Raw genomic sequence first — 57671 nt, 5'->3', positions numbered from 1 at the left:
AATTCAATTGTTGGACAAGGCTCTGAATTTCGATTGTGGCTACCAATCGTAAGTACATCTGCTAACACGATTGCAGCGAAAAACGTAACAAAAAACTATAACATCGCAAATAAAACCATCGTCTTAATTGATGATGAACTTGAACTATTAGACATCTTTAGCGAGTCACTGCAATTGCTTGGTGCTAACGTCATTAAGTTTGACAATCCCCTGCTAGCTAAACAATATATTTCTACACACTCATGCAAGATTGACATTTTACTGACCGATCAATCTTTAGGTGACAAAATAACTGGCAATGAAATCGTTGAATGGGTTAACCAACATTTTATAACCATATCTTGCTACATTTTGACGGGATACTCAGCGGATGAAAAGCTTAGCAACGTCAACGCAAAAATATTAGAAAAGCCTATTTCTATTGATAACCTTATTAAAGAACTCATTAACTAAAAATGCTAGATAAAAGAGCTCATTAGTTCAACCCGACAACAACTTATTTACAAGCAAAGCAATGCTCTTTTAAATAGCAACAGGTGCTTTAATATTAGGATGGGCATCGTAACCAATAACCTCAAAATCTTCGAACTTATAGTCATAAATTGACGCTGGTTTTCGATTAATCGCCAATTTTGGTAACCCTCTAGGCGCACGACTTAATTGCTCGTTAATTTGTTCCATGTGGTTTGAGTAGGCATGCAAGTCTCCAAAACTCACAATCACTTCGCCAGGCGCTAAATCACACTGCTGACATAACATATGAACAAGTAAAGATAAGCTTGCGATGTTGTACGGTAAACCAAGAAAAATATCTGAACTGCGGATATACAATTGGCCAGACAATTTACCATCAGCCACATAGAACTGATATAACAAATGACACGGTGGAAGTGCCATACGCCCTTGTTTGACGTTTTCTTGAGGGCTAATACTCTCGTCTGGCAAATACTCAACATTCCATCCATGAAACAAAATACGGCGGCTATTCGGGTTGTTTTTTAGCGTATCAACAACATAATCGATTTGGTTAATCTCACCACCATCTTTGGTTGGCCATGCTGTCCACTGCTTACCGTATATTGGTCCTAAATCGCCATTGTCTAATGCCCATTCGTCCCAAATACGAACACCGTTATCATTTAACCAATGGTTATTAGTATCGCCATTTAAAAACCAAATTAACTCATTGGCTATACTTTTAAAGTGCAGTTTTTTAGTGGTTAATAGTGGAAAGCCATCTTGTAAATTATGTCGTATTTGTCGACCAAATACTGAAACCGTACCTGTACCAGTTCGATCGCCTTTAGCCGTGCCATTAGACAACACGTCTTGGAGTAATTCTAAGTATGCTTTCATAGTTAACCTTTAAAGCCTTGGAGTATGGGTGATAATGATTTTATTTTGCCCTAAATTATGCCGAAATCAGTCAGTAATTGCTAACTGAAAATCATCTTTATTGCCACCAAAATGAGAAAGACAGCAAAGATTTTTTTTAGGGTATTTACGGGTAGCTTTGCCGCCCATTTTACCCCCAGAGGTGCAAACATTGAGGAAGTACTAATAAAACCAATTAATGCTGGCAAATAGATGTAACCCAAACTCCATTTAGGTAAATGCTCTTGATCGATCCCGGTAATAACAAAGCCAATTGCACCAAAGGTCGCGACAATAAAACCACAAGCGGTTGCCGTGCCGATAGCCTGTCGAATGGGCATTGAATAATACGTTAATACCGGCACTAATATCGCGCCGCCAGCAATTCCCATTAGGCTAGCTAATGTACCAGTCACTAAGCCAATCAACTCAATGATACTATCTTTAGGCAATGGTTTTACTTTTGACATTTTAATCGACATCAACATGTACGACGCTAATGCAATCACGGCAATGGCAAAAATTATCGTCAACGCTTCATTTGATAGGGTATCGGCAATATAAGCACCTATTAAACCACCAAGTGCTATGGTCGCCATTAGTTTTCTCGCGATACCCCATGGAATGTTATGATTTTTATGATGCGCCCAAGCCGCTGACGTCGAGGTGAACATAATAGAGGCTAAGGATGTGGCTAAGGCCATCGGCATCACAAGTTCAGATTGCACTCCGATGCTGGGCAGCAAATAAGCGAGAGCAGGGACAATGACTAAACCTCCACCTATCCCCAACAAACCAGCAAGAAAGCCAGCCACACAGCCAAGTAACATACAAAAGCCGATGGCACTAACAATCATAATTAACCTTAATTTCCGGCACGGACAAAACCACCTAACCCTAATTGTTCTAATTGCTCATTAACATAATTAACGACTTGCTTGGTATCGCTAAAACTCAACACGTGAGACAAAATAATTTTAGCTCGCTTTAATTCTACATGGCGGATCACCCACTTAATCCGCAAAATATTGTGTGGGTTCATACTTAACTTGTCATATCCCATTGCTAATAGTAGCAGAGCGCCAGCTGGTTCGCTTGCCAGTTCTCCACATAGGCTCAATGGAACTAAATGTTGATGAGCTTGCTGAGCAATAGCATTTAACGCCCTTAATACAGCGGGGTGATAGGAGCTATAAATACTTGCCACTCGCGCATTATTTCTATCAACCGCTAACAAGTATTGAGTTAAGTCATTACTACCGACAGAAAAGAAATCAACTTTATCGGCGAGATCACTGAGCATAAAAATAACGCTTGGCACTTCAATCATAATGCCTACTCGCGGACGCTTTAGTCCAGGTAAGCCTTGACTGGTAATTTCACTATTTAGTTCAAAGTAAGCTTGATTAATCAGTCGCTTAGCCTCATCAACCTCACTAACACTGGCTATCATGGGTAGCATAATTTCCAGATTATTATGACCAATATTCGCTCGCAACATTGCTCGAATTTGAACTAAGAATATTTCTGGATGATCTAAGGTAATTCGTATACCTCGCCAACCAAGAAAGGGATTATCTTCTAAAATAGGGAAATAAGGCAATGATTTATCACCACCGACATCCAACGTTCGCATGGTAACCGACTGCTTAGGAAAAGCCGACAAAACACTTTGATAAAGTTGAGTTTGTTCCGATTCAGATGGAAAACAGTTTCTATCCATAAATGGAATTTCTGTACGATATAAGCCGACACCAACAACGCCAGAATCTCGAGAGTGCTCGAACCCTTGAGTTAACCCTGCATTAAGTTGTATTTCTATCGCTTTACCATCTAGTGTAATTGATGGAAGCTCTTTAACTGTTTGCACTTGTTCAAATAACGCTTGCTCTTCGGCAATTAAGTGCTGATATTCTTTAACGATTGCATCACTGGGTGAAACAAATATTTCCCCACTATAGCCATCGACTATCGCTAACTGCTTATCCAGTCGTTTTATTGCAAGTTGTTCGACCCCCATTATTGCGGGTATCGCCAATGCCCGAGCAAGTATAGCCGCGTGTGAATTATTTGATCCCGTAAGCGAAACGATACCTTTTAAACCTTTATGCTGGTATTCAGCTACCATTGATGCAGTAACGTCATTAGCCAGTAATATAAATTCGCTTGGGGTATCCTGAGTGGGCGCATTCAATAATTGAAGATTAGATAATAGTCTATTCCCTAAATCTTTAATATCCGATGCCCTTTCACGCAAGTAGCTATCTTCAAGAGCTTCAAATTGAACGACATAATTTGATACCACGAGTTTTAGTGCACTCTCAGCAGTCCATTGTTCAGCTATTTTGCGCTTAATTTCACCACCAATATTCGCGTCATCGAGCAAGTGCTTATACATTTCAAAAATATCTAAGCTTTGATCGTTAATAATTTTGCCAAGTTGCGATGACATCTCGCTAAAATCAATCAGTGTTTGATTGACGGCTTTTTGATAACTTTCTTGTTCCGTTTCGATATCTTCACAATGGGTTAACTCAACACTGAAAAGATCAGTGACAACTTCAGCAAAAAACAGTGGCGCCATTGCCACGCCCGGTGCACCTGCTATGCCTAAAAACGGTTTTCCAGCTTGACCATAGGTTTTTAGTTGCGTGATCAAGGCATTATTTTCGACATTAGCTAATGAGGTTGCCAATTGCGCCGCTAACGTAACGAGAAATGCTTCTTCATTTTCACTGAAGTTTCGACTCGCTTTTTGCTGTATCGATATGACACCCAACACTTTGCGTTGATGGATGATTGGAGTGCCTAAAAACGCATTGAGCGCTTCTTCCTTTACCTCTGGTGCGTGCATAAAATGCGGGTGTTGTTGTGCATCAACAATATTGAGAGGCTCCTCTCTTTGACCAACCAGGCCAATTAAGCCCTCATTAAAAGCAATAGTTGTTCGACCAATAGAGTCTGGTGCTAAACCATCAGAAGCCATTAAGATGAAATGTTGTTGTTGATGCTCCGCCAAGTATATTGAGCAGCAATCCGTATTCATGGCCTGCTTCACCTGTGTGACCATGCGACAAAGTGCGCTATCAAGCTCAGTGTCTTGACTAAACTCTAATACAATTCGACGCAATGTAGTAAGCATACCACCTCATCAATAAACCATGTTATATGTGGCTAACATTTGAAGCCACAAACCATTTCGAAAAAAATCGCCTTTATATAAAACCCAAGTCGCAAAAAACTGCACCTTTAAAACACAATAGCTCACCTAAGGTGAGCTATTGAATTTCAACATAATAATAATCATTTTCGTCTTTTACGCTTTTCGGGTCGACTCAAAGACATCGTATGTGGGGCAAACTCTTTCATCACCTTGCGGTAAACTTCTCGCTTAAAAGAGACGACTTGTCTAACAGGATACCAGTAGCTTACCCAACGCCAATCATCAAATTCAGGATGATCTGAGTGGGCTAAATTCACCGCTGACTCTCCACCAGTTAATTTCAACAAAAACCATTTTTGTTTTTGCCCGATACAAACCGGCTTACTTTCATGTCTAATTAACCTTTTCGGTAATTTATAACGCAACCAATGCTTAGTCGACGCTATAATTTTGACATGCTCAGGCTTTAAACCAACCTCTTCCCGCAACTCTCGAAACATTGTCTGCTCAGCAGATTCGCCATTATCAACACCACCTTGCGGATATTGCCAAGAATGCTGACCAAATCGCCTAGCCCAAAATACCTGCCCCCTGTTATTGATTATTACTATGCCGACATTGGCTCGATAGCCTTCGGCATCTATCACAGGAACCTCTAATACATTTTATGTTATACAGTGATTCTTCCATAAAGCGTTGAATTGAGCAAATAAATATTATGTTAATAATCAGCTTGCTATCGAGCGAATAGCGCTTGATAAGTTTTACGCTAATAAATTAGCCTAGATATCACTTTGGCTCCTTTCAATAGATAAGGTAAACTTTGCGGCTAATCGTAAAAATAGCCGAAGAATCAAACGTTGAATATGAAAACTACCCCAGCGCCAACGTCAGAACAACAACTCTTAACAAGAGCGCAAGCGCTAGCGGGTAAAACGTTAGGAGAGATTGCACAAAGCGCTAACATAGCAGTCCCAAAAAACCTAACAAAAGAAAAAGGTTGGATAGGTTTGCTATTGGAACATGTGCTCGGCGCCACTGCTGGCTCTAGACCAGAGCCAGATTTTCCTGAGCTCGGAATTGAATTAAAATCTCTTCCAATTAATCGTCATGGTAAACCACTAGAGACCACTTTTGTTTGTGTCGCGCCGTTAACAGGGTTAACAGGCGTTGTTTGGCAAAATTGTCATTTGAAAAACAAATTAGCAAGAGTACTTTGGGTTCCTGTGGTGTCTGAACGAGAAATTCCCGTGGCAGAACGTATCGTCGCAACACCGTTTATTTGGTCGCCTGATGCTGAGGAAGAATCTCAATTGGCTCTCGATTGGCAAGAGCTTACCGATATGATTGTTTTAGGTAAAGTTGAGCAGATAAATGGTAAACATGGCGATGTATTACAATTACGTCCGAAAGCTGCAAACGCCGCGCAGAAAACCAAAGCTTTTAACCACAAAGGCGAACCTTTTATGACCTTACCTCGTGGTTTTTACTTAAAAACAGCTTTTACCCATCGCTTAATTAAAAAACACCTTAGAGTCGATTAACAGTCACCTTTTGAGAGACTTCGATAGTTTGTCCGCTTTTAACCGTTTGCATTTTGACATTGGCGGCCTCTAAGCAGACATATTCCTTTTCTCCAGAAGGATGAATATCACTCATGTTATCTGCTAACGTTTTTCCTGGATTCCAAATCACCCATTGATGGCAATTGGTCGATTCGACTGTGATTTTTCTTTGCCATAACTCATCTTCGATGGTTTGCCTATCATTATTGTAATAGATACGATCCAATGGGCCTTTACAATTTTTTAAGGGCGCGGCTTGGTGCTTTTCACCGGTAATTTTGTCGTCGTAATCGCTTGTATTTAAACCAGCTACCCTAACCTTTTCTGGATCACTGACCCGAAAGTAACTATGAAATGCATGACCAAATTGAAAATCACTATCGGATAAGTTTTCTATAAGCATCTGCTGAGAAAATACTTCTGAGAAAGAGATTATTTGCGTTAGTTTGAATGCATAAGGCCATACAGGTGATTGGTGCTGACCAGACAATTCTAACGCTACAATCACTCCCTGAGCGTCAATCTGAATATCGCAAACCTGCCATGATTGTAGACGAGCAAAACCATGATTACGCTCATTCAAATAAGAACCGAACCATGGCCAACAAATCGGAATTCCTCCTCGAATGGCACCGCCACTTTGATAGCTTGCTTTTTTACTTAACCAAAATACCGCTTGCCCCCCTTTTGGCTGCCAGTGCAACACTTGACCACCATATAGACTAATTTCAGCTTCACAGTTTGAATGTATGATCTTAACGATATCAATACCCGAACGGGATTTATCTATGCTAACACTACCAAACTCATTGTTCATGCGATATAACTTCAAAACGAACCATCAATAATCAAGTAGTTTATATAAGCTTGTATGTGAAGAATAGCATGAAAGTATTTAGACTAACTTTCAAACATTTGCTAAGTTGACTTTAACGACTTAGAAACTGCCTTATTTTGTCTTAGAAATTTAATATACCGTTAGCGCTATGATCTTTAAGCAATTTGAGTTGATGCAGACAAAATAAAAACACCATATACTGTATACACAAAGAGGTCTGATGAGATCAATAAGCAAAACGGCGCTAACCAGTTAAATAGAAATAACTAAATTAGCGGTACACATTAGTTAATGCTTTGGTTACATTAGAAAAGAAACAACCCGAAGGATTGAGAACTAGCATGAAAGCTACACAATAAAACAAACCAATTAATGAGGTAACAATGGGTTTTATTCAACAAAGTTTAGTTCGACAATTATTATTTGGTGTAATAATAGCATTATTAGCCATATCAACCATTTCAGCGTTTATTCAAATATCAAAAGTTAAGCAACAAACGCAGTCAGCTACCGATAATGAAGTCAATAGAATCTTATTACAACTATCCGATAAATTAACCCAACTACTCACCTCACGAAATAATCAGCTAGATGCAATATTTACTCATCCAGGTACCTTAGCTGGTGTCGAATCAATACAAGTTCGAGGCTTACAGCCATCAGAGCTCCCAGAATGGAAAAAAACCACCGATTATTTTAACCAAGTAATGAAGTTAGACCCAACCGTCGTTGAAGTGTTTATTACTACCACATCTACATGGGAATACTTTTCATCGAAAGGTAAAAATTCAGATCCTGATTACTACATCAACAAGCGTCCTTTTTGGCAGGAATTTCTTAGCCAAATGAACCACTATGTAAACGATCCCTATCGGGATCAAGACGGTAATATACTGATGACCTTCCGTACCCCGCTTTTCAATGAGCAAGGAAAGCTTATCGGTACCGGTGGACTCGATCTTAATTTGGAGCAAGTAAATAATGAGCTAGCCGACATTTCGAGTCGCTTTTCAGGTTTAAAAGTGTTTGTAATTAGTGATACCGGCACAATGGTAAGCTTCCCTAGCATGTCAGATCAAATGTTAAAAAAAGGCGTTGAAGAGTTGGCCGCGACTGATATAGATAAGGTTTACAATGACTTTCAAGCTCAAGGGTTTGCGACCTTATGGAACAATTACACCAATCATCAACAAAGTGAGCACAATGTGGTATGGCAGGGGCAAGAGTATCGAGCATTCATTAAGCCTTTCGATCAAGATGTACCAGAAGTTCATTGGAACATTGCAGTGATGTTGCCAGAAGAATCAATTAATGAACCATTTGTGCAAGCGGTTTACAATAATATTGTTTCAATTACGATATTTATGATCGCATTATCGATATCACTGTGGTGGATCGCAAGGCGTCAACTTAAGCCTATCCAAGATCTTCAAAAAGCGATGGCAGACATCAGTGAAGGCTCTGCAGACCTAACCCAACGCATCAATATCAGACGAGAAGATGAAATCGGTCAATTATCAAAAGGCTTCAATGTCTTTGTTGAAAAAATTCAACAGTTAGTTAAACAGTCAGACAACCTCGCAGTACAATTTAAACATGATGCAGAAACGGCATTAAGCACCACTAATGAGGCTAGGCTATTCATTGAAGACCAAAAGCAACAATTGGACATGGTGTCTGCTGCGTCTGTTGAAATGCATCAAACTTCAGAGCATGTTGCTGAACGCGCGGAAGATATATCAGCGATTGCCAGCCAATCAAAAAGCAGCCTAGAACAAGGGGTTGCGATGGTTAATCAAGCGACAACCAAAATTAATGATTTAGCTGAACATACCGAAACCGCCGCTGATGTAGTTAATCAGCTCGCTGATGAAACTAAAAGTATTGGTGATGTAGTGGAGGTCATTCGTTCAATTGCAGATCAAACGAATTTACTTGCCCTCAATGCCGCGATAGAAGCCGCAAGAGCTGGCGAGCAAGGTCGTGGCTTTGCTGTTGTCGCCGATGAAGTTAGAGGGCTAGCGTCAAGAACTCAAGAGTCGACGGGGCATATTCAAGAGATCGTTGCCAGTTTGCAAGCGGCTGCAAATAACGCCAGTGGCGTCATGGCGTCGAGTCAACAAGAAGCCATTGAAAGTAAATCTTACACCGAACAAATCAACAGTACTTTTGATAATATGCTTAACGCACTAACTCAACTCGATGAACATATGTCTGATATTGCCTCTACCGTCACAGAGCAATCGATCACCGCAGGGCAAATGAATGAGTCAATCGTTGGTATCGATCAGCTGGCTTCAAACACAGTAGAGCAAGCCAATAAACTGACCGAGCAAGTTATGGTTACTGAGAAACGCTCGGAAGAACTGCTCAATAATTTGCACAAATTTAAATTCTAACCACTACCTGACAAGTTAGCATGTGTAATGTTAATTGCATTAATTAGAATATAAAAAAAGGCCGTTAATGGTAAAACATTAACGGCCTTTTTTTATTCGCTTTAAATTAAAACCTAATACTGTTTATATCATCTTTAAGTAAACAATTTGCTTTTAATTTAATACGGCATGATAAAACGCTATTTTATATAAGCCCTAGGTAAAGTAGATTGAGCCATATAACGCTCCCTCAGTTTATCCTGTCTGCTTTGCGTGCTTGTCTCTTCACCAGAAATCCAAAGCTTTTCAACTTTAGAACTTAACTCGAATGGATCATCACTCCACAGGACAATATCGGCATCTTTCCCTGCGACAATTTGACCTGCATTTAATCCAAACACCTCTGCGACATTTGCGGTAATTGCTGCGATTGCTGAGTCTTTATCGAGACCATTCGCTACGGCAATACCTGCATTAAAGCGAAGTTGATATAAATTGTGTGTATCACCACTTACCGATAAAATTAATTTTACGCCTGCGGCTTTAAGCTTAGACGCATTCTCTAATGAGTTGTGAAGCGAGTCAAAACTGCTAGGCAAATTGCCCACAGCATTTATTAGCACTGGGATCTCCGCTTTAGCTAATTCTTCTGCTACCAATACCGCATCCGCTGCACCAGAAATGACAACATCAATACCAAAGGTTTGCTTCAATTTGATTAACGCCAATAAATCTGTCGCTCGTTGCGCATAAGCGAGTAATGGTTTTTCTCCGCTTAACAAGGCATTAATCAGCTTTTCATCGCGTTTAGGATCATCTGCTTTTTTATCATCTTTATCAGTGCTTTTTTCTTTGGCTTTTGCTAATTTCTTTTGTGCATCTTCGAATTTTTCAAAAAGTTGCTGTAATTCATGTGCGCGAGAGCCTTTACTTTTGGCTCCTAAGTCAATAACAATTGCCGCAGACTCTTTTACCACACTATCAAAGTCACCTGACAAGTCGGCAACAAAAGCTTGTCCTTTGAACATGTCATCGCCACCGCCAGGTACCGTTAAGTTTTTAGTAATACCGCCTTTTCGTGTATAAGGAATTAACGTCGATTTGGGATTAAACGCTAGACTTGGATCAAAGGTAATGTCAGCTTTTTTCTCAGAAGCGTCACGAGTTCGAGAAACCGCCCCTACTTCAACCAAACCAAGCTGGTTAACGGTACCAATAAAACCTGGTGTAACGATCTTACCTTGCCCATCAATAATTTCATCAGCAGTAATTTGGTCTGGATTTATCGCGGTAATTTTTCCATTGTCAAAGACAACTGTAGCTTGCGTTAACACGCCTTGCTCTGAGGCGGTATAAATTGTTGCATTCGTTATGGCTACTGATTTGGCCCATCCCGCAAACGACGTTGCTAATGCCAGAGCAACAAGTGATGATTTAAATAGTTTATTTTTACTCATTATTATTGCCCCCTTATTGTTGACCTAACATAAAATCACTTTGTGCTTGATAACGCTCATCAAAGCGATCATACACTTTGGCACCGTCAACAAATACTTGCTCAGCTTGCGCATATACACTAAATGGGTTTTGATTCCAAATGACAACGTCTGCTCTTTTACCATTTTCTAAACTACCGGTTTGATCATCGATACCTAGCGATTTTGCCGCATTAACGGTAATCCAACGTATTGCATGTTCTGGTTTTATATCAAAACCAACTTCGTTGGCCCGGTACATAATTTTACCTGCTTCTTGGTTTAGACGTTGAATTGTCGTCGCCGAGTCTGAATGCACAACAGCACAAGAGTTCTTCATTGCATCAACAATAGCGACATTTTCTTGAACCATGTCATAAGCTTCCATTTTAAAGCCCCACCAATCTGGCCACATTGCTGCGCAATTACCATTTTCAGCAAGTTTATCTGCTATTTTGTATGCTTCAATCGCGTGGTGAAAAGTACCCGAGTGATAGTTAAACTCTTTACCCAAGTCTATCATCATTGCCATTTCTTCAGCTTTATAACAATGATTGTGAATTAATATTTCACCATCTAAAACCCCTTTCAAGGTATCCAACTCAATATCCCGTTTGGGCACTTCAGGGTTTTTACCTTGTGCATAATCGGTTTCATATTTGTCCCAAGCTCGCTTATACTCAGTCGCTTCAGCCCATGCCATCCGATAACCTGCAACATTACCCATACGTGTTGAAGGTGAAACCTTTTTGCCCCCATAAACACGTTTAGGGTTTTCTCCACATGCCATTTTCAAACCGTAAGGTGCGTCGGGAAATTTCATTCCCTGCATGGTATGGCTTGGGACATTTCTTAATGTTACACCGCGACCACCAAATAAATTTGCTGAACCGGGTAGTATCTGCATAGTGGTGACACCACCTGCTCGCGCGGTTTGAAACCCAGGGTCCTGTGGCCAAATGCTATGTTCAGACCATACTTCAGAAGTATTCGGTTGAGTCGCTTCGTTGCCATCAGAATGTGATTCAGCTGATGGACTTGGATACACACCTAGATGTGAGTGAACATCAATAACGCCAGGAGTCACCCATTTGCCCTTAGCATCAATGACCGATGCACTCGCGGCATTTAAATTAGTGCCAATCTGAGTGATTTTACCGTTATCCATTAAGACATCAGCATTTTCTAATCGCTCACCATTACCGGTTAGTACTGTGGCATTTTTAATTAACGTTAACGTTGAGGCTACCGGTTGATAGGTGCTTGGGTAAGGGTTTTTATTCAAGGTGACTTTGGGATCTTGTTGTTCAGATTGCATACATCCTGTTAATGCAACTGTGACAGCAGCCACCACTAGTGATGGTATAAAGTTTTTCATGAGACAATTCCTGAATGACTTTTGCAAATGGTGAATGTCCATTTTGCTGGTATTTATTATTGTATTAGGTCTATTATTCTATTTGTTGCATGACCAACCACTTACATTATTACGAAACCCTATAACGAGCAACCCGAAATAATTTCTAACGCTTGTTTCTGCGGTCAATCAACAAGGAATTACGGTAAATAACCATAATAAGATGGCGACGTATGTGCGGAAGACTAAATATTATTGATGATCCTTTTGTTATTGCCTTGTTGCAAGAACTTCACGTAAAACCAATAGCGCCGTTAAACACAGGAAAGTTAATTCGTCCGACTGAAACCATTTCGATAATAAGAGAACAAAATAGTGAGCGAACACTTGAAGATGCTATTTGGTGGTTATTACTTGAAAACAACGAAGCAGGCTTATTAAAACCCTCTCGCTTTACCAGTTTTAATACGCGTTCAGATAAGCTTTTACAACCAAACACTGCCGGGTATCACGCCTTTAAACATCAACGTTGTATCATTGTTGCCTCAGGTTTCGGCGAAACATTAAATCAAACCTTGGATAACGGTAAGCGTACCAAACGATTTTTCAATTTTTATCCCATAGATAATGCCTTGGTATTTGCAGGGTTATATCGTCAATGGCTTGACCAGAAGACGGGTAAACCAATGTTATCAACGTCGATTATTACTAAACCTCCCCATCCTAAAATGATGCTTTTTCATACCAAAGCAAGTCCTTTTATTTTAAACCAAACGGACAATAGTATTAGTCGTTGGCTTGATCCACAAACCGATTTAACCGAGCTAACGCCTTTACTAGAGCCATTCATCCCTCAAGATTTATCCGTCGCTGAAATAGCCAAACCAAACAACTTAACGCCGATTGATGAAGCCCAATTGCTGGTACGTGATATGGTCGTATAGCCAGATAAACACAACCTAGGGTCTGTTGATCTTTGTTTAAAGTTTATGCTGAGTATTAAAATGACGGTAATCAAGGCAAAAACGATGAAGTATAGTGAACTAAACGATAAGTTTTTAACGAAGAGTAACGTCATTTTAGCCTCAGCCCCAAGACCTTTACGAAAGGGGCAATGGCTATTTTTAATACGATCGGCATTAGCATTCGCTCATTTGGAATAACCAAACATCGCTCACGCTGCTTTGCTATTTTCAAAAACACCCTATTGCAGAAAAAATAAACAAAGGTTAACAGACCCTAATGCCATTCATCGAAAATAACGCTTTAATTTTCGTTTACGAAACCACAACAGCCAAACAGTGATTACTGCATATATTATAGGCTCTGTTAAATCGAGTTTAACAGACATGGCAAAGTGCACTATCGCTAAAAGGCTGGCAAGATATACCCAGTTGTGTAACAGCTGCCACCCCTTACCCATCTTACGCTTAATCATACTAATAGAAGTCACTGCTAGTGTCAGCAAGATAAAAAAAGACAACATTCCGAGAGTAATATAAGGTCGTTTTACTATTTCACTGATGATCATTCGCCAGTCGAACTGTAGTTCAAAAGCAATAAAATTGAGTAAATGTACCGCGGCATATACAAATGCATAGAGACCGACTAAACGCCTAAATTTGGCAAGGTCTGGTTGCTTTAATAAGGAAATGGCAGGCGAAATTGCCAACGACAATAGTAATAAATTAAGGGCTCCAATACCGGTAAAGTGTAATAAAGACTCAACAGGATCTGCACCTAAGCGATCGTCAATTGCCAACCAATACTGTGATAACAACCAACCTAAACACAAGAGATGAATAAGTGTTTTTGTCAGGATAATTGCCAGAGATTGCCTTCTCATTGACATTAATAATTAACCTTTAAGTCTATACCTTTATATAGGTGAGCAACTTGTTCAGCATAACCATTAAAAAGCTCTGTTTTAATACGGTTTCTCGCTAATAAACCACCAGTAGTAATGCGGCGTTCACTCGCCTGGCTCCAACGCGGATGAGCAACATTGGGATTAACATTGGCATAAAAACCATATTCATTAGGAGCTAATTGATTCCATGTTGTTTCAGGTTTATTAGACTGTAAGCGGATCTTAACTATCGATTTGATACTTTTAAAACCATATTTCCATGGCACGACCAATCTAATAGGTGCGCCATTTTGTGGCGGTAATGTTTGTCCGTATAAACCAACAGCTAACAATGTTAGTGGATGTTGTGCTTCTGCTATCGTTAACCCCTCTTTGTAGGGGTAATCAATACCACCACCAAGGTATGCATTGGCTTGTCCAGGCATTTGCTGTGGGTCATATAAGGTTTCAAATGCGACATACTTTGCCCCCGAGAGTGGCTTAACTTGCTTCAGTATATCGTGCAAAGGAAAACCAACCCACGGAATCACCATTGACCATGCTTCAACACAGCGCAATCGATAAATACGCTCCTCTAATGAGAAGCGCTTTAATAGATCATCATAGTCTAAGGTTACTGGTCGCTCTACTTCACCTTCAATGCGAAGTTGCCAAGAGTTAACTTTGAATTCTTGGGCATTTTCTATCGGGTCGCTTTTGCTAGTGCCAAACTCATAGAAGTTGTTATGACTGATAACTTTTGATCTTGGTGTTAGCACTTGTTGATCAGCGTCTGCGTTTTTATAGCGTAAATCGCTTACCTGAAATGTCGCTTTAGTGTCTGTAGAAAACCAATCTATTGCATTAGCAGGTTGACTTAATAAAGCGCCGGCACCGAAAAAACCAAGCTGCTTTAATAATGCTCGACGCTGCAGATAGACTTGCTGATCAGTCACATCTTGTTCTGACAATTGCCAACATGGTTTATTCTTTATTAGCATCAGGGCTCCTTTTAGCAACACGCTCTAGATAAACAGACCCGACAATTGACCAATTTATTTTTAGCCAATAAAGAAATTGTTAACTTATCTGCTAATCGGCGCGAGGCTTCTTAGGTAGTTAACAATGTCAGTTGACTCATAAAGCCAAGTTACGCTGTCGTGTTTATCATCTATACGTAGGCATGGAACTTTACGTTTACCTCCCTGAGCAATTAATTCGGCTTGGTAATTTTCTTGCTCATTGATATTCCGTAACTGGATATTAAAACCTTGACGACGCATTTCACGTCGAACCTTGACACAAAATGGACAGGCCGGAAGCTGATAAAGGGCTAAATGAGCAACCTTTTCATCACGTAGTTGTTGTTGACTGCTATCTAACTTAGGCTTTTTAGGGGAAAAAATAAAATCTAACAATAAAATAATACGGCCAATAAACCAACGAAGGTGTTTCATCAATACTCTCTAATTAAGGTAATATACAAAGGGAAGCTACTGATATCATTGCATATCAGTAGCTTATGATTAGCTTGGGCCAGTCGATCACCACATTAAATCATCAGGGATCTGATACTGTGCGTAAGGATCGTCTTCATCGGCAGCATCGTCTTCAACTCTATCGTTTTTCACTAACAAAACTTCTGGGGCCAAACTCGCTACTTTATCAGCAGTTTCACTGGTAACAAGGTAAGTTGTCTCATCTAGACCACATAATGCTAATCTTCCATCAACTAATGCTTTGTGGGTTTTCTCATCAAGCTCAAGCTTTTTAATAACACCATTAAAGCTATAGTTATAAACGGCGTCACCTTGCTCTGGCGTGATGTGGTGGCTATTAAGAATTTGCAAGATGCGATGATGAAGCTCTTTTTCTGCGAGCTGCTTTTTCCTTTCCTCGTTTAAGGCTTTATCTTTGCTTAACTTCTCTTGTTTAGCTTTCTCCAAATCTTGTTTTATCTGTTCTTGCAAACTAGCGTCAACCTGCGCACCACTTCTTTTTTGCTTATTTTTTCTCCGTTGATCGGTGTTCGCTTGTCGTGCTTTTTGTTTAGTTGTCAGCCCAGCTTTCAATAATTGCTCTTGCAACGATGCCATAAGTTTCAACTCATCTAATATTAATTAACCACTCATAACGACTATTTTAACAAGTTAGCATCAAGATTGAACAGTACTTATTAAAGCGTGTTGATCTTTCATCTTTAATTTTTGTTCGAATTAAATGTGTTTTGACCACGACGCAAGAAATGTAGCATAGTTATTCTATGTAAAACCCTTGTACAGCTTCCACGTCCTGCTCAAGCTAAGTACCTACGTCCTTTAGGCAACAAAGGACAAAGCACATTTAAACGAATCCATAGGACAGCATTTAGTCACTATTTCTACTGTGTTATCGTCAATTCGAATGGAATAACTATGAAACATTGACTCTGTCTTGTATAAATGGCGTCTAAATCGCTGCAAAAACAAAACAGCAAAGTTCAACACGCTCTAGTTATTCTAATGAGGAAATTTAACCCGCATTAACGCCAGTTGCTGCTGAGTGTCCAAATCAGTAAACGCTTCAGGCAGAAAGTAAGGCAAAGCCAAGGATAAATTATCACTAATGACTCGTTTGGCACCACTGCCACTACTTAGCTGATTTAAGGTAGGAAAAAGGGATTTAGGAAAGGAAACTGGCGGTCCAATAGTGCTTAACTGAGATTTCGAAATTTGCGGATCAATGTCAAGCTGACTTGCAACAACAATATGGTTAGGATTGGCCAAACTAAACGCTAAAAAACCTTTTAAACACGATTTATCTAACAACCATTGGTCTGCCAAAACATAAATTAACTGTTCGATACTTCCATTAGGGCTAGCTGTAACATTAACACTTGCGGCTTTAATTGAACTTGCTAATCCTTGTGACCATTGACGATTTTCAATAATAGTAATGGGTAGTGATGAGAGCTCTTTTGCTACGCTTTCGCTCTGAAAACCGGTAACACAGTAGACCGGGTATTGAAATGACGACACCAGCTGACATTGTCGCCGGATCATACTCTCCCCTTCTATTTCCACCATGAGCTTATTCTGCCCTAATCGACTTGAGCAACCCGCAGCAAGAATAACAATAGCTAATCGATGATTCATATTCGATCTTTTATCAAGTGGACTGACGACGTTGCGAGAAATGCTGTTGAATCTCCGCGGTTATTGATAAAGCAATCGCTTGAGGTCCTCGACCACCAAGTGCGAGCCCTACTGGCCCATATATTCGTCCTTGAATGTCACCCTCGGTTAAATTAAGTGGAGCGATTAACTTATTGCGCCTCCCTTTAGGGCCAAGAAGACCAATGTAAGATAAAGAGGAGTGCCAGGCCATAGTTAAGATATCTTGATCAAAAGCCAAATTGTGCGTCATGATAACGACGCCATCATGTTGAGCAAAATCGTCACTTCTAATTGCTTCTGCTCTGACCTTTCGTCGTTGTTGACAGGTATCAAAACAAGTTTGCGCTAAATAGGTTGGACGGTGATCCCAAAGCGATACTTGCCAGCCTTGCAATGAAAGCATATTTACTAAAGGCTCTGCATCGGGGCCCGCCCCACAAACAACAATTGAAAGTGGTGGTGTTATAGGCACAATAAGAGTTTGAGTACTATTATCATCATCGGCTAACTGGGCAATAAAGTTGTCAACATCTGTTTCAGTGAGACAAAACTCTGCTTGAGCAATTGCATCATCAGCAATAAGTTGACAATAGAAGCCGCCCTCTCGATTGATGACGCTGTCGAGCATTTTATCGAAGCCCAAAAAACTGTTGGCCGGATTAATTGATGTTAGAATAATTTCAATAGCCCCATCACACCCTAACCCTAATCCCCACAGCAACGCCTCATCAGACATTAAATCGTAACGTAATAGTTTACTTTTGGATGAATCAAATAGCGCTTGGGCATGATGACAGATGTCAGCCTCTAAACAACCACCACTCAATAAGCCAATACAATCTCCCGCTTGAGTGATTAACATCATCGCCCCCGTTTTATAATACGTAGAGCCCTCTGTCGCAGATATCGTCGCCAATACATAATGACGTTGGCGGTCAAATTTTCGGTAAAAATTTACCCAGTTCTCTTGCATCCTTTATCTCTTATAAACTTTGCCCTTGCTTTAAAGCTAACGCAAAAGTTTGCCAAGGTAAAATAGCGCATTGTTTACGCACCGGAAATTTTTGTACGGCAAAGATAGGGTGTAGGTTTGGATACAAGGCAATATCCGTTTGATGGGAATGGCTTAGGCTTTGAATCAAGAGTTCTGCCAACTCTATAGCTCGGCTAACGTTTTTACCTTCAACACTTTGACACATTATCGATGCCGAAGCTCGGCAAATTGCGCAACTATCACCACAAAAAGCAATGTGCACAATGTCATCTTCATGACGATGGATCTGTACAACAATTTCATCACCGCAAGCGGCATTAATACCATCGGCGCTGTGCGTTATGGTGATAGCTTTATTAAAACCTACCGGCTGCTTATGATGTTCCAGTAATGCTTGTTGATACAATGACTGATTAGAAAAATCGATAATCGGTTTAAACTCTGCACTCACGCTAACACCTTATTGATCAATCGCCATCAAAAGATGGGTATGACTTAACCCATTGACGAGCCTATCTACATCTGAATAACTATTATAGATCCCCAACGACGCCCTAACACTGGCATTTTTAGCCAATAGTTGATGTAAAGGCTGCGCACAGTGGTGACCAGCCCTAACGGCAACATTTTCGCTATCAAGCATACTGGCGACATCATGGCAATGGACGCCACGCAATTGAAAGCTAAATAAATAAGGGCTAGTAGCAACCTCATTTATCGTGCCATCAAAACTCTTGCCAATCAATGGTTGAACAAAGTCTAGTTCCGCCAAACTTTTTTGCATATAGCGACTAAGGTTATCTAGATATTGGTTGATGTCTTTCCAAGAAATATCTTCCAAATAATCTAACGCTTCAACCAAGCCAACAATACTGGCGACATTATGAGAACCGGCTTCAAATTTTAGCGGGCCTGAAAGATATCGACTTTGGGCAAAGGTTACATCCTCGATGACACCGCCCCCCACTTGGTAGGGTTCCATTTGCTCGATTAATTGAGCTCGACAATAAAGTACGCCACATCCGGTGGGTCCATAAAGCTTATGTCCAGAAAAAGCATAGAAGTCACAATCAATATCTTCGACATCGACCATACCATGACAAACGGCTTGTGCACCATCGACGATCGATGGTATGCCTTTTTGCCTCGCGAACTGACAAATTTTCTTTACTGGATTAAACTTGCCAATTACGTTTGAACTATGGCAAACCGCAATAGCGACGGTATTGTGATCGACTTGTTCGACCAAATTAGCGAAATCGATTACCCCACGCTCATCGAGCTTAACCACCCGAAGCTCTGCATTTACCTGATGACACAATCTTTGCCATGGTAATAAATTAGCATGATGCTCTGCAGCACTGATAACAATGTTAGCATCCGGCGACATTTTCTGAGCAATATAACTAGACGCTACTAAATTGAGACTTTCAGTGGTGCCTGTAGTAAAGATAATACTTTCTGGAGAACTAGCATGTAAAAAGTCAGCAACCCGTTGTCGCGCTGTTTCTACGCGTTCAGTAACACTTGCACTTAATTGGTACAATCCTTTATGACTGTTGGCGTGACAATAGCATTGATAATGATACATAGCATCAGCAACGTGCTTAGGTGTTAAACACGTTGCCGCACTATCAAGGTAAGACAAATCTGGGTGCGCGTGAGAGAAAAAAATAGGGAAATCGCGCTTCCAAGGGCTAAATATCGACATAAATTGAATAAACTTTGGTTACATAGCGTTAATTTACAATAGCAATTGAAAATGTAACCAACAACTTAACAAGTGTAACGCTTTATTAAGTTTAAAATGTTTCGATATAATTACTTCACTAATCGAATTATGCTATCGCTTGATGAATCTTGATTTTCACTTTTCTCAGCCTCGACACTGATGTTGTCTTCTGTTCGAGTTAATAAGTCAATATGCGCGTCACGAGTCACCGATTTACCATTGTGATAACGATGATAAGAAAAACCTTTTAATCCAAGCTTTTTCGAAAACTTTAGAAATGTCATAAAGTCTTCTTTTGTAAAACTTTCTTCATCCTTAGCAAGCAGACCATCAATATACATATTGTCGCCATTAATATTGCAGTTAGCGATGGCACTGTAGGGTTCACCATACTCATCAACTTTTAGCGCTCGAACCATTTTCAATTCGAAGATCCAATTGTCGATCTGTACGTAACGAGGCGTTGTTTTTTTCATTTTTGTCTCTTTCATACACGCTTGGTAACTAAATAAAGCAATGTGTTGAATTTATATATTTTACTACGATTATGTAACAAAACTTGATCACTAAATGCGAACACCCAAACCACCAATAGGGTGTTAAAGGCTATAACAACAGGAATAAAGTCAAAGACGATAGCTTTTTGCTAAGACCAAAGCTATCAAAATGTTAACAATGCTTCGATTATGCCATGCTTTTTTTAATTACTCTAGGGGCGATTCACTATAGCGTACTGCTATGCAATGCAATCGAGCATAAACTTTAGTGTGTTGAAAATTTGGCATCCAACAATTACCGTATTTCCTACTGAGAGCTAACCTTTTGTCAAATCAAATAAAAAGGACTACCAGTATAAAAATCAATTTACACTGCCACACATATCAGATAAATCTAATAGCAGTTAACAACCAACTCAATATCAACGCACATCAAGGATATTTTATGACATTACTGATTGGATGCTTAGTTATTGCGATGCTTTTTCCTTTGTTAAGCAAGGCTCCTTTAGCCATCGCTCAACAAAGAATGGGGCGTTACGATAATAACTACCCGAGAGAGCAACAAGCCAAGCTGACCGGTTTTGGTGCGCGAGCACTTGCTGGTCATCAAAACTCGTTTGAAGCGTTAATCCTGTTTGCTCCTGCAATATTGTTAGCAATTACGACCAATAATACCCACCAATACGTTGTCCAACTTGCGATAACATATATTATTTGCCGTTTTGCATACCATGTTTTCTATTTGACAAATTGGGGGCTACTTCGCTCGTTAGTTTGGATAATAGCTATCGTATGCAACTTCTTGATTGCATGGGAATGCTTAATCAACGCTTCACAATGATCGGAGGTTAAAAGAGGGTTAAGCAACTAAATATCATATTGCTATAGATAGATGGTATTCAATATAAAGAAACACTTGTCTTCATTTAATACCCTAGATAAAGTAGGACGATAAACGATAAAAAGCTGATTTTTTCTTTGAGGTTTCCCTGTTTGTGATGCTTTTTGTCGATGGTGCTTTTCATTAAAGCCTCCTTTAAGGAGGTTTTTTTATGGTAGTTATCACTACTTTCATTAGCAAAAACAAGGTAAATGACGTGAACGATGAATTAGATTTAAACCAGATCAGAGAGAAGATTACTCAACTGGACCAGCAATTATTAACGCTTTTTGCGCAGCGTCGCTCACTCACTTTGCAAGTCGCGAAAAGTAAAGCGCACCAAATTAGACCTGTACGTGATCAACAACGAGAGCAAGAACTACTCATTCGCCTAATTAATCAGGGGAAAGCGTTAGGACTTGATGCCCACTACGTCACTAGTGTCTTTCAAACCATCATTGAAGACTCAGTACTCAATCAACAAGCCTATTTACAGACCTTAGCGAATCCAAATATAGAAATGCCAACCGTCAGCGTCGCTTTTCTTGGTGATAAAGGCTCTTACAGTTATTTAGCAAGCCACCGTTACTTTTCGCGTCGAGCTGAAAAAATTATCGAATATGGTTGCCAAAGTTTTAATGACATTATGCAGCAAGTGGAATCAGGGCATGTAGATTATGGTATGTTACCGATAGAAAATACCAGCTCTGGTAGTATTAACGAAGTTTACGATTTACTCCAACATACCAATCTGTCGATTGTCGGAGAAATCACTCAACCTATTGCTCACTGCTTACTCACCGCAGTTAATACTCGACTCGACAACATCAAAACAATCTATGCTCATGGCCAACCGTTTACCCAATGCAGTAACTTTTTAGATAAGCAACAGGGTATCCGCATCGAATATTGTGAAAGTACCGCTGATGCTATGGCCAAAGTATATGAACTTCAACGTGATGACGTTGCGGTTATTGGCAGTGAAGAAGGCGGTAAGTTATATAATTTACATGCGTTAGAAAAGTCGATAGCCAATCAAAATGAAAATCACAGTCGTTTTATTTTAGTCGCGAGAAAACCTGTTGAAGTTGCTGAGCAAATCCCAGCCAAAACAGCCATTATCCTTGCAACTGGCCATCAACCTGGGGCCTTAGTTGAGTGCCTTGTTGTTCTGAAAGATAAAGGCATTAACATGTGTAAACTTGAGTCTCGCCCGATTCAAGGGCGACCTTGGGAAGAAATGTTTTATATTGATGTTGAAGCCAATATAAAATCAGTCGCCCTGCAAGAGGCAATATCGGAAATCACCCCATTAACAAACTTCATTAAAGTACTTGGTTGTTACCCTATCGAACATATCAATCCAACCAGTGTTCCAAGTAGTGCTATTAACAACTAGTCAAGTAAATATTGGGAGTGAAACCTACTTCATTCCCAATGAGTGCTATCTCTTTTTCAGGCTAAAATAAAAACACCAGTGGATAAAAAGTTCATATATACTAACCAAGTAAATATCTTCAATTATTACAACATCAACACAAAAGGAGTATGCGTGGTGAAAGTTATTGCATCAATCTTAGTTATCGTTCTATTGGCACTCGGTGGAGCACTTTGGTTTATTGCTGGAGGCTCTTTAAACGATTTTGTAAAAGCGCAAATTGAATCTGTTGGCCAACAGGTGACAGAACAAAAAGTCAGCGTTGAACTAGTTGATATTCGATTATCGGAGGGAGCTGGAACAATAAAAGGGTTAAACCTACCTAATCCACAAGGGTATGGTAGTCAAAATGCCTTCACCTTAGGTGAATCTACTTTAGACATCAATTTGGAAAGTTTAACTAAAACACCTATTGTGCTAGATGCTATCATAATTAAAAATCCTTCCGCCTACATCCAAGTCACTAAAGATGGAAACTCAAATATCAAAGATTTAATTGATGCGATAAAAAGAAACACTGGCACTTCGACAGCAACTAAAGAAGAAAATGCTTCAGGAAAAGAACCTTTTATTGCTGTTGATAAAGTCGTTTTAGCCGGTACACAGCTAACATTAGATTTGACTGACTTAGGTAATAAAGTGCATCAATTGACCTTACATGATATCAATCTAAACGGTATTGGCGGAAAGACTGGCTTACCAGCTAGTCAGTTAGGTAGTGAAATTATCAAGCAAGCCTTATCTGAGCTTTGGAAGCAAGCTAAGAAAGAACAAGAAGGCATTATCAAAGAGAAAATAAAAGCGAAAGTTGATGAAAAGGTTGAGGAATTAAAAGAATCAGCCAAAGATAAGCTAAAAGAAGAAGCCAAGAAGAAATTAGGTAAATTGTTTGATAACGAGTAATAGCATAACTTAGGGTGTGTTGCTCTTTGGCGGTTGTATTTGATTTGTATTACTTCATTTAAATCGTGCTGCTTGATAAACGCATAATTATGCTAAGCTCTAAGCAGCTTACAACCTCCTAAAAACAAATAAAAGCATAGACATAATAGTTTTAACAGGCTAACGTTTTATTAATTAAGATAAACACCGATAAATAAATCGACTACGTAGCTTGTCAGTTAAAAGGGAATACAAAAGATGATGAAAAAGATATTGCTGCCAATTATTTCATTAAGCATGATAACTATCGCTAGTAATTCTGCAGCTACTGAATTTGAAATTACACCCATTATTGGACAATCAATCGGTGAAGACTTAATTAGTGGTACTGGTGATGTCTCTGTTTCAACCGGCACGAATATTGGGCTAGGTATAGCTTGGCAAGATACACCGAATGGACAAGGACAAGTATTGTTTAATTACGTTACCTATGACTTTGACAGTGCTGCCGACAATAGCAAGCAATCTTTAGATATTTTATATACCCACTTTAACGGTATTGCCCAGTTTCGCCAACAAAATTACACCACGACCATGTCGATTGGCCTTGGTGGTTCAATGATCAAAAGTGATGACGAACAAGAAGTCTACCCATCAGCAACAATCGCAGTTGGTACCCAATATAAAATTAACGAAAGGATCAACTTTGTCACAGAAATAAGAGGCTACGCTACTTGGGTAGATAGAGATGACCTATTATTTTGTGATGACGCCACGTGCCATGCTCATTTTCGCAGTGGCGTTTTTAAAGAAGCCAATGTTTCGATAGGTGTTTCCATTAAGTTTTGATCAAGCGCAAAGCGAGATCTCTATAAGTGTTCTAGAATGGATAATATTGTATTGCATCAAAAATATGACATTGACTTTAAATTAATAACTTAAAAATAATGAACACAACTGAAAAATTCATCTACATTACCGATTTGAAAGGGCGTTATAGTTATGTCAATAATGCTTTTTGTAATTTGACCGGCTTTGACAGCGAGCATTTACTAACCACGGATAGCCGAGAGCTAACCGACCCACGAATGCCGAAAATTGTGATTGAAGAACTATCACATACCTTGAAACAAGGTTACTCATGGCAAGGGCTTTTGAGAATCAAATCAAAAGAAGGTAACAGCGTTTGGCTCGATGCATTTATTACCCCTCAATATGAAAAAGGTAATATCATTGGTTACCAAGCTATTGGGAAAATGGCTACCAACGAGCTTGTCGATAGAGCAAATAAACTCTACCAAGCATTAAATAACAATAACCGTTGGGCAACTTTTGAGATCACCAAGAATCATAAATTTATCTTTCTGGTGTTGTTGACGCTGGTCAGCCAAGCTTTCATCTTCTTTCATTGGGGTTTAATTAGTTCGATTATTGCCGCCTTTGGTGCAATGGCGCCTATTGTGATTTTTTGGCAAGACATTATCCCTACCGCGATTCGTGCCCAAAAAATGCAAAATGTTTACGATTCTTTTTCAAGAAACGTCTATTTTGGCCAAGGCACTGCTAGCGTCTTTGATTTTAATTTTTCGATGATTAAAACAAAGTTAAAAGCAATTTTAGAACGTACAAAGGACGCAGCAACCCCAATAAAGCAGGTATTAGCTAACGTCATGTCTGGTGTTGAACTCACTAGAAAAAACCTGCAACAACAACAAGAAAAAGTCGACTTATTAGCAGAAGCAATGACCCAGATGCAAGCATCTACATCAGAGATCGCTAGCAGTACGGTAACCGCTGCCAGTGATATTGACGATACTTACCAACAATGTGAAGCCGCCAAAGAAACCATTAACGATACCACTCGTAAAATCAAACATTTAGCATTAGCGGTTGAAAATGCATCAAGCTCCGCAGGTAATTTAACTGAGTCTGCGAATAATGTCGGTGCTTTGATGGAAGATATCCAGTCGATTGCTGACCAAACCAACCTGCTCGCACTTAACGCAGCCATAGAAGCGGCTCGAGCAGGTGAACAAGGCAGAGGATTTGCTGTTGTCGCAGATGAAGTGAGAAGCCTGTCTTCACGAACCCAAGATTCTGCCAAACAAATCCATGAGCGCTTATCGTTAATGCTATCGACAATTGAAGATTGGGTTCAACTGATGCTGCAAAACAAAACGGAAGCAGAACTTTGTGTAGATAATGCTGAGATGTCGAATGAAAAAATTAATCAAGTTGTAGAGCAACTTGAAAAAATAAACGATGCTTCAAATCAAGTTGCAGCGGCGGCTGAGGAACAAAGCCAAATATCAACCCAAATGCATCATGATTTGGGTGAAGTCAAATTAACCATTGAACAGACTTGGCATCAAACCGATAATGTCAGCGAGCAAATGCATACATTGGAAAAAAGTGTTGAAGAAATTGCCAACGTTGCACAAACTTTTATACCTAACAACAAATAACTCAAACAATCATTTATGGAGAAGTAATGAAAAAAGCATTGCTAGTATTAATATCAGGTTTAATCCTAACCGCTTGTTCACCGGAAGTGGGCAGCGAAAAATGGTGTGAAAAACTAAAAGAAAAGCCAAAAGGGGATTGGACAGCTAACGAGGCTGCCGACTATACCAAGCACTGTGTTTTCAAATAATATTGCGCACATCAAACAAAAGAGGCGTTTAGCCTCTTTTGTTTATTATCAAGTCAAGGTTGGTAACTAAACTCCCCTCAGGTTTCTCAATAATTCGCCCTAGCTCAACCCCTTGTTGATAGACAATAATTGTCGGTGTATACCTAACATCGTGTGCCTTAGCTCGACCATTAGGCTCGATTTTAGTGAAATCGAGCGCTATCAGCTTCGTTTCAAACCGTCCATCAACAATTTTTAATAGCCTAGGCACTTCTCTGACGCTGTCATGACACCAAGTACCAAAATAAACCTCAAGCTTAAGGTCTTTAGGCCAACGATTAATGATTTCTCGCTCTTTATTAGAAACAAGATAGCCCTTATGCTCTTGGTTAAAGTCTGGGTATTCTACTAACAGGGATAACGATGAAATATCACCGATTGCCATTGTTGGATTAACTGTGCTACAGCCAATATTGCTTAGCGATAACAGAGTCGTAATCGTAATAATTCTTAAATTTTTAGTCACAAAACATTAATCTTTTTTGAGTTCATTGGCCTTTAATAACATGCCTTTACTCTCATGTAAAAATATTTCAGCATAGTCCCCAAACCAATCAGCGACTTGTTCAAAAACTTTGACAAAAGCGTCCTTGTCGCCCATTTCAACATCTTCTAATAATTCTAAAAAGCGATAAGCGAAACGCTTCATCATACCAATATTATCGTGGTTAGCGAAAATGATATCGGTATATAAAATGGGGTCTTGCGCAAACAATCGTCCGACCATTATCAGTTCAAGTCGATAAATAGGTGAACTCATTTCAACGAGCTGACCAATATCCGCACCTTCAGTCATTAAATGGTAACCATAAGCAATCGTTGAAAAATGACGCATAACCTGCACCATCGACATCGCTTTATCATGAGCTGCTGCATTAACAGGATAAATTTTAGCTCCCCATACTTGAAATTGCTCGATTAACCATTGATAAGAGGCTTTTTCACGCCCTTCACAGACAATAATAGTCTGTTTGATTAACCCAGCAACATCTGGTCCGAACATCGGATGTAGCCCAACAACCGGGCCAGAATGGACCTTCATCATTTCAAATAAAGGCGACTCTTTAACACTGGTAATATCCGCCAAAATGCATTCTGGAGATAAGGTCGAAAGACGACTAATGATCATATTGGTAAAACGAATTGGAACGGCAACGATCACTAAACTTGCATCAGCAAGAATACTATCGGAATGTTGCCAATCATCCTTTTCTAATGTCGCAACCTGATAGTCTGAGCGTTGAAATAAATCAACAAAAACGCTTCCTAGCTGTCCTTCGCCTCCGATAATGACAACTTTTTTGCAAGCAGGATTTACGCAACGATAACCACTAGCGTCCTGACTCACATAGGAGTCTCTCATCAGTCTGCGTAGCACATCTTCAATAAGATCTGCCGATAGGCCAACCTGCTCAGCTTGTTTGCGGCGCATATTAATGAGTTGAAGCTCTCGATCGGGAGCATATATAGGCATACCGACCTTAGATTTAAGCGCCCCGACCTTTGATGTTACGGCTCTTCGCTTTGCTAAAAGATTAACTAACTCACTGTCAATCGTATCGATTTCAGATCGCAAACTAGCCAATGCTTCGCTAATATCCATATTTTCCATCGTCTTTCACTTAACGAATTCTGTCATTTAAAACTTGCTGTAGTTTACTATTCATACCAGCAATTAGTCGTTCTGTTTCTTCAAAGCTAATACAAGCATCTGTCACCGAGACCCCATACTTTAACTGATCTTTTGCCTGTTCTGCACTTTGATTTCCTTCATTTAAGTGACTCTCAAGCATAATACCGATAATTGAACGATTACCCTCGATGATTTGATTAACAACATTTTCTGCCACTAGCGGCTGACGGCGATAATCTTTATTTGAATTTCCGTGAGAGCAATCAATAACAATGCTTGGTGTTATACTATGATTAACCAGTGCTTGTTCACATAGCGCAACATTAACGGAATCATAATTAGGTTGCTTTCCACCGCGCAAAATGACATGACCGTCAGGGTTTCCAGAAGTCGTAATTAACGCAACCTGCCCTTGACGATTAATGCCCATAAACCGATGTGCTGAAGCAGCGGAATGCAAAGCATTAATAGCAACGTCCAAACTACCATTGGTACCATTTTTAAAACCAATTGGCATTGATAAACCACTTGCCATTTCTCGATGTGTCTGAGACTCAGTTGTTCGGGCGCCAATGGCAGACCAACTAAATAACTCAGCTAAATACTGAGGGCTTATTGGATCAAGCGCTTCAGTTGCTAGTGGTAAGCCTATATCGGTTAACGACAGCAGTAATTCGCGTGCCGTCTTAAGACCAGTTTCAACATCAAATGAACCGTCCATATGCGGGTCATTAATTAACCCTTTCCAGCCAACAGTGGTTCTTGGTTTTTCAAAATACACCCTCATGACGATATACAAACTATCATTATACTGATCATGTAACTGTTTTAGCTTACGCGCATAATCTTTCGCTGCTTCGACATCATGAACTGAGCAAGGACCTGCGATAACCAGCAGCCGAGGATCTTTTTTATGAATGATATTAGAAATAATTTGACGAGATTGACGGACAAATGCTCTTCCTTGTGGTGAGAGCGGTAGTTGACTACGTAATTCATTAGGTGTCATTAACACCTGCTCAGCATTAACGTGTATATCATTTAGTTTGCTACGATGAGCGTTGGTTTCCTGTGACATAATACTTCCAAAAACTTAACAGCGAGTCTGATAACTATAGATGATGGCGACTAAGCAAATCTTAGATACCACTTTCGCAAGCGACTCCCCTACCATCTATAAAAAAACAAATCGTAAACATTTATTTACTACATTTGTAATGATAATTTTACGATTATTTTTAATCAAAGGAAAGTATGTTTTGAAAAAAAAGAAGCGCTCGTGGCGCTTCTTTTTAATAGCTGTACTCATTTGAAAAACAGAAATATTATGACGCTTGATGAATAATTCGACGAGCAATAAGATCTTCGACAACAGACGGATCTGCCAACGTGGATGTATCACCAAGGGTATCGAGATCATTTTCCGCTATTTTACGCAGAATACGACGCATTATTTTACCTGAACGTGTCTTAGGAAGACCTGGTGCATATTGAATATAATCAGGCTTTGCGAAGCGACCAAGCTCTTTTGCAACAAACTCAGTAAGCTCTTTGATCAATTCTTCTGACTCACTCGCATTACTCATCAAGGTTACATAAGCATATACTCCCTGCCCTTTGATTTCGTGAGGGTAACCAACAACAGCCGCTTCAGCTACTGCAGGATGTAGCACAAGTGCACTCTCTATTTCGGCAGTTCCAAGTCGATGACCTGAGACATTTAACACATCATCGACACGCCCAGTAATCCAGTAAAATCCATCTTGATCACGGCGAGCACCATCACCGGTAAAATAGTTACCAGGATACTGACTTAAATAGGTTTCATAAAAACGCTCATGATTACCATAAACGCTACGAAGCTGTCCTGGCCAGCTTCCTGTCATCACTAACAGGCCTTGATTTTCACCTTCTAACGTATTGCCATCTTTATCAAATAATGCCGGCTTGACGCCGAAAAATGGCTTTCCTGCTGCACCTGGTTTCATATCAACGGCACCTGGTAAGGAAGTGATCATGATACCGCCAGTCTCAGTTTGCCACCATGTATCAACAATAGGACATGCGGATTTACCAACGATTTCGTAATACCAATGCCATGCTTCCGGGTTAATAGGCTCACCAACCGTACCTAACAAACGAAGCGATGATAAATCATAGCGATTAACAAACTCATCACCGACACTCATTAGAGCTCTTATCGCGGTAGGAGCCGTGTAAAAGATATTGACCTTGTGTTTTTCACAAACTTGCCAAAACCTGCCCGCGTCTGGGTATGTCGGTACGCCCTCAAAAACAAGTGTTGTTGCTCCATTGGCAAGTGGTCCATAAAATATATAGGAATGACCAGTTATCCAACCTGCGTCAGCAGTACACCAATAAATATCACCATCTTGATAATCAAAAACATATTTATGAGTCATTGCCGCGTATAAAGAATAACCGCCACAAGTGTGTAATACGCCTTTCGGTGTTCCTGTTGAGCCAGAGGTATATAGGATAAATAAAGGGTCCTCTGCATCCATAATTTCTGGTTCACACTCTGTCGACATTGTCGCCACGGCTTGCTGGTAATGAACGTCGATATCACTATTCCAGTGAATATCTCCTCCTGTTCGCTCAACGACTATCACCGAATGCACATCAGGGCACTCAGTAATTGCAGCATCAACATTAGCTTTAAGTGCAATAGTACGACCGCCTCGAAGACTCTCATCAGCAGTAATCACCACTTGACAATTTGCATCCACAATACGTGCTCTAATCGACTCGGTTGAAAAGCCACCAAATACGACCGAGTGAATCGCACCAATACGAGCACATGCCAACATTGCGTATCCAACTTCAGGGATCATTGGCATGTAAATACATACCCTATCGCCTTTTTTAACACCGCGTTCTTTTAATAAATTAGCCATTCGGCAAACGTTATCATGCAGTTCTTGGTAGGTAATTTTTAAATCTTGGCTCGGATCATCGCCTTCCCAAATAATAGCGACATCATTTGCTTTTGAAGGTAGGTGCCTATCGATACAATTATAGCTGACATTCAGTTGACCTCCTTTAAACCAATTAATGTTAGCTGTAGCCAAGTCAGACTCACAGACTTTATCCCATGGCTTATACCAATCAAGAAACTTATTAGCTTGTTCCGCCCAGAACTCTTCAGGTTGCTCTATCGATTGTTGGTACATCGTTTCATACATTGTTGACGTAATATGCGTTTTTTCCTTTGCTTTAGCATGCACTGGATAACAGCTTTTTAGTTCATTCATAAAAAATCCCTCACCTTCAACTCTACACTTATATTGTCTTAGTTATTTTTGTTAAGCAGCTTTCAGCACTTAATACTCGCAAGCTACATAGATGCTCAATATCTTATAGCAACTAAGCGCAATAGACTACTCAACTAAAGTCGAATACTGAGTTAATAAGTCCATAAACCGTTGCAAGTAATGACCTAAAGAGCTCCCCTTTCAATAAGAATCTCCCATTAATCAAATTTTTAGTGAGATATTTGTTTATTTACGTTTGCTTTTGCCTACATAATTAAATTTCCTAAAGAAAATATATAAAAAGAAGAATAAATTTTTACACTTCTTGTAAATATGTTCTACATTTTAAAGAGATGCAGAGAGAGACCACTATTTATGAATTTCTTAAATAAACTTTCAATTACAAAAAAAATCTATTTGATCCCTGTGATCGGCTCTATCAGTTTCATAATTTTTTTAACGCTATCGACGATAACGGCTAATCAAAATGTCGCGGCGATATCCCATGCCAAAGATGTACAATTTCCCGTAGTACAATATTCAAAAGAAGTGTCAGTTTCTATCATCCGTATCTCAGAAATGCTTAATAGCGCGGTAACCACAGGGGAAGCAGATGCAATCGCAAGCTCTGATAAACTAGCACAGCAAATTGCCGAAACGATAGAAAAAATTGGTCGTATTTCCCCTGAATTTAATGCTGATAAGCAACGCTTGGCAAATCAGTTTCAAGATTACTACAGCAAAGCTAAAACCTTATCATTAGGAATGATTCAAGAAACTGTTGATTTTGAAAAACTGCCTACCATGGGCAAAGAGATGAATGAAGCCTTTGAGCTTGTTACCAAAACGGTCGCCGACTTCAACCAAAATAATGTCGATATCTTTGAAAAAGAAATCTCTGAAGCCAATACGGCCGCTGAAAATTTGGTGACTACGGGTTACGTTATGGGGTTTATCACGATAGCCTTACTCTTTGGAGCCGCTGTACCAATTATTTCAGGGGTAACTTCTTCTTTAGCTAATGTAATTAACTCGCTAAGCGATCTTGCTGATGGTGAAGGAGATTTGACGGTTAGGTTGGAAGCGAAAACAGAGGATGAGGTAGGTGAACTGGTTCGCTGTTTTAACCGCTTTATCGAAAAGCTACAACATACCATCAAGCAAGTGGTCGAAATAGCATTGCCGTTATCTGAAATGGCGTCAACCGTTAGTGCTACAGCCGAAGAAACCAGCAACATAACCATGGTACAGCAGCAAGGTGCCAACAATGCAAAAGAAGCGGTAGAAAATTTAAATATTAGTGTTCACAGTGTCGCGGATAACGCCGCGCAAGCAGCATCTGCTTCAACTGAAACCTCAAAAATATCTAAAGATGGCGCAGATGTTGTTGATAAAACGGTTAATACAATTCATCAACTGGCGTCGACCGTTGAACGCTCATCAGATGTAATCGATCAACTTGATAGTGACGCTAATCAAGTTGGCGTTGTGTTAGACGTGATTAGAGGTATTGCAGAACAAACCAACTTGTTAGCGCTCAATGCCGCAATTGAAGCTGCTCGCGCAGGCGAGCAAGGACGAGGCTTTGCTGTTGTTGCTGATGAAGTGCGCACGCTTGCTTCTCGTACACAAGAATCTACCATTGAAATTCAAAATACTATTGAGAAACTGCAAGCGGCAGCCAAAGAAGCAGTTAATGCGATGAGTAGTGGTAAAGAGCTCGCTGATCACAGTGTAGAGCATGTTAGCGCTGCGGGACAATCACTTGAGGCAATAACGGCGTCTGTCGCTCAAATAAACGCGATGACTGCTGATATTGCCAATGCGACGGAGGCGCAATCTGAATCGGCTATACAAATTGTTTCTCATGTAGACGAAATAAGCTTAAGTACTACGCAAACTCATCAAGCTTCAGAAGAATTGGCGACAGTTAGTGCAGATTTAGCTCATTTAGCCAATGATCTAGAAGTCATCGCCAAAGGATTCAAAGTATAAATAATCAAAGCAATGTCATGCGGTAAAATTTGCTTTATGTCCAAAACGACGGGGAGTTAAATTTATGAAAATAACACGTACGGGTGTCCTCGGTATAACGTTACTGTTCACCACAACAAGTTATGCAGATATTACTTTTAATGGCTTTGCTTCTATCAGGGCCACGCACAATAGTACCGATGGTGGTAATGTACCTTACAACAGTTTTTCTGATGAAGGAGAAATTAGTTTTAAAGATGAATCATTGTTTGGTTTACAAGGTAGAGCGGAACTATCAGACGGTTTATCAGCAACCATTCAACTGTACGCAGAAGGTAAAAATGACTTTGAAGTAGATGCCAGATGGGCTTATCTTTCTTATGAACTAAACGATGCACATCAAGTAAACATTGGCCGCTTTGCCAACCCTGTATTTCATCAATCAGAATATGAAGTTGTCGGTTATGCCCATAACTTTTCACGACTACCAAAAGCAGTTTACAACGGGTTTGAATTCTCTACGGTAGAAGGTATTTCTTTAGACAGCACATTTTTTATTGGCGATTACACCCTGACCACAAAAGCGCTATATGGGAATTGGGATGGTAGTGTCTTTATTGCCGTCGTAAACAAAGATGTTCCTCTTGGTTTTAAAGATATTTTTTCCTTCAATGCAACGCTAAGTGGTGATTGGTGGAAAGTATTCGCTGGAGGGTTTATTACAGAACTTGATGGCCGAGACTTTGATCAACAAGCGGTATTCCCGGCCGTCAATGCTTTTGTCGACATGGCTCGTGAGGGCGGAGCATCACAAAGCTCAATTAACGACTTTTATCATGCCATTGGTTGGGACACAAAAGACGGGTTATATTCTTTTGCAGGATTTAACATTAACTATAATGACTGGATTGTAGATTTTGAATATGCTTATTATGGCGTCGATGATTCAAGCGATGGTTACAATGACACTTGGTATTTTGCCGTAGGCCGACGCTTTGATGATATTGTCGTCACCGTGCATGCTGAAGAGTTCGCTCAAGATACCGACTTTGGTGTTTTTGACCACCTAAACAATAATTTTCTTCGAACTGTTGCCGAAAACACGCAAGCCTCATTAGCCGCTCGAGAGTTTGATGGTTATGGAGTTTCGCTACGTTACGATTTTCACCCGAGCGCAGCATTTAAGTTAGATTACTTTAGTGGTGAAGATACCCGCGCATCAGTTGGAGATTATTCAATCATTTCCGCTGGCATTGATTTAGTATTTTAGGAGATAACGATGAAAATTTTACGTCAATTGACTTATATACTACTCGCAACTTTACCGATGGTTTCATTTGCAGGCGTGGTAATCGTTCATCCATCAAATGGTGCTGCGTTAGACTCCTCTGCTATCAAAAAAGTATTCTTAGGCAAAAGTAAATCATTTCCAGATGGCGCACAAGCGGTACCGCTTGATTTGGAAGGTGGTGATGTCCGTGAGCAATTTATTAACTCCATGCTCGGCAAATCTGAGAGTCAACTTAAAGCCTATTGGTCTAAATTAATATTTACAGGTAAAGGTCAAGCACCTAAAAGCGTAGCGAGTGAAGCAGAAGCAGTAAAATTGGTCAGCCAAAATCCTAACCTGATTGCTTATGTCAGTGATGGTGCGGTCAATGACTCAGTGAAAGTTGCCGCTAAATTTTAACGTAAAAAAACCTGCAGCTAAGCTGCAGGTTTTCTTGTCTGGATATTGAGCTATTGTTTGCCAAAGGCAACAATTATTTTTTAGCCAACTTCTCTTTGATACGAGCTGAACGGCCAGAACGCTCACGAAGATAGTAAAGTTTCGCTTGGCGAACATCACCACGACGTTTAACTTGGATTGAATCAACGATTGGGCTGTGAGTTTGGAACACACGCTCTACACCAACACCACTCGAAATTTTACGAACGGTGAACGCAGAGTTAATACCACGATTCTTAACAGCGATAACAACACCTTCATATGCTTGAAGACGTGTTTTATCACCTTCTGTAACTTTTACTTGTACAACAACAGTATCGCCTGGAGCGAACGCTGGTACATCTTTCTTTAATTGCTCTTGCTCGAGCATTTCAATAATTTTACTCATAATTACCTTCTTCCTAGGGTTCACAGTCATCAACAGGTCGAGCTTTCGCTTTTATTTGCGCTAACATCTTTTCCTGTTCTGCTGTCAGAGCTAGGTCAGTTAATAGTTCTGGTCTTCTAGTCCATGTTCTTTCTAGTGATTGATACAAACGCCACTGGCGAATTTTTTCATGATCTCCACTCAATAGCACTTTAGGAACTTCTTTCGAATCTCCCGATAAGGTATCAAGTACCTCTGGCCGAGTATAGTGAGGACAATCTAACAATCCATTCGAAAATGAATCCTGCTCTGCAGATAAATTGTGTCCCAATACACCAGGCACGTACCGTGCTATGGCATCAATTATTGTCATCGTTGGCAGTTCACCACCACTTAGGACATAATCACCAACCGACCACTCTTCGTCTATATCAGACTCGATCAGTCGCTCATCAATCCCTTCATAACGACCAGCAATAAAAATTAGTCGGTTATGTTGGGCGAGTTCATGAACACCCGCTTGTGTCAATTTTTTGCCTTGGGGCGACAAATAAATTACTTTCGCCGCTCCGCCGTGCTCTTGTGCCGCCTGCTTCGCCGCTGCTATAGCGTCTCGTAAAGGCTGCACCATCATCAACATACCTGGCCCACCACCATAGGGGCGGTCATCAACGGTACGATGACGATCCTGGGTAAAATCTCTTGGGTTCCATGTTTGAAACTCAATTAACCCATTTCTTATTGCTCGGCCGGTTACCCCATGCTCTGTGATAGCGCTAAACATCTCAGGAAACAAGCTAATCGCTCCAACCCAAAGGTGTGTATTTTTATTGCTATCACTCACTAACTAAAAACCTGGATCCCAGTCAACACATATTTGTTTAGTTTCAATACTCACCGATTCTACCACTTGATCAAAAAGATAAGGAATTAACCGCTCTTTTTTACCAAATGCGTCATTTCGGTTCGCTTTGACAACAAGTACATCATTTGCGCCTGTTTCTAATAAATCAGACACTACACCGAGGTCGTAACCTGATGAGGTAATAACTTGCAACCCGATGAGATCTCGCCAATAAAACTCACCTTCCGGTAATTCTGGCAATGCCTCTTCGTTAATCACAATATCAGAACCAACCAAAGTTTGTGCTTGGTCTCTATCATCAATGCCGCCAACCTTAACAATAAGTCCATTGTTATGTTTGCGCCAATCGGTTATTTCAACTTGCTGTAATTTATTTCCTAATTTTAACGACCAAGGAAAGTAGTCAAGTATGGCTTCTTGTTCATCTGTAAACGAATGAATCTTTAACCACCCTTTAATACCGTAGACTGCGCCTACTTTTCCAAGGGTAACTGCACTTTCTTTCGCGACCACGATGACTCCTAAAACCTATTAATTAAGCTGCTGCTTGAGCGTCTTTAACTAATTTGGCCACACGATCAGATACAGCTGCACCTTGACCAACCCAGTGGTTGATACGATCAAGATCTAAGCGTAACTTTTCTGCTTGACCTTGTGCTGTAGGGTTGAAGAAACCAACTTTCTCGATGAAACGACCATCGCGAGAGTTACGGCTATCTGCAACAACAACCTGATAGAATGGACGCTTCTTAGCGCCGCCACGAGCTAAACGAATGGTAACCATATCGTCCTCTATTATTTAAGTGTTAAACGAATTTTCCAGACACTTCCCATCACCTGGGTGACAGAAAAGCTCGCGTATTCTACGCTTTTTTGCGGAAAAAGCAAGTAATCCCCTGCTTTTATATCAGTGAAATATCTTTTTTCGATAGTGATAAAAAAGGCTTATATGTTACATAAGCCTTGGCAATAAAAAAATGTTAGTTATTCGTTGGTTGCAACGAAATTAGCTGACAATGCTATGCTCGCTATTTTCTGCCGAACATTCCGCCCCCCATTCCACCTGGCGGCATCATTCCTTTCATCGAGCGCATCATTTTCTGCATGCCACCTTTACCTGACATCTTTTTCATCATTTTTTGCATTTGGGTAAACTGTTTAAGCAACTTATTAACGTCTTGTATTTCTGTACCTGAACCTGCCGCGATTCTGCGTTTACGAGATCCTTTGATAATTTCAGGTCGTTGACGTTCACCCGGCGTCATTGAATTAATAATCGCTTCCATTTTCACCGTTACTTTATCGTCCATTTGTCCTTTAACTTGCTCAGACAAATTCCCCATTCCAGGCAGCTTGTCCATTAAGCCCATCATGCCCCCCATATTCTTCATCTGAACAAGTTGCTCTCGGAAGTCTTCAAGGTCAAACCCTTTGCCACTCTTAACCTTTTTGGCAAGTTTTTCAGCTTTTGCACGATCAACTTTTTGCTCCACTTCCTCAATGAGGGACAACACGTCTCCCATACCAAGAATACGAGAAGCGATTCTATCTGGATGAAAAGGCTCCAATGCATCAATTTTTTCGCCCACCCCCATAAACTTAATCGGCTTACCGGTAATATGGCGAATTGAGAGCGCAGCACCACCTCTGGCATCACCATCAGTTTTGGTTAAGATCACACCAGTCAACGGAAGTGCATCATTAAAGGCCTTGGCTGTATTAGCCGCATCTTGCCCGGTCATCGCATCGACGGTAAATAAGGTTTCGACAGGGTTAATCGCTTTATGTAGCTCTTGGATCTCTGTCATCATTTCACTATCGACATGCAAACGGCCGGCTGTATCTACAATAAGGACATCAAAAAATTGCTTTTTGGCATGTGCTATTGCAGCATTGGCAATATCAATAGGTTTTTGGCTAATATCACTTGGGAAGAACTCAACGTCTATTTCCTTAGCCAAAGTCTCTAGTTGTTTAATCGCTGCGGGTCGATAGACGTCGGCACTAACCACCAAGACTTTCTTTTTTTCTCTATCCTTTAGAAATCGAGCTAATTTTGCTACAGACGTCGTTTTACCGGCACCTTGTAGGCCCGCCATTAGCACAATTGCCGGTGGAGTCGCTTTCAAGTCAAGCGCTTCATTCACTTCCCCCATGGCAACTTCGAGCTCTTTCTGAACGATTTTTACGAAAACCTGCCCCGGTGTTAAACTTTTTGAGACATCTTGCCCGACAGCACTTTCTTTAACCTTGGCAATAAATTCTTTGATAACGGGTAAAGCAACATCAGCTTCAAGTAACGCCATTCGCACTTCACGCAAGGTTTCTTTAATATTATCTTCAGTCAAGCGACCTCGGCCGCTAATATTCTTCAAGGTTTTGGTTAAACGATCGGAGAGATTTTCAAACATGGATGACTCAACAGTTACTAGATAATAAATACTGCCCTCTATTATACGTGTCAGACAAATTAGCGAAAGGATAAATTTTACTCGTCATTGTCCGTTTAACATAAAACATAGACAAATAGTGATTGGGGCTAGTATCACAGCAATAATCTGATAAAATCATCTGACTGTTTTTAATGACTTGAATGGAGTCTCTTTTGGAACTGTTTTCGCTTAGCTTAATTGTATCCATGTTAAGCTACTTTATAGCCGCGGTTGCAGTGGTCAATCGCCTGTTCCATGAAAAAGGCCCGAATATCATTTTTGTCCTATCATTTGCAATGATAGGCGTGATAGCGCATTTAGTTTCTATCAACTTACTATTGTTTACTCAATCAAGTATTGATTTTGCCTTACCAAACGTCATTTCACTGGTGAGCTTAGTGATTGCTGTCACCATAAGTGCATTAGCCTTAAAATATAAAGTTAATTTACTATTGCCAGTAACCTACGGCTTTGCCGGGATATGGCAAATTGTCATGTTAATTATTCCACACGGTAACCAAATCCCATTAACGACCGATAAACTCGCTTTATTTAGTCACGTATCATTGGCCCTAATAGCCTATTGTGTGTTGATTATTGCTACTTTATTTGTTTTCCAAGTCGTCTACATTAACTACAAACTAAAAAGTAAAAACTTAACCGCTGTTACTCATTTACCTCCGCTGATGCAAGTTGAAGGACAGCTATTTACCTTATTGGCAATCGGCACCTTTACTCTATTTATTAGTCAGTTAACTGGTTTAATGTTTTTAGATAACTTCTTTAGTAAAGACAATGCACACAAAACCGTGCTATCGCTAATGGCTTTACTCATTTATAGCTGGGTAATATGGCGACACTATAAAGAAGGGGTTAGAGGTCATAGAGTGATGGTTTTAACGATTATCGCGACGTTTTTACTAACTTTGGCTTACTTTGGCAGTCGTTTTGTCAAAGAATTTCTCTTATTCTAGCTTTTAAGGTATAAATACACTTTAGATGTTGAATAACAAAAACATAGTTAACTCATTATAGGAACCCTTTTTGGACAGCGTCTCAACACAATTATTGTTTGTCATTTTAGGCATATTGATTTTCATTTCTGCATACTTTTCTGGTTCAGAAACAAGCATGATGTCATTAAACCGTTATCGTTTAAGACATTTAGAAAAGCAAAATCACCGGGGAGCGAAGCGTGTTAGCAGGCTTCTCAGTCGTCCAGACAGGCTTATCGGCCTGATACTTATTGGTAACAATCTCGTCAATATTGCTGCTTCAGCAATTGCAACCATCATTGGCATGCGATTATTTGGAGATGTTGGCGTGGTCTATGCGACATTTATCCTCACACTAGTCGTTTTAATTTTTGCTGAGGTCACACCAAAAACCTTAGCGGCACTTTATCCGGAAAAACTGGCCTTCCCAAGCTCGATTATCTTAACAGGCTTACTAAAAGTGCTCTTTCCTATCGTTGTTTTGGTTAACGGTATTACCAATGGCTTTTTAGCGCTTTTGCGCATTAGCCAAGAACAAAGGGAACAACACAGTCTCAGTACAGAAGAGTTAAGAACGGTGGTTAATGAATCGACCGCCCTGCTCCCTGAGCGAGATCAAAACATGTTGGTTGGTGTACTCGATCTTGAAAATGTAACCGTTGAAGACATTATGATACCTCGAAGTGAACTAGTGGGTATCGATATCAATGAGGACTGGAAAAAAATTCAAAAACAGTTAACACAATCGACACACACTAGAGTATTACTTTATCGCGATAGCATTGACGATGTGGTTGGCTATATTCACATGCGCGATGCGCTTAAGTTACTCTCGAAAAATCAGTTCACAAAAGCAACCTTGTTACGTGCAGTACGTGAGCTCTATTTTATACCAGAAGGCACTCCGCTAAACGTGCAACTATTAAAGTTTCAACGAGCAAAAGAGCGACTGGGTTTAGTGGTCGATGAATATGGTGACATCCAAGGGCTAGTAACACTTGAAGATATTCTTGAAGAAATCGTTGGTGAATTTACCACCAGCATGACGCAAGCACCTAGCGAAGAGCTGTCAAGACAACCTGATGGCAGTTACCTCGTTGATGGTGGTGCTAGTATCCGAGAGATCAATAAAGAAATGAATTGGCACTTTCCAACAGACGGCCCTAAAACGTTAAATGGTCTAATTGTCGAGGTGTTAGAAGATATTCCTCAAGCCAAGTTAAGTGTTCGCATTGCCGGTTACCCTGTTGAAATAATTGATGTTACCGACAACATGATTAAGACAGTACGTATCATGCCCGAATATTATATCGGCCAGCAAGAGAGTGACGCCTAGTTAAACGAGCGTCATAGTTTTGTACTATTGCTGGCAGAACCCTCGCGATTGAACTTGGTTGAACTTTGTTGAACTTAGCTACCTTTTCTCTCGGTACTTGTGATACGTTCAATCACTCTAATCACCATAGATCGACAAAAACAACGCTACAGTTAAACAATCCACTTCAAGGCATCAATAATCTGTTTGTTACTTCTATCGCATCTCAATTTATATAACCTAAGGTTAAATAGCTAATTTCTTGATTGGTTCAAAATTGTATTGGGCTGATCCGCATTAATGTCAAAGTAAACTCCGATGCTCAATGCACCAGTGTGCAATGCCAACTCGTAGCCACTTATCTTATTATATTTACATTGCTTATCCTGAAAATAAGCTTTTACTGTGGATAACAGGTCAACCGGCAAAATTTACACACAAAGTTATCCACAGACCACTAGTACTCAATAACATTTCCACAATTTCTGTGGATAACGAATTCCAGACCAGTAAAATAACGTACTGTAATTTTGCAAACCTTTTTTACGAAAAAATGAAGTTTTTTTTACGCCTATTTTGGAGCGCTGACAATTCAAGCGTTTACAGTAAATCCTTAATATTGCGAATTTTATTTGGCAAGAAAAATGCTTATTTAAGAGGGATATTTTTTACAAACTAGGCGTTCATTACCAAAGGTGACGTTTAAACAAAAATTGTTAAACCATTAGAAAAATGTGAATGTTCAACTACCAACTTGAATCCAGATATTTACCATCAATTTAGCGGTTTATTCTTCCACTTCCGTGTGATAATAACAACTTATTAACAACCACTGATCTTTTTAAGTAGGCAAGCCTCATTTTCTATCATTAGCCAAAAAATAGACGCCATAACCAGCTTCGATCTAAATCTTGCTCACATGATTTTAGCTGACCACTATATTGACGGGCTCGATTATCAACCTTACGGGCAACTTTAACTAACCAATTTTTACTTTTATAGGTTTTACGCTTAAAGCCACCCCACCCCTCATGATAGTTAAGGTACTGATTATAAGCGTCCCACTTTGACACTTTATTGACTCGTTGTGTTTTAAAAATAAACCAAGCCATAAAGTCTATCGCATCATCAAAATCATCGCGATCAGCGCCTGAATTTCCGGTTTCTTTAATATAGTCATCCCAAGTCATTGTTTTGGCTTGTGAGTAGCCGTAAGCCGTACTAACCCGACCCCAAGGAATAAAACCAAACAAATAGTCTCTTGGCGGTAAAGCATCAGAGCGAAACGAACTTTCTTGATACATCATACTCATTGGGACGTGTATAGGCACTCCCCAACGCTCCCTCGCTTCCTTAGCTGCAAAATACCAATCACGGTGCTCTCTAAATATTTCACATAAATTTTCAGGATTTTTTGGCGGGGGTGTAGCACAAGAGCTAACAAAAATCACGGTGATAAAAATGACGACTAGCTTTTTAAAGTAAACCATATTTTTAAATACATCTCCGCCAACACAAACAATTAATAGTATATCTAAACGCTCTTATATAGTGCCTGAAATTGCCAATTTTTAAAAATAATAAAAATAAATATATTTTTTGAACTTTATCGAATTTAGCCTATCTGAGTTTATAAGACATGATAGTTGTGTTTTCCCTTGAACATCTTTTAAGCACGTGATTACGTGCTTTTTTTTTACCTATAAATTGTTGAGTAAAAATTTAAGATTAAAATTACATTTTATTTGAACTTTTTGAATGTATGTCACTCTTACATAATGAGAGGCTTTAATTTCCCTTAGTGTTTCATGTTTTATAGCGCATCTAAATGATGCGCTTTTTTTATACTTATCCTGATAAAAAATAAACACAAAAAAAATAGAACAAAAAATGAACTAACACTGAGAACCCGAGTCATACTATTCGAGAAGCAAAATTTACCTCCCTGGACTGCTTTCTTAATCTATAGCGCGTTTAATAACGCGCTTTTTTTTGTCTGATATTATTGATTGAAATATTGCGTTAAAAAATCATCGAAATTTAATGTATCCGCGCTTTCAATACTCTGCTGCTCTTTAACGGAGCATTGCGCTTGCGCAATAAAGTACTCTCTATCAAACAGTTGATAATTTCTTTGCGTTAACTCATCTCGATACTGTTTTGCATTTGCCAATGCAAGCTGAGATAAACTTCCGTCTTCTTCTACGAGATATTTAACGAGTTTTGCCGATGGCGTTAAAGACGGATCAATTAACTTATCTTTTTCTAACAACAGTGCTGATTGATATTTAGTAGACTTATTAGCTTTATCAAGCAATATCGCGATGGCACTCATCTCTTCAAGCAGCTCTAGTCCCCATTGCTTAACCGATTTACTTTGCATACCATCATTGAGCATTAATGCTGGATTTCTGCCATTAACCACGACTTGATTCATATTATCTTGTAATTGAGCATGCTGGGGTTGATCTAAATCGGCACTTGGTTTTAATGCACAAAATGTTAGAAATATTTCTAAGAATAAAATTTGTTGCTTATCAATCCCCGTTATTGAAAATGGATTAACGTCGAGTGCTCGCACTTCAATGTACTCTACTCCTCTTGCCTTCAATGCTTGTGAGGGTTTTTCTCCTGATAGGGCAACTTGCTTTGGTCTAATGGGCGCGTAAAGCTCATTCTCAATTTGAAGAACATTACTGTTTAATTGTTGATAGTTTTCACCAACTTTTATCCCTATCGCCTTAAATTTTTGAGAAGGCAAGTTGATAGCGTCTTGCACGCCCTTAACGTAACTTTCTAAGCTGTTATAACAAATATGCAAAGAAGATTGTTCACTATTGGTATAACCTAGATCACTCATGCGTAAAGATGTTGCATGCTCCAAATATAGATAACCTCTCGGTGATTTTTTAAACGGCAAATTTGTTTCTTTACCTTTTAAAAAAGAGGGGCAAATTGCTGGAGAACTTCCGTATAAATATGGAATTAACCATGCAAAGCGTTTGTAATTCCTTAACACAGCAAAGTACTTATCAGAGATGTAATCTTGTTGTGACAGGTTACTTTGTTCAATTGATTGATATACTTGCCAGAATTTTTGAGAAAATGAAAAGTTGAAATGCACGCCGGCAATTACTTGCATCATACTGCCATATCGATTTTTAAGCCCTTGTCGATAAGTTGTTTTCATTCGACCTATATTCGATGTGCCGTAATACGCTAACTCAATATCATCTTCTTTCTCAACAAAGCAAGGCATACTCATTGGCCAAAGGAGTTCTTCACCAATCTGCTCTACGGTAAACTTCTGAATATCCTCTAGTTGCGATATCACCTGCTCAGGGCTGTGGCTCACTGGTGTGATAAATTCTAATAAGGGTTCAGCATAATCAGTAGTTATATGTGGGTGAGTTAAGGCGGCGCCTAGTCCTGGATAATGTCTTTGCTGGGACAGTTTTCCTTCAGCTAACACTCTTAAAGCTTCTCGTTCAACACCATAACCACTATGAGTTAAAGCATTACTATTTTCATCCAACTCAAAAGCTGAAAGTAATTGACTGTATGTAAGTGACAAAATATTCCCTTAAGCATTTCGCTTTAACGATTTACCTAACTTTGTGGCGGTAATTCTACATTTCAATGGCAGTATAATAGAAAAATAAATGTAAGTATTAATTACAATCTAAATGAGCGTTAAGATAATTTACAGAAAATGTACGAAAATTCCCTTACAATATCGTCTATTACCTTGAATATATAAATGTCCTATGGATAACTTCTCCTTACCTTCTCAAATTAACATTGTCCACGATGAGCAAGATTTCATCATCGTGAGTAAACCTGCAAATATCAGCTTCCATGATGAAGGTAACGTGGGACAAGGGTTATTTTCTCTCGTTAAAAAAAGTATAGCGCTAGATGAGCTCTACCCTGTCCATCGTCTCGACAAAATGACGTCAGGACTCGTTATCATGGCAAAAACACTCGAGTGTGCACGCTGGTTTCAGCATGCTTTTGAGCACCACCTTATCGAGAAGTATTATATTGCGTTAAGCTCGCATAAGCCTATAAAGAAACAAGGGCAGATCAAAGGAGATATGGCAAAAGCTCGAAGAGGCATGTGGAAGTTATTGCGAAGCACAAACAACCCAGCGATAACACAGTTTTTTAGTTACAGCGTCAAAGCGAACTTACGGTTATTCGTTTTAAAACCTTACACAGGAAAAACCCATCAACTTAGGGTTGCACTTAGTAGTATTGGTGCTGCCATTGCAGGTGATAGCTTATATGAAAGTAATAATACCGCTGACCGAGGTTACCTTCACGCTTATGGCTTAAGGTTTATTTATCAAGGACGACAATTAGAATACCTGCTACCTCCAGAAGATGGTGAGTTGTTTCAATTAAATGACTGCAAATCATTGTTAGACAATTTAAAAGCGCCATGGCAACTTGAATGGCCAAAGAAAATATAGTGCTTATGCGTGTTACCATTTCCAGTTAAGTCTAGTGCCAATTAACTGAGTGTACCGATGTGACTTTGAACAAAATCAAGAAATACTCGAGTTTTTTGCGGAATACTTCGACTTTGATACAGTACGCTAAGTTGTTGAGCAACAGGTGCACTGCCAATATTTAATCGCTGCAGTTGGTGCCGGTGATTGCTGACTAGGTAATCAGGAAATACCCCGACACCTAAATTTTCTTTAACCGCACTTAAACGCATTTCAGGACTCGTTAACACGATACGTTCCTTAACATAAATAGCTTCGATAGTATTTCCCGCTCTAAAAAACCAAGGTTTTCCAGGAGAAGACTGCACACAATTGACTTCTTCTAGCTGTTTTACCGAGCTAATTGATGCCAGATTAAATAAATTGCCGGCATATAACGATTGAGGAAAGCTCAATAAGTTTTTTCCAATCCACGAAGCGTGATTCAATGGCTGCTCATGTAAGATGAAAATTAGATCGTAATTACTATCTTCTTCAGGAATAGCTTGACTGTAATGATGACAAATAATTTCAATCTCAGCGAAGTTTTTAGCAAACTTTGCTATTAACTCTGTAAATAATTGACTAAAAAACTCTAAGGGCAATAACACTTTTAGCTGTCCTCTGGGATAACCTTGAAAGTTGCCAACTAACTCACTGGCTGAATTAAGTGCGTCAATGTGCGGTTTAACGGACTGATGCAATAATCGACCTGACTCGGTCAATACCAGCTTGCGCGTGGTTCTTATCATTAACTGACTACCTAAGTGCTGCTCTAACTGCGCTAAACGACGGCTTAATTTTGACTTAGGGATAGATAAATGATTAGCAGCTTTAGTCAATGAGCCTTGCTCAACAACGGCAACGAAATAATGCAAATTATCAAGTGACATAAGAACCAATTGTTTCACTAATAGAACAAAGAATCCTATTAGACTCACCTAATAAAGTAAAGTATGGGTTGTTATAGTGCGCAAAACCTAACGAAGAGGAAAAAGGTATGGAAAAAGTTAACAGCATTAGCCAAGATGATTTCGAACAACAAGTCATTGCGCATTCGGGAAAAGTACTTGTCGATTTTTATGCTCCTTGGTGTGGACCTTGTAAAATGATCGCACCTATTGTCGAAAAAATTGCTAATGATCACAGTGACATAAAAGTGGTTAAAGTTGATAGTGATCAAGCCACAGATCTAATGACTAAGTATGGCATTCGTGGAATTCCAACACTTTTACTGATAGAAAATGGTGAACTTATTGATCGAAAAGTAGGTGCTGCCTCGCTCTCTCAAGTAAAAGCCTTTATCGAGCGTCAATAAAATTTGACGCTTGTAGGGGGGATTTTATTGACGCCAACTAATGGGCCCCAATTATGCCGTTCTGATTATTGAGTTTGAAATTAGCTGCACAAGCAATGTCACTATTGAACAAAAATACCTTAACAGCATGGCTAACGAATTACTTTCCAGCGTTAAAATAAAGTCCTGCATCCTTACGTAAAAAAATGCAGCTTAATTGCTTAAGCTGCATTATATCTATCGTTACCAGTTCACAATGAACGTATGGTTAAAACCCGTAAGTCATGCTTAAACGATAACTGGCACCATCGGCAATATAATTAAGCGCCGTCTGATATTTCTCATCAAAAATATTGGCTAATTTAGCATTTATCGTCAGTTTATCTGTGACTTGATAAGCGGCAGTAAAATCAACGAGCCAATACGCGGCTAAGTTGACATTACCAACCCCCCAAACAGACTCTTCACTAGTACCGCGATAGCTAATAATGGATCCCAACTGCCATTGATTTAAATGATAGTTAAGTGAGTAACTTCCCGAAAATTCAGGACGACGCGCTAATCTTGTTTGGGTAGTCACATTTTCAGCATCAACATAAGCAAGTGCTAGCTGATGTTCAAAACTACCAGAGCTCATTGAAAAGTTAATATCTGCCCCCGTCATTTGCGCTTCTTGAATATTCTCACTGCGTCCAGCTTGGCTATTCCAAGCGATCAAATCATCAACTTCAGTATCATATAAACTTAACTCAACGCGATAATCTTGCCCTTGATTACGGATCAGTAATTCATGCGTTAATGAATGCTCAGGTGCTAATAACGGATTACCTGAACCTGGCCAGTATAATGAGTTAAAGGTCGGTGCTTTAAAGCCAGTTCCACGATTAACGCTAACTAACCAGTTATCAGCCACCTGATACCCCATAGATAGATTGTAAGTTGATTTATGACCAACACTTTCAATGTCATCGTAACGCACAGCACTTTCAAACAATAGGCCATCTTGTTGATGATTGATTTGAGCGAAAACTGCGCGCACATCTCTAGACGCTTGGCCATATTGCTGAACTCCTTCTGTCCAGCTACTTAAATCGTAGTTCGCAGATACTTGTTCATCATACCAATCAAATCCCGCTGAAAACGAGGTATTCGTCAATGGCTGAAATTGGCCAAATAACGATGCTTGATCACGTTTAGTGGTCAAGGCTTGTGCGTCATTTTCATCGACACCGCTTCCAAATCGCTCACCTTGATCTTGGCTTTTTGCAAGCGCAAAGTTAATTGAAAAATCTTCACCAAGGTAAACACTTTCAGCTTTTAGGTGATAGTTATGACTATTTTGTTCATTTACGCCTGGATAACCCCCATAAGCACTATCATATTCACTATAAGTTTGCTCATAACGACCAACAAGATTTAAGCTAAGCTGATCTGTTAGTGCACTGCGACCAACCAAAGATAGTGACTCTCGCTGATAACCGTCTTCATCTGGCTCGTCAATATCATCAGGATCATTAGGATCACTGGTGTATGCATTAAAACCACCTGATTTTTCAGTTGAGACATTAACAGTAAACCGATGTTGGTCGTTACCAAAGCCCAAAGAACCACCTGCTTGGTAAAAACCATGGCTGCCAAAACCTGCGGCAATGTTACCTGCACCTTGCTGATATTGCTTAGTAAATATTTGAATAACACCACCGATAGCATCAGAGCCCCATAATGCGGCGCGTGGGCCTTTAACAACTTCAATGCGATCGATTTGCTGCACAGAAATCGCTGACAAGTTAGTCGCACCTGTTGTCGCCGAATTTACACGCACGCCGTCAATAATCACTAAAGTATGGTTACTATTGGTACCACGCGTGAATATTGACGTCATTTGTCCTGAGTCACCTTGGTTAACTACGCTAATACCAGCAACAGTTTTTAAAATATCACCAACGCTGGTGACTTGCATGGCTTCTATTTCATAGTTGGTTATCACCACATTCGACGATAATGCCAAAAAGCTGTCTTGTTGGCTGCGGTTAGCAGTGACCAAAATATGCTCTTGTTCATCCTGAGCACTTTGCTCGACAGCAACGGTTGGTAACGTTGTAAATGACGCGACCACTGCCGCTGCGATAATTGATTTTTTCATATTCTCCTCGCTTTCGATGCCCACCGCATCGATAAAACAAAATGAAGAATTTAGGTCGGTCTCCGGACTTACTGATAGTAAAGTATCAGCTTACCGTTGCGGGGGCAGTGCAAGAGTCTCACTTGCTTCCCTATAATGTTCGATTAGCTTATGGTCTACGCCGAACAAGCTCTCAAACCCCTAAATTCATAGTTTAACGTCTGGTTGTCTCAAACGCTTGTTAGTTAAGGTTACCCTCAAAATTCTATTGTGTTTTTTCGGTCAGTTGCGCTCGTAACTGATCAACTTGCTGGCAGAATAAAGCCAGTTCATCTAATGCCCTAGAGGTCATGCGATGCATTTTATCGGCGTCAGGCTGCAAAAATGCATTTGCTTTTACCGCAGGGATCGATGGCCATTGTCGCCAATCAATCGCATCAGCTTGATTACTGCCATGACTCGTTGGTTGAATGATTATTTTTGGACTGTGCAGTATCACTTGTTCTAAGTTAATTTGCGGGTAATCAGTGGCACTTTCTTTAAACGGATTATCAACGCCACAAACTTCAAGCTGTTGCTGCGGCCAGGCATCATTGGCGACAGTAGTTAACGGTCTTGGCCATAGTTCGTAAAAACCACTAATCGTGGTTTTGTCTTGGTAAGCGGCCTTAATTTCCGTTAAGCGAGCCAAAAAGCGTTTAGCTGCTTGTTCGCCTTGCGCTTGCGTGCCAGCAATTTTGGCAAACTTAGTCAGTTCTGCTGCAACATCTTCTAAATAATGAGGGTCGGAGTAGATAATCTCGATACCCATTTGCGCTAAACGAGCTAAATCATCACTGGGATTTCCAGTTTTCCAGGCAATAATAACATCGGGTGCCATTGCTAATATTTGCTCGATATTGAGCTTGGCGTAATTACCAACCCGCTTAATACGATTAGCTTGCTCAGGATAATCAGCATGCTCTGTCGTGCCAATAATGTATTGCCCAGCCCCCACTTGATAAAGGTTTTCAACAATATGAGGAGCCAAGGCAATAATTCGTGGATAGTGGTTACTTTTGCTGTCATTACTACTAGCACTTGCGTTATTAACGAGCCCTAAGCTCATTAATCCACTTAACACTATTAAAATTTTCTTCACCAACCAAGCACCATTCATTACCAATCTATCCCTTTTTGTACTTTAATACCGGCATCAAAAGCATGTTTGATCGATTGCACTTCAGAAACCGTATCGGCCATTTCGATTAAACGGCGATGAGCCGCTCTGCCGGTGACGATCACGTGTTGTTCTGGCGGTCGGTTAGCGATGGTCTCTAACACCTCGTCAATGTCTAGATATCGGTAAGTCAACATATAGGTTAGCTCATCCAATAATACGGTGTTGACCGTTTTATCATTTAACAGCTTCTTCGCTTCCTGCCACACTACCTCTGCTGCTGCAATGTCAGTTTCTTTGTTTTGCGTTTCCCAGGTAAAGCCTGTTTTCATGACATAAAACGGAACGCCATTTGCTTCCAATAAATTGCGTTCACCACAATCCCATGTCCCTTTAATAAACTGACAAACCGCTGCTTTTAAGCCATGGCCAACAGAACGAGTGATCATACCAAAACCTGAGGTTGATTTACCTTTGCCATTGCCAGTAATCACTAGCAATAGCCCTTTATCATCAGTGGCTGCCGCTATACGCTCATCAACTTTTTCTTTCAATTTTTGTTGTCTTTCTTGATGTTTTTTTGCTTTGTCTATCTCTGTCATTTGTTATTCCAATTAGTTAAACATTGTTCAATTGCCGATAGGTTTAAGTGTTGCTGACACACATCGGCGAGTTTATTTATTGCTTGCTCTTGAATCGTTTCTTGCGCTTGAGGTTTTTCTAGTTCAATACCACACCATTTTGCCAACGCCACTTGAGCACCAGCGCTATCAAAAATTCCGTGTAGATAACAGCCAGCTATCTGCTGATCAGCTGTCATTGCGCCACCTCGACCTTCTTGAGTTTCAACAATGGTCGTTAAGTTTGCTGAAGTGCTAGTGACACCTTGATGAATTTCATAACCTGATATATCAATCGCTTCACCAGCGTTAAGCGTTAAAGTACCATGAACGTTAGTAAGCTTTTTGTCACCTTGCATTGTCGTGGTTATCGGCAGGTAACCCAATCCAGCCATAGAGACAATATCGCTTTCAATCTTTTGTGGGTCCTCTATCAGTTCACCAAGCATTTGATAACCGCCACAAATACCAAACAGCTTGCCCCCATAACGCAAATGGCGCTCAATATCATACTGCCAGCCTTGCTCGCGAATAAACGCTAAGTCCGCATGAACACTTTTACTGCCCGCTAAAATAATCAGATCAGCAGCTGGTAATTGTGTTCGGCTAAACTCATTGGCATAAACAAACTCCAACGATATTTGAGGGTTCAATCTTAAGGCGTCAAAATCGTTATGATTGCTCATGCGTGGCGTTACTGGCACGCAAACCCTAAACTTGGTCTCGCCATGCTCTTGCTTTGTTTCGACAGCATCCTCAGCCGCAAGGTGCAAGCCATGAATATAGGGTAAAACCCCTAATACGGGTTTATTGGTATATTGCTCAAGCCACGTTAGGCCAGGTGCTAATAATTTAATGTCACCACGAAAGCGATTAATTACAAAACCAACCACTCGCTCCTGCTCTGAGGGAGAAAGTAACGCCAATGTACCGACAAGGTGAGCAAAAACGCCACCTTTATCAATATCGGCAATCAAAATCACCGGACAGTCGACCTGCTCAGCAAATCCCATATTGGCAATATCACCCTCGCGCAGGTTAATTTCAGCCGGACTCCCCGCCCCTTCAACGATAACGCGCTGATAGTGCTCAGTGAGATAATCATGAGAGGCAAAAACTGCCTCGGCGGCCTTCTTTTTATAGGCATGATAATCCTCAGCATCCATCGCTGAGAGCGCTTTGCCTTGAATAATCACTTGTGCACGCTTATCTGATTGCGGCTTTAACAATACCGGATTAAAGTGCACTGATAACTCAACCCCAGCAGCCTGGGCTTGCACAGCTTGTGCTCTACCAATTTCACCGCCACATGGTGTAACCGCACTGTTGAGCGCCATATTTTGCGGTTTAAACGGGGCGACCTTGAGTCCTTGGCGTGCGTATAGTCGACATAATGCCGCCACCAAGGTACTTTTTCCGGCATCGCTGGTGGTGCCTTGTATCATTAAGGTACCAACGTTCAACTTATCTGATATTTCCACGTTATTAGCCATTAAATACCACCTTAGATTGACCGGCCAAAAACATATCACTAACGTCTGTCAGCACAACGTCGTCTGCTGATAGAGTAATTTTGACTAAACATCCATAGTCAATACGATGGTGCTGGTACCAGTTTGGCGCTGAAATATCTTCAGCCAACACAGATGAAAGGATCATGCGGATAACGCCACCATGGCTAACCAACAAGGTCGTTGTCGACTCAGATACTTGTTCAACCAGCATTTTCCATGCGTTGATAACTCGTTGCTGAAATACTTGCAACGGCTCAGCTTGTGGTAATGGATGCTCAAGCGGTACTTGCCAAAAACGCGCTAACAATTGCCAGTCAGCGGAATCTGCGTGAATGTCATCAAAACAGCATCCATCGAATTGACCAAAATTCATTTCTTGAAACGCCGAATCTGTATCCAATTCAGTCAAGCTTGACGTATTTTTAGTGATTTCTTCTTCTAATAGCCTTGCCAAGGTGGCGCAGCGCGTTAATGGTGAACTGATGATAGCAAGTTTACCAAGATCACTGACATCAATATCTTTAGTGATATGGTTAGCAACGTTTATCGCAATAGCCTTAGTCTGTGCTAATTTAGCGTCAATATCACTGACACCATATAAGCCGGGCTTTGCGACCAATGGACCATGTCGTAGCAAGTAAATAGTTTTCATACTACGATGGCCTCTTCAATGGCATGGCAATACCTGCACATAATAAATCAACCTGATCTGCCACTTGCGCGATTTTCTGATTAAGCCAGCCTAAATGATCGACAAACAGGCGTGTTTGCTCTCCCATCGGCATCACACCAAAGCCAACTTCGTTACTGACCATCACCACATTTACTTGGCTTTTGGCTAATTGTTCAACCAGCTGTTTAGTTTGCTGATGTAAATATTCATCCAATTGTTCAACCGTGCACTCTTGCTGAGACTGTTGATAAAGTAAATTATTTAGCCACAAGGATAAGCACTCGACTAAGCACACCTGATGATCATTTAAAGCTTCAAGGCATTCAACCAGCGCCACTGGGCACTCAATCAATTGCCAATTATCGCCTGTGCGCTGTTGCTGATGTTTGGCAATACGCCTAGCCATGCCATGGTCAAATGCAGTCGCGGTAGCAACATAAACGCGTTGCAATGAATGATATTGTTCTATCACTAAGCGCTCTGCATAACTCGATTTACCCGAGCGTGCCCCACCTAATATCAAATGGATCATTTAACCACCTCAGCAAGCGGTAAACTTAAAGCTTCAGTGAGTGCAGGAGAGAAGACAATAATCACCACATAGATAAGTAACTCACTAATTTGTTGAGCTGCGCCCAAGCAATCGCCAGTAAAACCCCCAATTCGTTTAATCAGCCAATAACGAAAGGTGCTGCGAAAAACCACTAAAGTAAACGCTAACGCGGCGATAAACTTACCAAAACCGGCGATGTCAATAAACAAGTACAGTGGCAAGATACCAAACAACACTCCAATCAATAATTCACCCAAGGTTTGTTTGCTAGCAAGCGGTTTACTTTTACTGGTATCAGTATCGCTGACATAGGGGGTATTAAAAATCAAACTTGACGATAGCGCGCGCGACAAGCTGTACGCCAAAAAAATACTCGGCAAAATTAATGATAGCGCAGCCAAATGCGACCATAAGGCAAACTTTAATGCTAAAGTTAACATCAAGGTGATTGTGCCATACGTCCCTAGTCGACTGTCCTTCATAATGCTAAGCCGCTTTTCTGGACTCATGCCCCCGCCTATTCCGTCAGCCATATCGGCTAAGCCGTCTTCATGAAAAGCACCAGTTAAGGCAACCGAGAAAATCATTAAAAGGATCACGCTAACCGAGCTTGGTAAATAGCTGGTCAGCAATTGGTAAAATACCGCTAAGAGCAGCGCTAAAAGCAAACCAACCAATGAAAAATATCGATTAGCTTGATTCATAAGCGCATGCGAATATGATGTTGAACGCGGCACTGGCAATCGGGTAAAAAACATCACCGCGAGGCAAAATAATTGCCATTGTTTACGTAATGTTTTTCCAATGACTTGCATTAGACCGTCACTCCAGCACTATCAAAACTGGCCATATCATTATAAAATGCGGCAGCGGCTTTAATCATCGGCATCGCTAATGCTGCGCCAGAACCTTCGCCAAGTCTTAAACCTAAATCTAATAACGGCTTAGCATCCAGGTGTGCTAGCACTAACTTATGTGCTTTTTCTTGCGAACAATGCGCAAAAATTAAATAGTCTTTTACCGCTGGCGATAGCTTAGTGGCATAAAGCGCGGCGACACTGACAATAAAACCATCGATAACCACGGGTAATTGTTGTTTTGCCGCAGCGATAATTGCGCCAATCATTTGGACAATTTCAAACCCTCCTACTTCAGCCAACAAACGTAACAGCTCTGCATTTAACGCTTCACCATTAAACGAGTAAGTACTGTCAATTCGAGCTTTAGCTTGTTCGATCAAGGAAACTTTTCGTTGATACTGCTCGTCATTAATACCTGTGCCTTTGCCAACACAATCAATGACTGGTGTATTAGTCAGCAAGGCAAGTAGCGCTGATGCTGAGCTGGTATTACCGATCCCCATTTCACCAAGTAGCATTATCTGGCAACCTTGCTCTGCGATGTCTTTAACAATTTTCTCACCGTAATTAAGGCCTAAATCAACTTGCTCAGCACTCATTGCTGACTGACTCGAAAAATCTTCAGTACCTGCACCTAATCGCTGGCGGTGCAAATAAGCATGACTCGGTAATATTTCTCGAGGTTCGGATAAAATGCCGCAATCAACAACGTGTAAATCAATATCTGCAATTCGGCAAAAACAATTAACCGCCGCACCTCCGGCCATAAAATTCATCACCATTTGCTCGGTGACCTCTGATGGCGCAATACTGATACCATGCTTAGCAATACCGTGATCGCCAGCAAAGACAAGCATCGCCGACTGACACACCGCGATTTTCGTTGTGGCTTGAGTGGACGATTGGCTTTGGATCATCGCCAATTGCCATGCTAGGGATTCGAGTTGACCTAAGGCCCCTAACGGCTTGGTTTTATTATTAATAATCGCCTTAATCTGCTCACTAAATTTATTATCTAGCGGCGTTACATCCAATATACTCATCACCTACACTCGTCGCATTAACATTAAAAAGAAGACACTACCAATCACTGAGGTAATGACACCGATAGGAATTTCTTGCCCAGGGATAATCGTGCGAGCAAAAACATCGACCCACACCAAAAAGCAGCCACCAATAATGCCGGCGCTAATTAATAACCTTGCCGCAGTTAACCCGAAGAAAGGCCTGACAATATGCGGGATCATTAAGCCAACAAAACCGATGCCACCACAAAATGATACAATCACTGCGGTCATCGCCGCACACAAAACTAAGGTTAAAATTCTTAGCTTCTCTACATGCACCCCTAAGGTGCGGGCGCTTTCATCACTCAACAATAACGCATCAAGTTGACGAGCATAGACAAGTGCAATAGCAAAACATGCCATAATCACAGGCAATGCCCACATCAAGGCATGATAATCAGCGCGAGATAAACTGCCCATTAACCAAAAAATTACGCGATTACTGGCAAAAGCTTCCCCAAAATACAAAATAAAGCTGGTCACTGCACTCAGTAAGAACGACACTGCAACACCCGCTAATAACAAATGTTCTATCTTTCGCCAATTATTCTGCATAATAACAATGACCACGATCGCTACCGCCAACATTGCGCCAATAAAGGCAGCAAGCGGTAAACCAATCACTTGATAGGGTTCAGGCAAATAGCCAGCGATGGTAGCTCCTAAGCCTGCACCGGCGACAATACCAAACAAGTAGGGGTCGGCAAGTGGATTTCGAGTGACATTTTGCATTAAAGCGCCAGCTCCTGCGAGGGCGAAGCCCGCCAGAAACCCCATTAACACTCGAGGTAAACGAATTTCAGTCAATATCGTGTTATAGATTGGCTTTTCACAATCTCCGATTAAACAAGCAATTAATTGCTTAAAGCCAAGCTCGGCACTGCCAAACCCCATCGCTAAAATGATTGAAGTTACCGAGATCAGCAATAAAATTAACGTACTAGTTTGACGTGATAACCTAGTGGCCATGACTAACTCCGGCAAATGTCACCCGTGGTGTATTAGTTAACGGGTTGCTATCGACCATACAGTCGAGCTTGAACACTTGCGATAGCAGTTGTCGGCTAAATACTTGCTCTGGATGTCCTTGAGCCACTAGTTCACCATCAGACATCAATAAAATGCGATCACAATACTGTGCCGCTAAATTAAGATCATGAATGGTAATGATATTTGATAAGCCAAGCTGTTTCACTAATGCCAATATTTGATGCTGATAATAGACATCGAGATGATTGGTGGGTTCATCCATAATCAGTACTTTAGGGCGTTGAACAATCGCTCTGGCAATTAAGCAACGTTGTTGCTCACCACCCGATAAGGTTTTAAATGTTTGTTGAGATTTAGTGAGCAAATCGACTTTTGTGAGTGCATGTTCAATCAATAAATCATCAGCAGCAGTATCTCGTTCAAATAACGCCTTGTGTGGGATGAGCCCCATATGAACGACATCAAATACACTTAAATCAAAGACGCTATCATGATGCTGGGCAACCACAGCAATTTGTTGAGCAATCGCTTTCCTATCGATCGTTTTTAATGCCCTATTACCTAGAAATAGTTCGCCACTGGCGGCAGAATATTCTTGATAAAGACATTTAAGTAACGATGTTTTGCCAGCACCATTAGGGCCAACAATGCCAAGCGTTTCACCACTATTAAGTGAAAAGTTGACGTCTTTAACAATCGTTTTATTGTCCGCCTGCCAATGTAATTGCTTGGCAGATAACTGCACGGTCATTGCTCATTCTCGATAAGTAGGGTGCAGTAAGAAGGGAATATCAACAGCGGTGACGCTTTACATAACTAATAGCCATTGACTAGGTTGAATCACATTAGCCGCATAAAGACGATCAAGTATTGTCTATTCACCATGTTACCCGCACGGTTTAATAAAATATCTGATATGGCAGGTTTCCTGACTTATAGAGATTTCCCAAATCTACCCTTCCCAGTATTACTATTACCAGTGGTTATGCAGATCTAGCTCTAATTACAGTTGCGGGAACAGTTGTAGATTAGCAAAAAGCGCACTACATTCCCTTTTAAGCCATGTATCTCAACACAGCACCATAAAAGCGCGAGCAGTTTATCACAATAGCGTTAACTTTACAGCTAACAAACTGAGCAATATCAATAAAAAAGCAAGGTAAGCGTTCACTTAATTTGCCAGTTATTGAAATAAGCAATAAAAAATCTGAAGATTATCGGGCATTTCACTGGTAGTGTGGTGTAGTAATTGCTTATGCTTAACTAATACGGATTCAATAAAAGGTTTTTTGACACTATGAGTAATAAACAACTGTTTGGCGTAATGACCCCCGAGTTTTTTAGTGAGTTTAGCTGCGTAGGCGCTGATTGCGTTGACAACTGTTGTCGCTCTTGGGAGATCAACATTGATAAAAAAACCTTTAAGAATTTGCGTAAAAGTGAAAACATTATTGTCAGACAAATGG

56 protein-coding genes and 2 riboswitches (2 of these 58 running past the window's edge) are annotated in these 57671 nt (G+C 40.3%); of the genes, 18 read left to right on the top strand and 38 right to left on the bottom strand.

Annotated features, from left to right (window positions below; genetic code table 11):
- Positions 1-453, top strand: partial view of a PAS domain-containing protein gene (locus ACSLUH_RS00760; RefSeq protein WP_448563573.1) — the final stretch only. It extends 1884 nt beyond the left edge of the window; only the last 453 of its 2337 coding nucleotides appear in the window; its start codon lies beyond the left edge, outside the window; its stop codon occupies positions 451-453.
- Between the two features lie 69 nt (positions 454-522).
- On the opposite strand, the gene ACSLUH_RS00755 is transcribed toward ACSLUH_RS00760, so the two are convergent.
- The 4 genes from ACSLUH_RS00755 to rppH form a co-directional block, all read right to left on the bottom strand.
- Positions 523-1356, bottom strand: coding sequence for a thymidylate synthase (locus ACSLUH_RS00755; protein WP_448563571.1), 834 nt, complete (start codon positions 1354-1356; stop codon positions 523-525).
- 80 nt (positions 1357-1436) lie between these two features.
- Positions 1437-2231: a sulfite exporter TauE/SafE family protein gene (locus tag ACSLUH_RS00750; RefSeq protein WP_448563569.1), complete on the bottom strand. Its 795-nt coding sequence runs from the start codon at positions 2229-2231 to the stop codon at positions 1437-1439.
- A gap of 8 nt (positions 2232-2239) precedes the next feature.
- On the bottom strand, positions 2240-4516 hold the full coding sequence (gene ptsP, locus ACSLUH_RS00745; RefSeq protein ID WP_448563567.1) for a phosphoenolpyruvate--protein phosphotransferase: 2277 nt from the start codon (positions 4514-4516) through the stop codon (positions 2240-2242).
- A gap of 161 nt (positions 4517-4677) precedes the next feature.
- The gene (rppH, locus tag ACSLUH_RS00740; protein ID WP_448563565.1) at positions 4678-5184 is read right to left on the bottom strand and encodes an RNA pyrophosphohydrolase; all 507 of its coding nucleotides are present in this window, start codon (positions 5182-5184) and stop codon (positions 4678-4680) included.
- 219 nt (positions 5185-5403) lie between these two features.
- On the opposite strand from rppH, the gene mutH reads away from it, so the two are divergent.
- Positions 5404-6081 carry a DNA mismatch repair endonuclease MutH gene (gene mutH, locus ACSLUH_RS00735; protein ID WP_448563563.1) on the top strand — a complete coding sequence of 226 codons (678 nt, stop codon included), beginning with the start codon at positions 5404-5406 and terminating at the stop codon, positions 6079-6081.
- Here mutH and ACSLUH_RS00730 read toward each other — a convergent pair.
- Positions 6068-6919, bottom strand: coding sequence for a D-hexose-6-phosphate mutarotase (locus ACSLUH_RS00730; protein WP_448563561.1), 852 nt, complete (start codon positions 6917-6919; stop codon positions 6068-6070). The genes mutH and ACSLUH_RS00730 overlap by 14 nt on opposite strands.
- Positions 6920-7323: 404 nt before the next feature.
- Between ACSLUH_RS00730 and ACSLUH_RS00725 the strand changes: the two genes are divergently transcribed.
- On the top strand, positions 7324-9339 hold the full coding sequence (locus ACSLUH_RS00725; protein ID WP_448563559.1) for a methyl-accepting chemotaxis protein: 2016 nt from the start codon (positions 7324-7326) through the stop codon (positions 9337-9339).
- 179 nt (positions 9340-9518) lie between these two features.
- Here the strand turns inward: ACSLUH_RS00725 and ACSLUH_RS00720 are convergent, their stop codons facing one another.
- The gene (locus tag ACSLUH_RS00720) at positions 9519-10775 is read right to left on the bottom strand and encodes an amidohydrolase family protein (RefSeq protein WP_448563557.1); all 1257 of its coding nucleotides are present in this window, start codon (positions 10773-10775) and stop codon (positions 9519-9521) included.
- 13 nt (positions 10776-10788) lie between these two features.
- A complete protein-coding gene (locus ACSLUH_RS00715; protein ID WP_448563555.1) occupies positions 10789-12171 on the bottom strand; it encodes an amidohydrolase in 1383 nt (460 codons plus the stop codon).
- A 212-nt stretch (positions 12172-12383) separates the two neighbouring features.
- Between ACSLUH_RS00715 and ACSLUH_RS00710 the strand changes: the two genes are divergently transcribed.
- Complete coding sequence (locus tag ACSLUH_RS00710) at positions 12384-13094, top strand: SOS response-associated peptidase family protein (RefSeq protein WP_448563553.1); 711 nt, start codon at positions 12384-12386, stop codon at positions 13092-13094.
- Positions 13095-13399: 305 nt separating this feature from the next.
- On the opposite strand, the gene msrQ is transcribed toward ACSLUH_RS00710, so the two are convergent.
- The 9 genes from msrQ to ACSLUH_RS00665 all read right to left on the bottom strand — a co-directional run bounded on the left by msrQ (position 13400) and on the right by ACSLUH_RS00665 (position 20356).
- Positions 13400-14002, bottom strand: coding sequence for a protein-methionine-sulfoxide reductase heme-binding subunit MsrQ (gene msrQ, locus ACSLUH_RS00705; RefSeq protein ID WP_448563551.1), 603 nt, complete (start codon positions 14000-14002; stop codon positions 13400-13402).
- A complete protein-coding gene (msrP, locus tag ACSLUH_RS00700) occupies positions 14002-15000 on the bottom strand; it encodes a protein-methionine-sulfoxide reductase catalytic subunit MsrP (protein ID WP_448563549.1) in 999 nt (332 codons plus the stop codon). Before msrP ends, msrQ begins: the two co-directional genes overlap by 1 nt.
- An 84-nt stretch (positions 15001-15084) precedes the next feature.
- Positions 15085-15456, bottom strand: coding sequence for a glutaredoxin family protein (locus ACSLUH_RS00695; RefSeq protein WP_448563547.1), 372 nt, complete (start codon positions 15454-15456; stop codon positions 15085-15087).
- A gap of 87 nt (positions 15457-15543) precedes the next feature.
- Positions 15544-16095 (bottom strand): DUF2058 domain-containing protein, encoded by a 552-nt coding sequence (locus tag ACSLUH_RS00690; RefSeq protein ID WP_448563545.1) that lies wholly within the window; start codon positions 16093-16095, stop codon positions 15544-15546.
- 402 nt (positions 16096-16497) lie between these two features.
- Positions 16498-17133, bottom strand: a complete 636-nt coding sequence (locus ACSLUH_RS00685) for a nucleotidyltransferase family protein (RefSeq protein ID WP_448563543.1) — start codon at positions 17131-17133, stop codon at positions 16498-16500.
- Between the two features lie 13 nt (positions 17134-17146).
- Positions 17147-18127 carry an XdhC family protein gene (locus ACSLUH_RS00680; protein WP_448563541.1) on the bottom strand — a complete coding sequence of 327 codons (981 nt, stop codon included), beginning with the start codon at positions 18125-18127 and terminating at the stop codon, positions 17147-17149.
- Between the two features lie 10 nt (positions 18128-18137).
- A complete protein-coding gene (sufU, locus tag ACSLUH_RS00675; RefSeq protein ID WP_448563539.1) occupies positions 18138-18599 on the bottom strand; it encodes a Fe-S cluster assembly sulfur transfer protein SufU in 462 nt (153 codons plus the stop codon).
- A gap of 9 nt (positions 18600-18608) precedes the next feature.
- Positions 18609-19859, bottom strand: coding sequence for an aminotransferase class V-fold PLP-dependent enzyme (locus ACSLUH_RS00670; RefSeq protein WP_448563537.1), 1251 nt, complete (start codon positions 19857-19859; stop codon positions 18609-18611).
- Between the two features lie 110 nt (positions 19860-19969).
- Positions 19970-20356, bottom strand: a complete 387-nt coding sequence (locus ACSLUH_RS00665; RefSeq protein ID WP_448563535.1) for a hypothetical protein — start codon at positions 20354-20356, stop codon at positions 19970-19972.
- Between the two features lie 466 nt (positions 20357-20822).
- Between ACSLUH_RS00665 and ACSLUH_RS00660 the strand changes: the two genes are divergently transcribed.
- From ACSLUH_RS00660 to ACSLUH_RS00635, 6 genes are all read left to right on the top strand, one after another.
- Positions 20823-21221, top strand: coding sequence for an MAPEG family protein (locus ACSLUH_RS00660; RefSeq protein WP_448563533.1), 399 nt, complete (start codon positions 20823-20825; stop codon positions 21219-21221).
- A gap of 211 nt (positions 21222-21432) precedes the next feature.
- Entirely contained in the window at positions 21433-22659 is a 1227-nt protein-coding gene (gene pheA, locus ACSLUH_RS00655) for a prephenate dehydratase (RefSeq protein ID WP_448563531.1), read from the top strand.
- Positions 22660-22812: 153 nt separating this feature from the next.
- A complete protein-coding gene (locus ACSLUH_RS00650) occupies positions 22813-23601 on the top strand; it encodes a DUF748 domain-containing protein (RefSeq protein ID WP_448563529.1) in 789 nt (262 codons plus the stop codon).
- 237 nt (positions 23602-23838) lie between these two features.
- Entirely contained in the window at positions 23839-24429 is a 591-nt protein-coding gene (locus ACSLUH_RS00645) for a hypothetical protein (RefSeq protein ID WP_448563527.1), read from the top strand.
- A 98-nt stretch (positions 24430-24527) separates the two neighbouring features.
- Complete coding sequence (locus ACSLUH_RS00640; protein WP_448563525.1) at positions 24528-26045, top strand: methyl-accepting chemotaxis protein; 1518 nt, start codon at positions 24528-24530, stop codon at positions 26043-26045.
- 26 nt (positions 26046-26071) lie between these two features.
- On the top strand, positions 26072-26233 hold the full coding sequence (locus ACSLUH_RS00635) for a DUF3012 domain-containing protein (protein WP_448563523.1): 162 nt from the start codon (positions 26072-26074) through the stop codon (positions 26231-26233).
- Between the two features lie 28 nt (positions 26234-26261).
- Here ACSLUH_RS00635 and ACSLUH_RS00630 read toward each other — a convergent pair whose 3' ends face one another.
- The 4 genes from ACSLUH_RS00630 to acs form a co-directional block, all read right to left on the bottom strand.
- Positions 26262-26738 carry a thioredoxin domain-containing protein gene (locus ACSLUH_RS00630; protein ID WP_448563521.1) on the bottom strand — a complete coding sequence of 159 codons (477 nt, stop codon included), beginning with the start codon at positions 26736-26738 and terminating at the stop codon, positions 26262-26264.
- Between the two features lie 6 nt (positions 26739-26744).
- Complete coding sequence (gene tyrA, locus ACSLUH_RS00625; protein ID WP_448563519.1) at positions 26745-27884, bottom strand: bifunctional chorismate mutase/prephenate dehydrogenase; 1140 nt, start codon at positions 27882-27884, stop codon at positions 26745-26747.
- A gap of 10 nt (positions 27885-27894) precedes the next feature.
- Positions 27895-28983 carry a 3-deoxy-7-phosphoheptulonate synthase gene (locus tag ACSLUH_RS00620; RefSeq protein ID WP_448563517.1) on the bottom strand — a complete coding sequence of 363 codons (1089 nt, stop codon included), beginning with the start codon at positions 28981-28983 and terminating at the stop codon, positions 27895-27897.
- A 247-nt stretch (positions 28984-29230) separates the two neighbouring features.
- Complete coding sequence (acs, locus tag ACSLUH_RS00615) at positions 29231-31180, bottom strand: acetate--CoA ligase (protein WP_448563515.1); 1950 nt, start codon at positions 31178-31180, stop codon at positions 29231-29233.
- Between the two features lie 375 nt (positions 31181-31555).
- On the opposite strand from acs, the gene ACSLUH_RS00610 reads away from it, so the two are divergent.
- The 3 genes from ACSLUH_RS00610 (at position 31556) to ACSLUH_RS00600 (ending at position 34844) form a co-directional block, all read left to right on the top strand.
- Complete coding sequence (locus tag ACSLUH_RS00610) at positions 31556-33175, top strand: methyl-accepting chemotaxis protein (protein WP_448563513.1); 1620 nt, start codon at positions 31556-31558, stop codon at positions 33173-33175.
- Positions 33176-33239: 64 nt separating this feature from the next.
- Positions 33240-34424 (top strand): hypothetical protein, encoded by a 1185-nt coding sequence (locus ACSLUH_RS00605; RefSeq protein ID WP_448563511.1) that lies wholly within the window; start codon positions 33240-33242, stop codon positions 34422-34424.
- A 9-nt stretch (positions 34425-34433) separates the two neighbouring features.
- Positions 34434-34844 carry a type 2 periplasmic-binding domain-containing protein gene (locus ACSLUH_RS00600; RefSeq protein ID WP_448563509.1) on the top strand — a complete coding sequence of 137 codons (411 nt, stop codon included), beginning with the start codon at positions 34434-34436 and terminating at the stop codon, positions 34842-34844.
- A gap of 73 nt (positions 34845-34917) precedes the next feature.
- Here ACSLUH_RS00600 and rplS read toward each other — a convergent pair whose 3' ends face one another.
- The 5 genes from rplS to ffh form a co-directional block, all read right to left on the bottom strand.
- Positions 34918-35271 (bottom strand): 50S ribosomal protein L19, encoded by a 354-nt coding sequence (rplS, locus tag ACSLUH_RS00595; RefSeq protein ID WP_448563507.1) that lies wholly within the window; start codon positions 35269-35271, stop codon positions 34918-34920.
- Between the two features lie 13 nt (positions 35272-35284).
- Positions 35285-36094, bottom strand: a complete 810-nt coding sequence (gene trmD / locus ACSLUH_RS00590; RefSeq protein WP_448563505.1) for a tRNA (guanosine(37)-N1)-methyltransferase TrmD — start codon at positions 36092-36094, stop codon at positions 35285-35287.
- Positions 36095-36097: 3 nt separating this feature from the next.
- The gene (gene rimM, locus ACSLUH_RS00585) at positions 36098-36628 is read right to left on the bottom strand and encodes a ribosome maturation factor RimM (RefSeq protein WP_448563503.1); all 531 of its coding nucleotides are present in this window, start codon (positions 36626-36628) and stop codon (positions 36098-36100) included.
- A gap of 22 nt (positions 36629-36650) precedes the next feature.
- A complete protein-coding gene (gene rpsP, locus ACSLUH_RS00580; RefSeq protein WP_448563501.1) occupies positions 36651-36899 on the bottom strand; it encodes a 30S ribosomal protein S16 in 249 nt (82 codons plus the stop codon).
- A gap of 244 nt (positions 36900-37143) precedes the next feature.
- Positions 37144-38526: a signal recognition particle protein gene (ffh, locus tag ACSLUH_RS00575; protein ID WP_448563499.1), complete on the bottom strand. Its 1383-nt coding sequence runs from the start codon at positions 38524-38526 to the stop codon at positions 37144-37146.
- Positions 38527-38720: 194 nt separating this feature from the next.
- Between ffh and ACSLUH_RS00570 the strand changes: the two genes are divergently transcribed.
- Positions 38721-39521 carry a cytochrome C assembly family protein gene (locus ACSLUH_RS00570; protein WP_448563497.1) on the top strand — a complete coding sequence of 267 codons (801 nt, stop codon included), beginning with the start codon at positions 38721-38723 and terminating at the stop codon, positions 39519-39521.
- 70 nt (positions 39522-39591) lie between these two features.
- Positions 39592-40878, top strand: a complete 1287-nt coding sequence (locus tag ACSLUH_RS00565) for an HlyC/CorC family transporter (RefSeq protein WP_448563495.1) — start codon at positions 39592-39594, stop codon at positions 40876-40878.
- 848 nt (positions 40879-41726) lie between these two features.
- Here the strand turns inward: ACSLUH_RS00565 and ACSLUH_RS00560 are convergent.
- Together ACSLUH_RS00560 and gshA are read right to left on the bottom strand one after the other, a co-directional pair.
- Positions 41727-42347 carry a transglycosylase SLT domain-containing protein gene (locus ACSLUH_RS00560; RefSeq protein WP_448563493.1) on the bottom strand — a complete coding sequence of 207 codons (621 nt, stop codon included), beginning with the start codon at positions 42345-42347 and terminating at the stop codon, positions 41727-41729.
- A 512-nt stretch (positions 42348-42859) separates the two neighbouring features.
- Positions 42860-44431: a glutamate--cysteine ligase gene (gene gshA, locus ACSLUH_RS00555; protein ID WP_448563491.1), complete on the bottom strand. Its 1572-nt coding sequence runs from the start codon at positions 44429-44431 to the stop codon at positions 42860-42862.
- A gap of 193 nt (positions 44432-44624) precedes the next feature.
- Between gshA and ACSLUH_RS00550 the strand changes: the two genes are divergently transcribed.
- The gene (locus ACSLUH_RS00550) at positions 44625-45332 is read left to right on the top strand and encodes a TIGR01621 family pseudouridine synthase (RefSeq protein WP_448563489.1); all 708 of its coding nucleotides are present in this window, start codon (positions 44625-44627) and stop codon (positions 45330-45332) included.
- Between the two features lie 41 nt (positions 45333-45373).
- Here ACSLUH_RS00550 and ACSLUH_RS00545 read toward each other — a convergent pair whose 3' ends face one another.
- Positions 45374-46243, bottom strand: coding sequence for a LysR family transcriptional regulator (locus ACSLUH_RS00545; RefSeq protein WP_448563487.1), 870 nt, complete (start codon positions 46241-46243; stop codon positions 45374-45376).
- 107 nt (positions 46244-46350) lie between these two features.
- Between ACSLUH_RS00545 and trxA the strand changes: the two genes are divergently transcribed.
- Positions 46351-46668, top strand: a complete 318-nt coding sequence (gene trxA, locus ACSLUH_RS00540) for a thioredoxin (RefSeq protein ID WP_448563485.1) — start codon at positions 46351-46353, stop codon at positions 46666-46668.
- Positions 46669-46915: 247 nt separating this feature from the next.
- Here trxA and ACSLUH_RS00535 read toward each other — a convergent pair whose 3' ends face one another.
- The 10 genes from ACSLUH_RS00535 to ACSLUH_RS00490 all read right to left on the bottom strand — a co-directional run bounded on the left by ACSLUH_RS00535 (position 46916) and on the right by ACSLUH_RS00490 (position 56956).
- Positions 46916-48790 (bottom strand): TonB-dependent receptor domain-containing protein, encoded by a 1875-nt coding sequence (locus ACSLUH_RS00535; RefSeq protein WP_448563483.1) that lies wholly within the window; start codon positions 48788-48790, stop codon positions 46916-46918.
- Positions 48791-48826: 36 nt separating this feature from the next.
- Positions 48827-48987, bottom strand: a riboswitch (cobalamin riboswitch).
- A 47-nt stretch (positions 48988-49034) separates the two neighbouring features.
- Positions 49035-49928, bottom strand: a complete 894-nt coding sequence (locus ACSLUH_RS00530) for a cobalamin-binding protein (protein WP_448563481.1) — start codon at positions 49926-49928, stop codon at positions 49035-49037.
- Positions 49928-50530, bottom strand: coding sequence for a cob(I)yrinic acid a,c-diamide adenosyltransferase (gene cobO / locus ACSLUH_RS00525; protein ID WP_448563479.1), 603 nt, complete (start codon positions 50528-50530; stop codon positions 49928-49930). The genes ACSLUH_RS00530 and cobO overlap by 1 nt, the downstream gene beginning before the upstream one ends.
- Positions 50527-52041, bottom strand: a complete 1515-nt coding sequence (locus ACSLUH_RS00520; protein ID WP_448563477.1) for a cobyric acid synthase — start codon at positions 52039-52041, stop codon at positions 50527-50529. Before ACSLUH_RS00520 ends, cobO begins: the two co-directional genes overlap by 4 nt.
- A complete protein-coding gene (locus ACSLUH_RS00515) occupies positions 52034-52714 on the bottom strand; it encodes a histidine phosphatase family protein (RefSeq protein ID WP_448563475.1) in 681 nt (226 codons plus the stop codon). Before ACSLUH_RS00515 ends, ACSLUH_RS00520 begins: the two co-directional genes overlap by 8 nt.
- 1 nt (position 52715) lies before the next feature.
- Positions 52716-53267, bottom strand: coding sequence for a bifunctional adenosylcobinamide kinase/adenosylcobinamide-phosphate guanylyltransferase (gene cobU / locus ACSLUH_RS00510; RefSeq protein ID WP_448563473.1), 552 nt, complete (start codon positions 53265-53267; stop codon positions 52716-52718).
- A complete protein-coding gene (locus ACSLUH_RS00505) occupies positions 53264-54103 on the bottom strand; it encodes an adenosylcobinamide-GDP ribazoletransferase (RefSeq protein WP_448563471.1) in 840 nt (279 codons plus the stop codon). Before ACSLUH_RS00505 ends, cobU begins: the two co-directional genes overlap by 4 nt.
- Complete coding sequence (gene cobT / locus ACSLUH_RS00500; protein ID WP_448564002.1) at positions 54103-55191, bottom strand: nicotinate-nucleotide--dimethylbenzimidazole phosphoribosyltransferase; 1089 nt, start codon at positions 55189-55191, stop codon at positions 54103-54105. Before cobT ends, ACSLUH_RS00505 begins: the two co-directional genes overlap by 1 nt.
- Before the next feature lie 3 nt (positions 55192-55194).
- Positions 55195-56184 carry a FecCD family ABC transporter permease gene (locus tag ACSLUH_RS00495; RefSeq protein WP_448563469.1) on the bottom strand — a complete coding sequence of 330 codons (990 nt, stop codon included), beginning with the start codon at positions 56182-56184 and terminating at the stop codon, positions 55195-55197.
- Complete coding sequence (locus tag ACSLUH_RS00490; RefSeq protein ID WP_448563467.1) at positions 56174-56956, bottom strand: ABC transporter ATP-binding protein; 783 nt, start codon at positions 56954-56956, stop codon at positions 56174-56176. Before ACSLUH_RS00490 ends, ACSLUH_RS00495 begins: the two co-directional genes overlap by 11 nt.
- A gap of 150 nt (positions 56957-57106) precedes the next feature.
- Positions 57107-57305, bottom strand: a riboswitch (cobalamin riboswitch).
- A gap of 197 nt (positions 57306-57502) precedes the next feature.
- Here ACSLUH_RS00490 and fliB point away from each other — a divergent pair.
- Positions 57503-57671, top strand: the 5' portion of a protein-coding gene (fliB, locus tag ACSLUH_RS00485) for a flagellin lysine-N-methylase (RefSeq protein WP_448563465.1). The gene runs 1097 nt beyond the window's last position; only the first 169 of its 1266 coding nucleotides appear in the window; the start codon lies at positions 57503-57505; its stop codon lies beyond the right edge, outside the window.

This window comes from Thalassotalea ganghwensis (genome assembly GCF_053485795.1).
The sequence above is the reverse complement of the archived record's forward strand: the minus strand, read 5'-3'. Positions and strand labels throughout refer to the sequence as shown.

What these genes read in the sequence shown, in the direction of transcription:
- ACSLUH_RS00755 (WP_448563571.1), bottom strand. Translation starts at nt 1,356, where the DNA reads ATGAAAGCATACTTAGAATTACTCCAAGACGTGTTGTCTAATGGCACG.
- ACSLUH_RS00750 (WP_448563569.1), bottom strand. Translation starts at nt 2,231, where the DNA reads ATGATTGTTAGTGCCATCGGCTTTTGTATGTTACTTGGCTGTGTGGCT.
- ptsP (WP_448563567.1), bottom strand. Translation starts at nt 4,516, where the DNA reads ATGCTTACTACATTGCGTCGAATTGTATTAGAGTTTAGTCAAGACACT.
- mutH (WP_448563563.1), top strand. Translation starts at nt 5,404, where the DNA reads ATGAAAACTACCCCAGCGCCAACGTCAGAACAACAACTCTTAACAAGA.
- ACSLUH_RS00730 (WP_448563561.1), bottom strand. Translation starts at nt 6,919, where the DNA reads ATGAACAATGAGTTTGGTAGTGTTAGCATAGATAAATCCCGTTCGGGT.
- ACSLUH_RS00725 (WP_448563559.1), top strand. Translation starts at nt 7,324, where the DNA reads ATGGGTTTTATTCAACAAAGTTTAGTTCGACAATTATTATTTGGTGTA.
- ACSLUH_RS00720 (WP_448563557.1), bottom strand. Translation starts at nt 10,775, where the DNA reads ATGAGTAAAAATAAACTATTTAAATCATCACTTGTTGCTCTGGCATTA.
- ACSLUH_RS00715 (WP_448563555.1), bottom strand. Translation starts at nt 12,171, where the DNA reads ATGAAAAACTTTATACCATCACTAGTGGTGGCTGCTGTCACAGTTGCA.
- ACSLUH_RS00710 (WP_448563553.1), top strand. Translation starts at nt 12,384, where the DNA reads ATGTGCGGAAGACTAAATATTATTGATGATCCTTTTGTTATTGCCTTG.
- msrQ (WP_448563551.1), bottom strand. Translation starts at nt 14,002, where the DNA reads ATGTCAATGAGAAGGCAATCTCTGGCAATTATCCTGACAAAAACACTT.
- msrP (WP_448563549.1), bottom strand. Translation starts at nt 15,000, where the DNA reads ATGCTAATAAAGAATAAACCATGTTGGCAATTGTCAGAACAAGATGTG.
- ACSLUH_RS00695 (WP_448563547.1), bottom strand. Translation starts at nt 15,456, where the DNA reads ATGAAACACCTTCGTTGGTTTATTGGCCGTATTATTTTATTGTTAGAT.
- ACSLUH_RS00690 (WP_448563545.1), bottom strand. Translation starts at nt 16,095, where the DNA reads ATGGCATCGTTGCAAGAGCAATTATTGAAAGCTGGGCTGACAACTAAA.
- ACSLUH_RS00685 (WP_448563543.1), bottom strand. Translation starts at nt 17,133, where the DNA reads ATGAATCATCGATTAGCTATTGTTATTCTTGCTGCGGGTTGCTCAAGT.
- ACSLUH_RS00680 (WP_448563541.1), bottom strand. Translation starts at nt 18,127, where the DNA reads ATGCAAGAGAACTGGGTAAATTTTTACCGAAAATTTGACCGCCAACGT.
- ACSLUH_RS00670 (WP_448563537.1), bottom strand. Translation starts at nt 19,859, where the DNA reads ATGTCGATATTTAGCCCTTGGAAGCGCGATTTCCCTATTTTTTTCTCT.
- ACSLUH_RS00665 (WP_448563535.1), bottom strand. Translation starts at nt 20,356, where the DNA reads ATGAAAAAAACAACGCCTCGTTACGTACAGATCGACAATTGGATCTTC.
- ACSLUH_RS00660 (WP_448563533.1), top strand. Translation starts at nt 20,823, where the DNA reads ATGACATTACTGATTGGATGCTTAGTTATTGCGATGCTTTTTCCTTTG.
- pheA (WP_448563531.1), top strand. Translation starts at nt 21,433, where the DNA reads ATGGTAGTTATCACTACTTTCATTAGCAAAAACAAGGTAAATGACGTG.
- ACSLUH_RS00645 (WP_448563527.1), top strand. Translation starts at nt 23,839, where the DNA reads ATGATGAAAAAGATATTGCTGCCAATTATTTCATTAAGCATGATAACT.
- ACSLUH_RS00640 (WP_448563525.1), top strand. Translation starts at nt 24,528, where the DNA reads ATGAACACAACTGAAAAATTCATCTACATTACCGATTTGAAAGGGCGT.
- ACSLUH_RS00635 (WP_448563523.1), top strand. Translation starts at nt 26,072, where the DNA reads ATGAAAAAAGCATTGCTAGTATTAATATCAGGTTTAATCCTAACCGCT.
- tyrA (WP_448563519.1), bottom strand. Translation starts at nt 27,884, where the DNA reads ATGGAAAATATGGATATTAGCGAAGCATTGGCTAGTTTGCGATCTGAA.
- ACSLUH_RS00620 (WP_448563517.1), bottom strand. Translation starts at nt 28,983, where the DNA reads ATGTCACAGGAAACCAACGCTCATCGTAGCAAACTAAATGATATACAC.
- acs (WP_448563515.1), bottom strand. Translation starts at nt 31,180, where the DNA reads ATGAATGAACTAAAAAGCTGTTATCCAGTGCATGCTAAAGCAAAGGAA.
- ACSLUH_RS00610 (WP_448563513.1), top strand. Translation starts at nt 31,556, where the DNA reads ATGAATTTCTTAAATAAACTTTCAATTACAAAAAAAATCTATTTGATC.
- ACSLUH_RS00605 (WP_448563511.1), top strand. Translation starts at nt 33,240, where the DNA reads ATGAAAATAACACGTACGGGTGTCCTCGGTATAACGTTACTGTTCACC.
- ACSLUH_RS00600 (WP_448563509.1), top strand. Translation starts at nt 34,434, where the DNA reads ATGAAAATTTTACGTCAATTGACTTATATACTACTCGCAACTTTACCG.
- rplS (WP_448563507.1), bottom strand. Translation starts at nt 35,271, where the DNA reads ATGAGTAAAATTATTGAAATGCTCGAGCAAGAGCAATTAAAGAAAGAT.
- rpsP (WP_448563501.1), bottom strand. Translation starts at nt 36,899, where the DNA reads ATGGTTACCATTCGTTTAGCTCGTGGCGGCGCTAAGAAGCGTCCATTC.
- ffh (WP_448563499.1), bottom strand. Translation starts at nt 38,526, where the DNA reads ATGTTTGAAAATCTCTCCGATCGTTTAACCAAAACCTTGAAGAATATT.
- ACSLUH_RS00560 (WP_448563493.1), bottom strand. Translation starts at nt 42,347, where the DNA reads ATGGTTTACTTTAAAAAGCTAGTCGTCATTTTTATCACCGTGATTTTT.
- ACSLUH_RS00550 (WP_448563489.1), top strand. Translation starts at nt 44,625, where the DNA reads ATGGATAACTTCTCCTTACCTTCTCAAATTAACATTGTCCACGATGAG.
- ACSLUH_RS00545 (WP_448563487.1), bottom strand. Translation starts at nt 46,243, where the DNA reads ATGTCACTTGATAATTTGCATTATTTCGTTGCCGTTGTTGAGCAAGGC.
- trxA (WP_448563485.1), top strand. Translation starts at nt 46,351, where the DNA reads ATGGAAAAAGTTAACAGCATTAGCCAAGATGATTTCGAACAACAAGTC.
- ACSLUH_RS00535 (WP_448563483.1), bottom strand. Translation starts at nt 48,790, where the DNA reads ATGAAAAAATCAATTATCGCAGCGGCAGTGGTCGCGTCATTTACAACG.
- ACSLUH_RS00530 (WP_448563481.1), bottom strand. Translation starts at nt 49,928, where the DNA reads ATGAATGGTGCTTGGTTGGTGAAGAAAATTTTAATAGTGTTAAGTGGA.
- cobO (WP_448563479.1), bottom strand. Translation starts at nt 50,530, where the DNA reads ATGACAGAGATAGACAAAGCAAAAAAACATCAAGAAAGACAACAAAAA.
- ACSLUH_RS00520 (WP_448563477.1), bottom strand. Translation starts at nt 52,041, where the DNA reads ATGGCTAATAACGTGGAAATATCAGATAAGTTGAACGTTGGTACCTTA.
- ACSLUH_RS00515 (WP_448563475.1), bottom strand. Translation starts at nt 52,714, where the DNA reads ATGAAAACTATTTACTTGCTACGACATGGTCCATTGGTCGCAAAGCCC.
- cobU (WP_448563473.1), bottom strand. Translation starts at nt 53,267, where the DNA reads ATGATCCATTTGATATTAGGTGGGGCACGCTCGGGTAAATCGAGTTAT.
- ACSLUH_RS00505 (WP_448563471.1), bottom strand. Translation starts at nt 54,103, where the DNA reads ATGCAAGTCATTGGAAAAACATTACGTAAACAATGGCAATTATTTTGC.
- cobT (WP_448564002.1), bottom strand. Translation starts at nt 55,191, where the DNA reads ATGAGTATATTGGATGTAACGCCGCTAGATAATAAATTTAGTGAGCAG.
- ACSLUH_RS00495 (WP_448563469.1), bottom strand. Translation starts at nt 56,184, where the DNA reads ATGGCCACTAGGTTATCACGTCAAACTAGTACGTTAATTTTATTGCTG.
- ACSLUH_RS00490 (WP_448563467.1), bottom strand. Translation starts at nt 56,956, where the DNA reads ATGACCGTGCAGTTATCTGCCAAGCAATTACATTGGCAGGCGGACAAT.